Here is a 56533-nt window from a genome sequence, read left to right on the forward strand (position 1 = left end):
GCCGCGAACGTGATTGAGGAATTGCACATCAACCCACGCCCCCTGACGGCCATGGGCAGAATTGCAATTGGAGGAAGTCTTTGTCTGAACTCAAGCGTGACGATGAAAAACGAGCGGACATTGTCATTCAGCTCGAGCCGCAGGATCTGGTCCACGCACTCCGCCTGCATTTTCGGCAACACCTTCGCAGCAGAGGCGGACTGATCCGCCTTGCGATCACATGGCTTCTGGGAATGGTGGCTTACGGAATTCTCGTGGGTGGCCCGGTCGATGCGCACGGCGCATTTCTATCCATCCTCGGTTTCGCGATCCCGGCGCTCATCGCGATCATCGGCATCCCCTTTCTGATCGTTTACACGATGGGCGGACGAGCAGCGAGACGAATCTTCCGCGAGCAAAAAACGCTGCAGAAACCCTATCATTTTTCATGGACCGAGAATGGGGTGCACCTTTGGAGCGATTTTGGCGAAGCACGGCTGCAATGGAGTGATTTCCTGAAGGCACGGCAGGATCGCCATTGCATGCTGTTCTATGAATCGCAGCGTCTCTACAGGATCGTGCCAAAGCGCGCCCTGACGAATGATCAGATCGGCGAATTACAGGCTTTGGCTCTCAAAGTGCCGGATCGTCAAGGATTTTGACAGTCTCGTTCGTCCCTTTTTCACCTGTACGCAGCCCATCATCGTCCCTTTCGCCATTAAAGGCAGGCATCCCGTGCAGATGCAGCGGGATGCCCTCGGCGGCTCGGTAGCGGAGACCCCGACCACGCCTATTTCGTGGCGGCGCTTTCCGCGGCTGTTTCGATAAGCTTGGCAACAGCAGCAGGCTTCGAGACATAGATGGCGTGGCTTCCGGCCACTTCGACCGTGGTGGCGCCGGCGCGTTTGGCCATCATCCGTTGCACTGCCGGCGGGATCATGCGGTCTTCGGTCGTCACCAGGTACCAGCTCTTCTTGTTTTTCCATGCCGGGTTGGTGACCGTGCCGCTGGCCGCGGCAAGGCCCCAGGGAACCTGCGAGGCTGCCATGAATTGCGCAACGTCAGGCTTCACGTCGGCGGCGAAGGCTGCCGCGAACTTCGTCTTGTCGAGGAACAGGAAGCCGTCTTGCGGCGGAAGGATCGGCGGCGGTGCCGCGTCCTTCGGCGAATTGGTCTTCAGCACCGAGATAACGGATTCCCCGGCATCCGGAGCAAAAGCAGTGATGTAGACCAGACCGGCGACTTTCGGATCGCTGCCGGCTTCCGTGATGACGGCGCCGCCATAGGAATGGCCGACCAGGATGACATCGCCCTTGGCGGCATCGATCGCACGCTTGGTGACGGCAGCATCGTCGGCCAGCGAAATGGTGGGATTCTGAACGATCGTGACGTCGTAACCGTCCTTCTTCAGCTTGCTGTAAACGCCCTCCCAGCCCGATCCATCGACAAAGCCGCCATGAACAAGAACGATTGATTTTTTGGCGCTGTCAGCTGCAAAGGCCGGAACGGCCAGAAGGCTCGCCGCCGCGATTGCCAGAACCGAGGATAATTTTATCAATGGATCTCTCCCGTGATTGATACAACGGAGAAAGCCTATAGAGACGGCCCGGGCGGGTATCGAAGATCTGCCGAAAAATTTCCGAAGAAGTTTGAAATCGGATGCCTATACTGCGCCTCAACTGACGACGTGAAACCATAGGTCCATGAATGGCAACGGATCGACCTCTGCCGTTCCTGCACGCCAAAGCCGGCGGAAAACCAATTTGATGCTGAGACGACGTTCTGCCTTCGGCGAATTCCTCCTCAATCCGGAAAATGGGACGCTGACCAGAAACGGCCAAAGAGTGCCGCTTGGTCGAAGAGGCGCTCTGCTGCTGGAAATATTGCTCAGGCGGCAAGGTGAAATCGTCGCCAAGGAAGAGCTGATCGATGCCGCCTGGGCCGGGCGGGCCGTGGAGGAGAGCAATCTTTCAGTCCAGATTGCCCTTCTTCGCAAGACAATCGGGCTCGATGCCGAGGGGCGAGAATGGATCGATACCATTCCGCGCGTCGGCTATTGTTTTCGCGCGCAGCCGAAGGAAACAGCCGAACGCAGCGTTCGGCGCGAAAGATTGTCGATAGCCGTGCTGCCCTTCGCAAACCTCTGCCCGGAGGAAGAGGATGATTTCTTCGCCGATGGTCTTGCCGATGAAATCATCACAACTCTGTCCAAGGTTCCTGGCCTGGTGGTGATCGCGCGCACCTCCAGCTTCATCTATCGCCGCCGCTCCGTCGATATCCGCAGGATCGCCGAGGAACTGGGAGTCCGGTTTGTGCTCGAAGGCAGCGTCCGCAGGAGCGGCGGCCAGGTCCGGATCACCGCCCAGCTCTGCGACGGGATGACAGGCGGGCAGCTATGGAGCGAAAAATACGACCGGGATCTTTCGGATATCTTCTCGCTTCAGGATGACATCGCCCGCAGGATCGGAACCGAACTGCTCGCCGTGTTGAATCCCGTCGAAGCGGCCGAATGGCCCGCATTCTCCCCGGCAGGCACGGCCAGCGCCGACGCCTATCAGGCCTATCTTCGCGGCAGGGCGATGCAGCGGGGCGCCACCCAGAACGCCGATATATTCCGGCGCACCGTGGAATGCTTCCGCCAGGCCATGACACACGATCCGGCATATGCGGCACCCTATGCCGCTCTTGCAATGGCCCTCTCGCACAATCACTACAATCGCTGGACCGAGGACTCGGATCGATCACTAGACGAAGCAGCCAAACTCGTGGCGGAGGCTATTGCGCGCGATCCGAATGATCCGCTCGCCCATGGCGTCGCAGCCCTGATCGCCAAATACCAAACGAACTATGAGATGTGGGAGACCGAAGTCGAGACGGCCCTTTCCCTCAATCCGAACTTTGCGCCGGCGCTGTCCCTGAGAGGGACGCTGCGAATGTATAGCGGCAATCCCGGGGCGGCGATCCGCGACCTCGAGCGGGCGATAAGATTGGATCCGCATTTTTCACAGACCTATCTTCACCATCTTGGCGTCGCCCACATCATTATCGGCAACTACGAAACAGCCGTGTCGCTGCTGAAGGAAAGGATCGCGCTGGTCCCGGAGACCGATATGAGCAGGGCGTGCCTCGCCTCGGCGCTTGGAAGCCTGGGCCGTACCGACGAGGCTCGGGAGACGTGGCGCGGACTTCTCGCGATACACCCCAGATATACCTATGCCGACGGTATAGGCCGTATGCCATTTAGAAACCCCGACGACCTCGCCAAGGTCGCTTCCGGGCTTCGCCAAGCGGGAATTTGCGTCTCCGACCTCCCGCACTAGCGCGCTGCCGATGACACTCCCCAGCCGCTGCGGATCATCTATCTGCGCTTATGGCGCCGGCTGCCCAAGCTGGGCACCGCGCCACTTGGCGATATAAGGCCGTGCGAACATGTAGAGGCCGCTGAATAACAGCAGGAAGAGCGGCAACAGCGGCGAATAGACCACCCAGGCGGGCGGCGTCCCCAAGGCCATGGCGACGAAGTTGGCAATGACCGTTGCCGTGAAGACGATCGACAGCCAGCGATGGGTCTGCCTGATATAATTGCTCCAGTTCATTGATACCTCCCTTTGGGAACGCGCCGAAGGCCGGCGGCATGGGTGATTGCTCTACGTTTACCTTGCCGGACGCGCCGGTGCCTTTCCCTTCGATCGGCCGGACGAGGACACGTTCAAGGCCGCGGCGGCGCGAATGAGCGCCTTCAACGCCTCCTCGTCGATCTCGTCGCCTTCATGAAAATCGATCGCGCGCCGGGTCTTGCCTTCGAGGCTGGAGTTGAACAGGCCTGACGGATCCTCCAACGAAGCGCCCTTTGCAAAGGTCATCTTCACCGCACTCTTGTAGGTTTCGCCGGTGCAGATGATCCCGGCATGCGACCACACCGGAACGCCTCTCCATTTCAATTCCTCGACCACGTCGGGATCGGCTTGCTTGATGACGCGCCGGATGCGCGCCAACATTTCGCCCCGCCAACCAGCCAATTCCGCGATTTTCGCATCGATGATCTGAGAGGGAGTGGCCCCTTCATGGTTTTCGCTCGGGTCGCTTTTCTTCATCGCTGCGCTCGCTTTCCTCATCATTGTCATCACCGGCGGTTCGTTGTCGCGGCAGACTTCAGCTTTGCCCCGCCAGAACCTGTTCCAGATTTGCAAGGAACCGCTGCCACCCGTATTTGGCGCCCTGGTATGCCTGCTCCTGATCCCGCCGGAAGCCCGATTGCTCCATGCGCAGATGAGTGCCCGCACCCCTCGGCGTGAGGATCCAAGTGACGACGCTTTCAAGGCCATGGGCGTTCCAGGTATAGGCCAGCGTCTTGTTCGGCTCGACCTCAAGAACCTGACAGTCGACGGAACCCCATTCGGCGGTCAGCTTGAAGGAATGGTCGACGACGGGCTTGAAGTCGTTCTTCATGAGCCACTCCTGGATCAGGTGCGGCTGCGTGAGTGCGCGCCAGATCTTTTCCGGCGGAAACGCCACCTCCCGCTCGACGACGACGGTGCGAATTTCGGTCGATGTGTCGTTCATTGGTCCATCCTTTTCAGAAGATCTTCGAGATCGTCGAACCGGCTCTCCCAAAAGCCGGCCATTTGGCTCGTCCAATCGATCAGCGGCGCAAGCGCCGAAAGCTGCGCGCTATAATGTGTCTGGCGGCCTTCGTGACGGTCGCGCACCAGCCCGGCCCGCTTCAGCACCGCCAGATGCTTCGAGACAACCGGCTGCGAAACGCCGGCCCGCTCCGTCAGAACCCCGACCGTCTTCTCACCTTCGCGGCATAGCCGTTCGAAAATGGCTCGGCGAGTGGGGTCAGCGAGCGTTTTAAAGAGCGCGTCATGAATGTTTGACACCAGAAACCATACCCCGTTGGCTATGAATTAACGTATAGCCAACGAGCTATGAATAAGTCAAGCGGCAAGTTGCATGGGGACGTTACTCCTCGCTAAAAGGAGCGAGCGATCATCTCTGTCCAACGACCCATAGCCATTCTGGATCCCGAGTGATAAACCGGCTGTGCGTTGGTTCGAGGCGAAAAATCGCCCTTTAACCCCGTCGCAGCAAGCAAACGCGACGAAATTCCCCGCAAAGGGGTGACAAAGCCATGACAATACGATATGTGCGCGGCCGGCATGGGAAGTTTCCCATCAACCACCAAAGAAAAGCAGACGTATTCGCCCCTGCCTTTAAAGCATATATCCGAGGCGAGACCTCTAGAGGTCCGACCGGGGATAGATCGTTCTGGGCGCTCTGGCTGTTGAAGCAACAACGAGGTTGATAACATGAACATCATTCAGCAGTTGGAAGCCGAACAGGCTGCCAAGATCGAAGCCAAGCGCACGCTCCCTGATTTCTCCGCTGGCGACACCCTTCGCGTCAACGTGAAGGTCACGGAAGGCAACCGTACCCGCGTTCAGGCCTATGAAGGCGTCTGCATCGCTCGCTCCGGCGGCGGCCTGCATGAGAACTTCACCGTTCGCAAGATCTCCTACGGCGAAGGCGTCGAGCGCGTATTCCCGATCTACTCGCCGATGATCGAAAGCGTCGAAATCGTTCGCCGCGGTAAGGTCCGTCGCGCCAAGCTGTACTACCTGCGCGACCTGCGCGGCAAGGCTGCCCGTATCGTTGAAAACACCGGTACCCGCGCCCGCAAGCTCAACGACGCCGAGCGCCAGGCGGTTGCCGAGGAAAAGGCTCGCATCGAAGCTGAAAAGATTGCAGCAGCCCAGGCTCTGGCAGCCGAAAAGGCAGCAGCAGAAGCCGCCGAAGCAAAGGCCGCAGCCGAAGCAGCAGCAGCTGCTGAAGCCGCCGCAGCCGCTGAACCGGCAGCAGAATAAGTCTCGATCCATCGGGATCACGACGAAAAAGGCGGCCCTCGGGTCGCCTTTTTTATTGCCTGACGCCTCGAGGATTTCCAAGAGAAATGCGCCGGCTGCTTCTATAAAAAATGTTCTTATGATTTATATGAAGCAATTATTTTGATTAATTTATGAAAAAAATTGCTTTATTATGCCGTAAAAAATTTTCTACCAACCGCTTGTTTTTAGAATTCCCTTCCCATTTTTTATGATTGCCGCCATGGCAACAGCCTTGCCATTGGCTTTCCAAATATGACACTTTCGCGCCACGCTAATCGGGGAAATTTCCATGGCATTCCGTCGTTCGTTCCTTCTGGGCCTCAGCGCCCTCGTGCTTGCCCCTTTCACCTCCTTCGCCGCTGACCTGCCGAACCTTAACGGCAAGACCGTCATCGTCGTTACGGAAAATGCTTACCCACCGCTCCAGTTCATCGACCCAAAGACCAACAAGGCGATCGGCTGGGAATATGACGCGATGAACGAGATCGCCAAGCGCCTGAATTTCAAGGTTGAGTACCAAAACACCAGCTGGGACGCGATGATCCAGGCCGTTTCCGAAGGCCAGTACAACATCGGCATGACCGGCATCACCATCAAGGATGACCGCAAGCAGAAGGTCGATTTCTCCGACCCCTATATGCGCTCCGAGCAGTTCATGCTCGTGCGCGGTGACGAGAAGCGTTTCACCGAGGCGAAGAGCTTCGCCGCCTTCAAGGACGGCCTGATCGGCGCGCAACCGGGCACAACGCCCTTCTACACCGCCGTCTATTCGGTCCTTGACGGCAACGAGCAGAACCCGCGCATCAAGACCTTCGAAACCTTCGGCGCCACCGTGCAGGCTCTGAAGACCGGTGACGTCGACATGGTGCTGACCGACGGCACGGCCGGCAAGGGCTATGTCGATGCCTCCAACGGTGGCCTCAAACTGATTGGCGGCCCCCTCGGCTCCGAGGATTTCGGCTTCATCTTCCAGAAGGGCTCCGATCTCGTCGCTCCGGTCAACGCGGCGATTGCCAGCCTCAAGGCCGACGGGACCTTCGAAGCGCTGAACAAGAAGTGGTTTCTCGACTACAAGATGGGCCAATGAACGCTGCAGATCGACATACCGGAAGCCCGCTCTGATGGCACCTTTGGCAGGCCCGGGCGGGCACCGCGGCAAGGAGGACTTTCCCTGGTGGTTGGTCGTCCTTGCCATCCTCGGCATCGGCGCCTCTTTCGCAATTGCGGCGAACGGCCTCTATACCCAGATTTTCTCTCTTCTGCTGAACGGCATCGGCGTCACAATCTTCGTGACGCTGGTGGCCTTTACGCTTGCCATGCTGCTTGGCCTGGGGCTTGCACTGCTCGGCCTGTCGGATTTCCTCGTGCTGCGGCAAGTGGCACGCCTCTATATCGAGATCGTGCGCGGCATCCCGATATTGGTACTGCTCTCCTATATCGCCTTTGTCGGCACGCCGGCCTTCGTTGCCGTCTATAACTTCATCACCTCCCCATTGGTCTCCGCCGGCTGGACGAACCCGCTCATCACTCGCGACGTGCCCTTCGTCTGGCGCACGATCATCGCGCTCACGATCGCCTATTCGTCCTTCATCGCCGAAATCTTCCGCGCCGGCATCCAGGCGGTCGACCAGGGCCAGATCGAAGCGGCCAAGGCGCTGGGTCTCAGCCGCTTCCAGCGCTTCCGCCTCGTCGTCTTTCCGCAGGCAATCCGCGTCATCCTGCCGCCGCTCTCCAACGATTTCATCGCGATGGTCAAGGACAGCTCGCTGGTATCAGTCCTCGGGGTTGCCGATATCAGCCAGCTCGCCAAGCTCTACTATTCGGCCAATTTCCGTTATTTCGAAACGCTGTCGATCCTCGCTTTCATCTATCTCTTGCTGACAGTCGGCCTGTCTCTGTTGCTGCGGCAGCTCGAAGCCTGGATGCGTCGCCGCTCCGGCAGCGATCGCTCCGCCTTCCCCCGCATGGCTGCGGGCCAGCCACCCGGGGCACAGGTGTGATCGGTGCGGTCAAATGCCGGCCGTACCGATACAGCCTATCGTCGCCATTGCCGAAGGTTTTGAAAATTGATATGAGCATGGCCATGAGTAAGATCATGAGCAAAGACGGACGTTACGTCACGGCTTTCGTGCTGCAGGACCATAAGCGCCTGCCGGCACGCTTCTTTGCGATGATTTCTGGCGCGCTCAACAGCCGACTTCGCTGATCACACCCGAGGCCGGCGGTCCTGATCCGTCAATCCCCATCTACGACACTGCCAATATGGATCTGTAGCCATGAGCGCTCCACGCACACTTTACGATAAAATCTGGGATGACCATCTGGTCGACGCACAGGATGACGGCACCTGTCTTCTCTATATCGACCGCCACCTCGTTCATGAGGTGACGTCGCCGCAGGCATTCGAAGGCCTGCGCATGACCGGCCGCAAGGTCCACGCACCGCAGAAGACGCTTGCCGTCGTCGACCACAATGTTCCGACCTCGGCCGATCGCCATCTCGGCATCAAGAACGAGGAAAGCCGCATCCAGGTTGAACAGCTGGCCAAGAATGCCGCCGAATTCGGCGTTGAATACTACTCCGAGAACGATAAGCGTCAGGGCATCGTTCACATCATCGGCCCTGAGCAGGGCTTCACCCTGCCAGGCATGACCATCGTCTGCGGCGACAGCCACACCTCGACGCACGGCGCCTTCGGCTCGCTGGCGCACGGCATCGGCACCTCCGAGGTCGAGCATGTGCTCGCCACGCAGACGCTGATCCAGAAGAAGGCCAAGAACATGCTGGTGCAGGTCGACGGCCAGCTGCCGCCGGGCGTCACCGCAAAGGACATCATCCTTGCCATCATCGGCGAAATCGGCACCGCCGGCGGTACCGGCTACGTCATCGAATATGCCGGCGAAGCCATTCGCGCGCTTTCGATGGAAGGCCGCATGACCATCTGCAACATGTCGATCGAGGGCGGTGCCCGCGCCGGCCTGATCGCGCCGGACGAGATCACCTTCGAATATATCAAGGGCAAGCCGCGCGCGCCGAAGGGCGAGGAGCTGGAACAGGCGATCGCCTACTGGAAGACGCTGACATCGGACGAAGGCGCACATTACGACCGCATCGTCACGCTCAACGCCGCCCAGCTGCCGCCGATCGTTTCCTGGGGTTCATCGCCGGAAGACGTCATTTCCGTTCAGGGTGTCGTTCCCAACCCGGACGAAATCCAGGATGAGACCAAGCGTACGTCCAAGTGGCGTGCCCTCGATTACATGGGCCTGAAGCCGGGCACGCCGATGACCGAGATCAACGTCGATCGCGTCTTCATCGGCTCCTGCACCAATGGCCGCATTGAAGACCTGCGCGCCGTCGCCAAGGTCGTCGAAGGCAAGACCGTGGCCTCCACCGTCGACGCCATGATCGTTCCGGGCTCCGGCCTAGTGAAGGAACAGGCGGAGGCCGAAGGCCTCGACAAGATCTTCAAGGCTGCCGGTTTCGACTGGCGCGAGCCTGGCTGTTCCATGTGCCTCGCCATGAACGACGACCGCCTGAAGCCGGGCGAGCGCTGCGCCTCGACCTCGAACCGCAACTTCGAAGGCCGCCAGGGCTTCAAGGGCCGCACGCACCTGGTCTCGCCGGCCATGGCCGCCGCTGCCGCTATCGCCGGACACTTCGTCGATATCCGCGAGTGGAACTGATCCGCTTCAAAGCATGAATAGGAAAGGGCGGCCCTTGGGCCGCCCTTTTCGTTTGTCGCGAAGAGTTCGATTCCGAGTTTAGTGTTTCGATGCGGCGGCTTGACGTTCGCTTAACACAGGCGTCGCTGCTGGTTGCACTTGCTGCGCGCGCTGGCTGAGCCAGACGCTGCCGAGCACGACAACGATGCCGAAGATCTGCATCGGGCTCAGCTGCTGGCCGAGAACCACCCAGCCCAGGATCACCGCGGTCGTCGGGCTGAGGAAGCCGAGTGGCGAAACCACCGAAGGCTCGAGCCGCGACAGGCCGCGAAACCAGAGGATATAGGTAAGCGCCGCGCCGATCAGCCCGAGATAGGCAAAGCCGATGATGTTGGCGCCGGTCAGATGCGGCAGCGGCGGCTCGAGCAGAAGGGCGAATGGCAGCAGCAAGACGCCACCGGCCGTCAACTGCCACGCCGTGAAGGTGAGCGGCGAGACATCCGGCCGCCAGCGGCGGCTGAGCACCGTTCCGCCAGCCATGGAGAAGGCACCGGCAATACCGGCGACAATGCCGATGGGATCGAGCGTTGCATTTGGCGTCAGGATCAGCAGCGCCACGCCGCCGATGCCGGCGACAGCGGCGATGATGGCGAGGCTCTTGATCGGCGAACCGAGCAGCAGTCGCGCCAGCACGATGACGATCAACGGTTGGACGGCGCCGACCGTCGCCGCCACGCCACCGGGCAGGCGATAGGCCGAGATGAACAGCAGCCACCAGAAGATCGAGAAATTCAACGCGCCGAGGACGAGCGATTTGATCCACCACATCCCATGCGGCAGCCGACGCACGATGAGCAGCAGCAAGAGCCCGGCCGGCAGGGCGCGCAATGTCGCGACAGTGAGGGGATAGCCGGCGGGCAGAAGCTGCGTCGTCACCAGATAGGTGCTGCCCCAGATCGCCGGCGCGATGGCCGTCAGCAGAAGGTCGACATTACGGTTCATGGCCCAGGCCTCAAATTTATCTTGACCTCAAGATAAACTGAAATATCTTGACGTCAAGATAAATTCGTGGCGATGTCTACCCATGGATCGCATCGACAAAATTCTGGACCAGTGGCGCCGCGAGCGGCCCGATCTCGACACGACGGCCATGGGCCTCTTCGGGCGCATGCGCAATCTCACGCTTCATCTCTCGCGCGAGATGGAGAAGACCTTCGCGCGCTTCGACCTGAATTCGGCAAACTTCGATATGCTGGCGACCCTGCGCCGCTCAGGCGAACCCTACACCCTCTCTCCCAGCGACCTGATGGATACGATGATGGTGTCATCGGGCACCATGACCAACCGCATCGACCAGCTCGAAAAGGCCGGTCTCGTCGCTCGCACCCAGAACCCGAATGACGGCCGCAGCTTTCTGATTTCCCTGACGCCGGAGGGCTTCAAGCTCATCGATGCCGCCGTGACGGCGCATGTCGAAACGCAGGCTCGGCTTGTTTCCGCCCTCTCGCAGGAGGAAAGAGCTGCCCTCGACGGCCTGCTGCGCAATTATTTAGCCAGCTTCGAATCTCGCTAAGAGATCCGAACGCCGCTCGGCGCAGACATCCCGAATGCAGCCTCGCAGCCAGCGATGCGCCGGATCCGCATCGAGCCGCGGGTGCCAGAGCAGCGAGATCGTCACATCCGATGTCGGCACCGGCAGCGCGAAACTACACATGCCGGCCCTGAGGTTGCCGGTATAGCGCTCGGGTACGCTGACGATCAGGTCGGAGGAGCGCGCCAAAGCCAGCGCCGCCGAAAAGCTGCCGACGATGGTTACGATCTGCCGCTCGCGCCCCAGCCGTTCCAGAGTCTCGTCGATCTGTCCTTTCCGCAAGCCGCGCCGCGAAACGAGAATGTGCTGCCCGGCGGCATAGCGCTCCGGCGTCATCGGCCCCTCGCTTAAGGGATGGCCGCGCCTGACGACGCCGATGAAACGGTCGTGGAACAGAGCCTGCGTTCGCAGTTCCGGGCTGGTGTCGTCGCCGACCACACCGGTTTCCAAGTCGATCGTGCCATCGCGCAGCGGCGTGCTGTCCTTGTCCAGTTTCTGCGTGAAATAAAGCCGCACGCCCGGCGCTTGCTCCGCGATCCGGGTGATCAGTTCGGCGCCGAAATTCTCCACGAAACCCTCGCGGACGCGCAGCGTGAACGTCCGCGCGAGCTGTTTCAAATTCAGCGTCTCGGAGGGCCGCAAGGCTGCCTCGGCCTCCTCCACAAGCTGGCCGACACGCTCGCGCAATTCCAGCGCTCGCGGTGTCGGCACAAGCCCGCGACCAGCTCTGACCAGCAATGGATCACCCGTCGTCTCGCGCAGGCGCGCCAGGGCTCGGCTCATGGCGGAAGGGCTCAGCCGCAATCGCCGGGCAGCGCGCGCGACGCTGCCCTCCGCAAGCAGGGCGTTGAGAGTGACCAGCAGGTTGAGATCGGGCGTGGACATGGCGCGACCATAGCATGAATTCACCAATATATAGCGTCAAACGCACGAATGAAGTGCAAATGCTGCGCGTTCCGCCATATCGCCGCAATGGCTACCTTTCTGCCGGGACTTTCTAATACCGCCAGAATTGGAGCTCATGTTGAAGCCAATCATTGAAGAACCGGGCAAAGCCCGGCGTACAGGACCAGCACCTTCCATCCGCTGGGCCCTCGCCAGCCTCTCGCTCTCCATGCTCATGCCCTCGCTCGATACCAGCATCGCCAATGTCGGCCTGCCGACGCTGGCAGAGACTTTCGGCGCCTCCTTCCAGCAAGTGCAGTGGATCGTACTCGCCTATCTGCTCACCATCACCACGCTGATCGTCAGCGTCGGCAAGCTCGGCGACATCGTGGGACGGCGGCGACTGCTGTTGACGGGTATAGCGCTCTTCACCCTCGCCTCGCTGTTCTGCGGCATAGCGCCGACGCTGTGGCTGCTGATCGCAGCACGCGCCCTGCAGGGCCTCGGTGCCGCCATGATGATGGCGCTGACGGTGGCGATGGTCGGTGAGACCGTGCCGAAGGAGCGGACGGGCAGCGCCATGGGTCTGCTCGGCACCATGTCCGCCATCGGTACGACACTCGGCCCGTCGCTCGGCGGCATCCTGATTGCCTGGTACGGCTGGGAAACCATCTTCCTGGTCAATCTGCCGCTGGGGATCATCAACCTCCTGCTCGCCGCTCGTTTCCTGCCGGCAGATCGCCCCGACCGGAAGGTCGTCCGGGGACGCCCCGATGCGGTCGGCACGCTGCTGCTGGCTCTGACGCTTGCCGCCTATGCGCTCGCCATGACAATGGGCCATGGCAGCTTCGGCGCGCTGAATATCGGCCTGCTGCTGGCCGCGGCCTTGGGTGCAGCACTCTTCGCCTTCGCCGAGACGAAAGTGAAGTCGCCGCTGCTGCGGCTGTCGATGTTCAGAAACTCGTCGCTAAGTACGAGCCTTGCCATGAGCACGCTGGTCACGACGGTTATCATGGCAACATTGGTGGTCGGGCCTTTCTATCTCTCCCACGCCCTCGGCTTCGATGCGGCCCATGTCGGTGCCATCATGTCCGCCGGCCCCCTGGTATCGGCGCTGACGGGCATACCCGCCGGCCGCATCGTCGATCGCTTCGGCGCACACCGCATGACCGTAACAGGCCTCATCGGCATGATCATCGGCCTGTCGCTGATCTCAGCGCTGCAAGGAAGCTTCGGGATTGCCGGCTATGTCGGTCCGCTCGTCATCACCACGGCAAGCTATGCGCTGTTTCAGGCATCCAACAACACCACGATCATGAAAGACATAAGCTCCGAGCAGCGCGGTGTGATTTCAGGCATGCTGAGCCTGTCGCGAAACCTCGGGCTGATATCAGGCGCATCCGTCATGGGCGCGATCTTCACGCTGGCATCGGGAACCGCCAACGTGACCGTGGCGGCGCCCGAAGCGGTGGCGAGCGGGATGCAGATCACCTTCGCGGTCGGCGCCCTGGTGATCACCGCAACGCTCGCGATCGCCCTCACGGGCCTGGCCTTTGCAAAGCGCACCGTGCTCTCGCAGGGAGTCTCATGAGAGTGAAGCAAAGGGGATGGCGGAGGATAATTCGCCATCCGATCAAGACGATCCGTGACTGCCGAATTCGGCGGAAACGAAGTCGAGGAAGCTACGCAGCTTCGGCGTGATACGGCGATCGGGCGCGTGGAGAATATGCAGCGGTCGCGTCGGCACGCTGTATTCAGGCAGGATAGGCAAGAGCGTCCCGGCCTCCAGGCTCGATCGAACAAGCTCGAACGGCTGAAGGATGATACCCTGCCCTGCCAGCGCCGCCTGCAGCAGCGCTTCGCCATTATCGACCATCAGCCGGCCCGAGATAGGGACGCTGACATTCCCGCCTGGCCCTTCGAAGTCCCAATGCGTCCTCAACATGGTGTGCGAGAAGATAAGGCAATCGTGACCCTGAAGATCATTCGGCTTTAACGGCACGCCGCGAGAGCGCAGATAGCTCGGCGCCGCGCAGATGACGAGCCGATAGGGGGCGAGGCGGCGGGCGATCAAGCCGCTGTCGGCGAGTTCGCCGATGCGAAAGACCACATCATAGCCCTCGTCGATCAGATCGACCAACCGGTTCGACAGCGACAGGTCGATCGACACCTCGGGATGAGCACCGAGGTATTTCGGCAGTTTCGGCGCCAGGGCATTGATCCCGAATGTGACAGGAGCATTGACCTTCAGCTTTCCCCTGGGCACCGCCCGCGTCTCTGCCGCCAAAGCCTCCGCTGCCTCGACCTCGGCCAGGATATTGCGTGAGCGCTCATAGAACTGGCTGCCGATCTCTGTCAGATGCTGGCGGCGCGTGGTGCGGTTCAAAAGCCGAACGCCCAGATGCTGTTCGAGAAATTGCACATGCTTGCCGACGAGCTGTGGCGACATGTTCAATGCATCGGCAGCAGCGCTGAACGAACCGAGTTCGACCGCCTTGACGAAAATGCTCATGCTGGAAAAGCGATCCATTAGAAACGTTCTATTTTAAGTATAGCTCTATTTAGATCATTTATCCCGATATGGCGATAATACTATCTATTCGTCAGCAACAACAAGGAGCTGACGACCATGAAAATCGCTGTCATCGGTACTGGAAATATGGGTGCGGGCCTGGCACGCCTGCTGGCTGGAACGGGCTCGGGCGTGGTGATCGGCCACCGCGATCCGGCAAAGGCGGCCGCATTTGCCGCCGAACTGGGCGCGAATGTCGAAGCGGGTGGGATTGCCGCCGCCGTCAAGCTCGCCGACATCGTCATACTGGCGCTGCCCTATGGCGCGGTGGCCGACGCCCTCAGGGAAGCCGGCAAACTCAAGGGAAAGATACTGGTCGATATCAGCAACCCGATCACGGCGGACTTCCGCGGTCTCGTTGTCGGCCACTCGACATCGGCGGCCGAAGAAATCCAGGCGCTGGCGCCCGATGCCATCGTGGTGAAGGCGTTCAACACCATCTTCGCGACGCTTCTGCCGGTCGAGGCACGCAAAGGCAAGGTGCTGCAGGTCTTCGTAGCCGGCGACGATGAGAAGGCCAAGGAGGCGATATCCAGCCTCGTTCAATCGATCGGCTTCGAACCCGTCGATGCAGGTCCACTCACCAACGCCCGCTTCATCGAGCCCATCGGCGAGATGAACATCCACTTCGGCTTCTTCCTCGGCAAGGGGCCTTCCGTGGCTCCCGCCTGGGTTCAGATCTGACATCGATCAAGACAAAAGAGGCCCGGAGCTCCTCGCTCCGGGCCTCTCACTATCAATAAAGTCCGACGAACCGGATCAGAAGCTCGCCTTCACCGGATCCGGGCCGATACGGCCGCTCGCGGAATCGAGCTTGTCGAGATCAGCCAGATCGTCGCTGTCCAGCTTGAAGTCGAAAACCTTGAAGTTCTCTTCGATACGGCTCGGCGTGACCGACTTCGGGATGACGATCAGGCCGTTGTCGATATGCCAGCGGATGATGATCTGTGCCGGCGTGCGGCCGTGCTTGGCGGCGACCTTGCCGATCACCGCGTTGGTCAGGAGTTTGCCCTGGCCGAGCGGGCTCCAGGACTGGGTCTTGATGCCGAGCTTGTCATGTGCTTCGCGCAGCGCCTTCTGCTGGAAGGTCGGATGCAGTTCGATCTGGTTGAGGACAGGTGTAACGCCGGTCTCGCCGATGATGCGGTCGAGATGTTCCTTGGCGAAGTTGGAGACGCCGATCGAGTGCGCACGGCCCTCTTCCTTGAGGCGCACGAATGCCTTCCAGGTATCGAGGTAGCGGTCGCGGTGCGGCGATGGCCAGTGAATGAGGTAGAGGTCGAGATAATCGGTGCCGAGCCGCTTCAGACTTTCGTCGAAGGCCTTCAGCGTGGAATCGAAGCCCTGCGCCTCGTTCCAGAGCTTGGTGGTCAGGAAGATGTCCTTGCGGGCGACGCCGGACTGACGCATGCCCTCGCCGACACCGTCTTCATTAGCGTAGATGGCTGCTGTGTCGACATGGCGATAGCCGGCTTTCAAAGCCGTGCTGACGGCCAGAGGCGCGACATTTTCCGGCGTCTGCCAGACACCAAGGCCGACCTGCGGAATGGACTTGCCGTCGTTGAACGTGATTGTCGGTTGTGTGGTCACGATAAATCTCCGGGTGATGGGAAGTGGATGGAGTGAAGGTGCTATTTAAATCCGGAAAGAAAGGGTCCCCGTCCTGGCCGCGCGGGCCGCCGGTCGAAAACCTATATAGTGGAGAATACCGAGAGTTTAACCCCGGCCGGACATTCAGACAACCCGGACGGTCGTTCCCTTGCGCATCAGCGGCAGGATACGCCGCATATCGCCAGGACTGACGGCAATGCATCCGGCCGTCGGCTCATACCCGGGCCTGATCAGGTGGAAGAAGATTGCCGAGCCGCGATGACGCCGGCGCGAACTCACGTTCCAGTCGAGCACGAGGCATATGTCGTAGAGCCCGTCGCCCCGTCGCATCTCCTCATGGCTGGGCTTGAAGGGAGCCTTCACCAGCCTGTTGTAATTGGCATCCTCGGGCTGGTCGCACCACAGCATGTCCTTGCGAATACGCCGCATCGGCAGAGCCGTCTGCGGGAGGCGGACGTGATCGCCACGCGTGAAGCCATAAAGCAGCTTCATGGAGGCAATCGGTGTCGCGCCGTCGCCCTCGCGCTTCAATATGCTGCGCCCGGATCGGCCGATCGCGGCCTGAAGAGTCAACGGTCCGACCTTGACCAGCGCGCGCGTCTTCTTACCCGGCGCAGGACGTACGACTATCGTGGAAGCGGGCCGCCTGGTCCCTGCCCTTGTCTTTTCCATTTTCCTCACATGTTTTTGCTTTGCGCGTGATTTCATTTGAAATCATAGCAGTTACAACCAAACCACCAAGCCTGAGCCGCGTCGCGACTTGCTAAAAATGCAATTTGGCGTAGGACTTAGGTGGGATTAGAACGAGGATCCGAACGGCATGACCGCACGCACCATTCTCCTGGTGGATGATGACAACGACCTGCGTGAAATGTTGGTCGAGCAATTATCGCTTTATGAGGAATTCAACGTCCTGCAGGAAATGACGGCCGGAAAGGGCGTGCAGACCGCCCGCACCGTGCCTGTCGATCTCCTGATCATGGATGTCGGGCTGCCTGACATGGATGGCCGCGAAGCCGTAAAGCTGTTGCGCAAGAACGGCTTCAAGTCGCCGATCATCATGCTGACGGGCCACGACACGGATTCCGACACCATCCTCGGCCTCGAAGCCGGCGCCAACGATTACGTCACCAAGCCCTTCCGCTTCGCCGTCTTGCTCGCGCGCATCCGCGCGCAGCTGCGCCAGCACGAGCAGAGCGAAGACGCGACTTTCACGGTCGGCCGCTATCTCTTCAAGCCGAGCCAGAAGCTGCTCACCACCGAAGACGGGCAGAAGATCCGCCTCACGGAAAAGGAAGCGGCGATCATCCGTTATCTCTACCGCGCCGACCAGAAGGTCGTGACCCGCGACATCCTTCTCGAAGAAGTCTGGGGCTACAATTCCGGCGTGACCACGCACACGCTCGAAACCCACGTCTACCGCCTTCGCCAGAAGATCGAGCGCGATCCATCCAATGCTGAAATCCTGGTGACGGAAAACGGTGGCTACAAGATCATTCCATAGGCCACAGACATGGCGCTGAACGACGATATCCGGCTGCTGTCGCAACTGCCGCTGTTTCACGGCATGGGCGATGAGCCGTTGCGGCTGATTGCCTTCGGCGCCGATCGTCGTCATGTGACCGAGGGCCAGACCCTGTTCAGGGAGAAGTCGCCGGCCGAATGCGCCTATGTCGTCACGCGCGGCAGCTTCGAGCTCAGCACCGTCGATCCAACCGGGCAAAAGCAGGTGGAAGCGGTGGTACAGGCCGGAACGATGCTGTCCGAGTTGGCAATGGTGACGCTGGTGGAGCGGAAATATACCGCGGTTGCCGCGGAAGAATCCGACGTGATCCGTATCACACGTGCCCTTTTTCACCGCCTGATCGAGGAATATCCCGATGCCGGTCTGCTGATCCAGAACCGCATCCGCGAAAACTTCGCAGCACTTGCCCGGCAGGCAGCAGCCCTTCTCGGCCGGTTTTCCTGATCCTCACCGACGACCCGCCTCAGGACAACGCCTTTACGAGCAAGACCGTCGTCAGCCCACTATCCCAATCCTCGTCCGGATAGCGCTCAACCTCGCGATAGCCTCGGGCTGCGTAGAAGGCATGGCTCGGATGATTGAATGTATCGGTTTCCAGCCGCGCCGTGGCAAAGCCGGCCGCGGCAATCTGCTTCTCCGCATGGTCCATCAGGCGTCGTCCGATTCCCCGTCGGGCATGCGCTGAATGCACGTGGAGGGCGTGCACGAAGTCGTCCTCCCAATCGACGAAACCGACGACCTCACCGGCAACCTCGGCCACCCAGAATTGAAGCCCGCGCATATCCACATAGGCGGCAGGCTTTTCTTCCTCGAGAAATGCCTGCGCAGCGGTGTCAGTGATATTGGGCCGCCAGGTGCTGTTGAACGTGTCGTGAAGAACAGCACGCAGGTTGGCCATGTCTTCCCGTCGCGCTGCCCGAAGGATGGGATCTCTATTTCCACTCATGATAGCAGGATAGACCTGTGGGCGGATCGAATCCAGCCTTTGGCGCCCTTGTTTGACGGCAGCTATGCGGATCGATCACGGAGCAGCAGATACTACCCTTGCCGCCCGCTAGAGATCGAAATGCGCCGTGACCGGCACATGGTCGGATGGGCGATCCCAGCCGCGCGCCGCTTTCAGGATCTCGATGCGCTGCAGGTGTGGGCCGAGATCGGAGGACGACCAGATGTGGTCGAGGCGGCGGCCGCGGTCGGCAGCTTCCCAGTCCTTGGCGCGATAGCTCCACCACGTATACAGCTTCTCGCTTTCCGGCACCTTCAGGCGCATCAAATCGAGCCAGGAGCCGCGCTTCATCACCTCGATCAGCCCATCGGTCTCGATCGGTGTGTGGCTGACGATCTTCAGCAGCTGCTTGTGCGACCAGACGTCATGCTCCAACGGCGCGATGTTGAGATCGCCAACCAGGATCGCCGAGGTATTCGGTTCGGCATTCGCGCTCAGATGCTTCATTTCCTCGATGAAATCGAGCTTGTGACCGAACTTCGGATTGATGCTGCGATCCGGCTCGTCGCCGCCGGCCGGAACATAGAAATTATGCAGACGGATGCGGCGCCCGCCACGCTCGAAGATCGCCGAGATGTGCCTGCTGTCGCCGACGTTGCAATAATCCTGGCGGTGATCTTCGGTCAGCGGAAAACGCGAGGCGATCGCCACGCCGTGATAGCCCTTCTGGCCATGGATGATGATGTGCTCGTAGCCAAGCGCGCGCAGCGGCGCGTAGGGAAAAAGCTCGTTCGGAACCTTGGTCTCTTGCAGGCAGAGAATGTCGGGCTGGCCCTGCATCAGGAACTGTTCGACGATCGGCATGCGCAGCCGCACCGAATTGATATTCCAGGTCGCAATCGAAAATCCCATGCCAACGCCTTTCCCATAAAGCAATTCCAGGAAAAGTGCGCAGCGGTTTTCCGGCCGGAATTGTGTCAAAACAGACAGCTGGAGCGGTTCAGCGATTCCGTGAAACACTCTACTCAAGATAAGGCTTTAGACCGGCCGCAGCGGAAAGAAAAGCGCCATTCGGCGCTTCCTCAGCTACCAAAGATCCAGACAGCGATCAGCGGATGTAGTCGATACGGAAAACGCTGTCGTCGAAGGCGATATTGGTCTTCACATTGTTGATGATGACATCGGTCGTCTTGCCCTGCGGATCGATAACGGTCCACTGGCGCAGGTCATAGCTCTTCGAATCGAAGATCATCGTAATCGTGGAATCCCCGAAGACGGTGCGGTTGCCGAGCGTGATCTTGGTCAAGTCGAGCTGCGATTCGACATTGCGCACCATATCGGCGGAAAGGTCGATCTTATTGGCAAGCAGAAGGCTCAGCGGCGTCTTCGACAGCTGATACATATTCTTGGTATTCGTCTGGTCGTTGATGACCTGCACATTGTTGCCATCGCAAATAACGCGCATGCGGGACGGCGGATCGTAGTTGAAGCGCATCTTGCCGGGGCGCAGGATGAAAAACGTGCCGCTCATCTGGTCGCCGCGCGGCCCGATCTGCAGAAAGCCCCCCTTCATCGACTTGATGGACGAGAAGTGATCGGCGATGGCCTGGGCAATATTGGGATTGACGGCGGCGGCCTGCGTCTGGGCCTGAGCAAGAGCCGAAACCGGCAGAGCGCCTGCCGCACCGACCGCGACCATGGCGCCGAGGAAATGTCGGCGGCTCAGGGAAAGTCGGGTCGAGGGCTGCGCATCAATCTTTGTCATCGAATTCTCCTTCATGCTTTGTCCATGGCGCGCAAAATCGGCGTCTTCATGGCGCGGCGGCCCGTGGTTCGCTGGGGTCGCTATCAAATGTCCTTGAACATAGGCGGAATATCCGACGCGGAAAGCCAGATCGCCTCAACGATCCAGAATGTCCGCTTCGGTGGGAACGAGAATTTCGCGCTTGCCGGCGTGGTTGGCAGGGCCGATCAGGCCCTCCTGCTCCATACGCTCGATCAGCGATGCCGCGCGGTTGTAGCCGATGCCGAGGCGGCGCTGGATGTAGGAGGTCGAAGCCTTGCCATCCCGCAGAACGATCGCGACTGCCTGATCGTAGGGATCTTCCGAATCGGAAAGGTTGGCGGTTCCTGCCGGACCATGGCCGTCTTCATCCTCATCGTCATCAGCGGTGATGGCGTCGAGATATTGCGGCGAGCCCTGCGTCTTCAGGTAGGCGACGATATCCTCGACTTCACCGTCGGCGACAAACGGGCCGTGGACGCGCTGGATGCGCCCGCCGCCCGCCATATAGAGCATGTCGCCCATGCCGAGCAGCTGTTCGGCACCCTGCTCGCCAAGAATGGTGCGGCTGTCGATCTTCGACGTCACCTGGAAGGAGATGCGTGTCGGGAAGTTCGCCTTGATCGTGCCGGTGATGACGTCGACGGACGGACGCTGCGTCGCCATGATGACATGAATGCCGGCCGCACGCGCCATCTGCGCCAGGCGCTGCACCGCGCCTTCGATGTCCTTGCCGGCGACCATCATCAGGTCGGCCATTTCGTCGATGATGACGACGATATAGGGCATCGGCTTCAGATCGAATTCTTCGGTCTCGTAGATGGCTTCGCCGGTCTGGCGGTCGAAGCCGGTCTGCACCGTGCGGCTGATCGCCTCGCCCTTGGCGACGGCCTGCTCGACGCGGGAATTGAAGCCGTCGATGTTGCGCACGCCGATCTTCGACATCTTCTTGTAGCGCTCTTCCATCTCGCGGACGGTCCACTTGAGCGCAACGACAGCCTTCTTCGGATCGGTGACGACAGGCGACAGCAAGTGCGGAATGCCGTCATAGACGGAGAGTTCCAGCATCTTCGGATCGATCATGATCAGGCGGCACTGTTCCGGCGTCATGCGATAGAGCAGCGACAGGATCATCGTGTTGATGGCGACGGACTTGCCCGAGCCGGTGGTGCCGGCGACGAGCAGATGCGGCATCTTGGCGAGATCGGCGATGACGGGCTCGCCACCGATCGTCTTGCCAAGCGCCATGGCGAGCTTGGCCTTGGAGGTCTCGAAATCGCGGCTGGCGACGAGCTCGCGCAGGAAGACCGTCTCGCGCGTCGAATTCGGCAATTCGATGCCGATGGCATTGCGACCGGGGACGACGGCGACGCGGGCGGCGATCGCGCTCATCGAGCGGGCGATATCGTCGGCAAGGCCGATGACACGGGAGGACTTGATGCCCGGCGCCGGCTCCAGTTCGTAGAGCGTCACCACCGGGCCGGGACGGACGTGAATGATCTCACCCTTGACGCCGAAGTCTTCGAGTACGCCTTCGAGCATGCGGGCGTTCTGCTCCAGCGCATCGGCCGAAAGCGTCGCATCGCGCGCAACCGCCCTGGGTTCGGCGAGCAGGTGCACGGCTGGAAGCTGGAAGCCATAGGGGCGAATGAAGGAAGTCTGCGCTTCGCGCTCGGCCCGCACGCCGGGCTTCGGGCGCGACGCTGGCGGGATGACGCGTTGCCCCCCTGCCGCCTTCGGCGTTGCTGGACGCAGCGGCCATTCATCCTCGTCCTCGTCGTCGGCCAGAATGCCGGCCGGACGCGGCAAGTCGCGCTCATAGGACGAATCCTCGTCTTCATCATCGTCATCGCCGAGGCTGATCGAGGGGGCGGAAACGACGCGGCGCGCAGCCGAGCTCTCAAGCGATGGCTCGACACGGTCACCTCGAGCCATCGGCGCTTGGCACGCATGGGTTCGTTCAAGGTGCCGAATTCGTCGTCATTGAAATCATAAGGGGCATCGAAAGCATGGTCGCGGCGCTTGCGCGGCCCCATGCCGAACAGGCGGCGAAGGCGGGCCTGGGTATTGTACCAGGCATGCATGACCGCACCGAATGCCAGAAGGTTGCCGAGGAAGCCGCCGCGGTCGTCATCCTCGTCCTCATCGCCGACCCGACGCGCGCGGCTGCGCGTTTCCTCGTAGTCGTCTTCGCCATCCTCTTCTTCGACAAGGCTTTCCCCGATCACGCCGGCGCCAAACAGCATGAGCCAGATCGCCGGGACGGCCAGAACCGACCCGATCACGATGGCGACGACGCCGCTGGGATAGGTGCCGATGAAAAGGGCGGGAAAGCGCAGCAGGATGTCACCAACGACGCCGCCGATGCCGTTCGGGATCGGCCAGGTGGGCGGTGCAGGAAAGCAGGCGATGGAGCCGGCCGCTACGACGCAACCGCCGAGCCACGCACCGAGACGTGACGGCACGCGATTGAGCTTGCGGTTCGCTATCATCGCAAAGGCCCAGGCGGCAATGGGCAGCATCGCGACGACGGAAGCAAGCCCGAGGGCCTGCATCATGATGTCGGCGAAGGCAGCACCGGGAAAGCCGAGCAGGTTCGTCGGGGCGTTGGCCGTGGCGTAGGAATAGCTGGGGTCCATCACATTCCAGGTCGCCAGTGCCGCGACGGCCAGCGCCAGCAGCAACAACAGCGCGAAGCCTGTCAGACCCTTGACCTGACGCCAAACCACACTCGATAGCGATAAACGGTCGGGACGACCGCTCAACGCCGCCGAATTGCTTCTGCCCATGATATCCAGCCCCGTTCCGTATCGAAAGCGCAAGCGAATCGGTCTATGCCCACTCGCCGGCAGGTTAACCCTACCTAATCAGAGGAGGGTTAATGGCATGTTAACCATGCAGCCAGACCGGGCGAATCAAGGGGTTCTGCGGTGGATATCCGGGCCTCAAAACAAAAAAGACCCGAACCGAAGTTCGGGCCAAAAGCGTCTTGTCTGCAATCAGACAGGACGCGACGGGATGTTCAGCGATGCCGGGCTTTTTTACCCCGGCATCGCAAGCCCGGATCAGGAGTTGTGGTAGGCAGCTTCGCCGTGCGAAGCGAGGTCGAGACCTTCGCGTTCGGCTTCCGGCGCAACGCGCAGGCCGATGATGACGTCGACCAGCTTGTAGAGGATTGCGGAGCCGATGCCGCACCACAGGATCGTGGTGATGACTGCAGTTGCCTGGACAACGACCTGGCTTCCCATCGTCACGCCATCGGCATAGCCGACGCCGCCCAGCGACGCGCTGGCAAATACGCCGGTCGCAAGTGCGCCGAAGATACCGCCGATGCAGTGTACGCCGAAGACGTCTGCCGTATCGTCATAGCCGAACTTGTTCTTCACGACGGATACGAAGAAGTAGCACAGCGGCGAAACGATCAGACCAAGAACGATCGCGCCCATCGGGCCGACGATACCGGCAGCCGGCGTGACGGCAACGAGACCGGCAACCATGCCGGAAGCGCCGCCGAGCATGGATGCCTTGCCGCGGGTGAAGGTTTCAACCAGCGACCAGGAGATGATGGCAGCGGCCGTTGCGACGAAGGTATTGACGGTGGCAAGCATCGCGCCGCCCGAAGCTTCGAGGTTCGAGCCGGCGTTGAAGCCGAACCAGCCAACCCAGAGCATGGAAGCGCCGACCATGGTCAGCGTCATCGAATGCGGGGCCATCATGTCCTTGCCGAAGCCGACGCGCTTGCCGACCATGAGGGCGCCGACGAAGCCTGCGATACCGGCATTGATGTGAACGACGGTGCCGCCTGCGAAGTCGAGGGCGCCCATCTTGAAGAGCATGCCGTTGGAATCCCAGACCATATGAGCGATCGGGAAGTAGACGAAGGTCGCCCACAGCGCGCAGAAGAGCACGGCCGCGCCGAACTTGATGCGCTCGGCAAAGGCGCCGATGATCAGCGCCGGTGTGATGGCGGCGAACGTCATCTGGAACAGCATGAAGATCAATTCAGGAATGACGACGCCCTTGGAAAAGGTCGGAGCCGTGGTCGTGGGCGAGACGCCCGAGAGGAACATCTTGGCCGTGCCACCCCAATAAGGGCTGGTGCCGCCGCCGAAGGCGAAGGAATAGCCGTAGAGAACCCAGAGGATCATCACGACGGCGCCGATCATCGTGCACTGCATCAGAACGGAGAGCATGTTCTTCGAGCGGACGAGACCGCCATAGAACAGCGCAAGACCCGGCACGAGCATGAACAGCACGAGGATGGTGGAGATGAACATGAAGGCGGTATCGCCCTTGTCCGGAACGGGCGTGGCAGCGGCAGCGGCTGCAGCAGCCGGGGCTGCGTCCTGCGCAACGCGATCGCCGGCGCGAGCAGGGCCGCAGAAAGCGCACCCACCCGTGTCAAGGTGGAGGAAAGCTTGGAAAATGACATGCAAATAACTCCCTGATCAGCCGTGTCTTACAGAGCTTCGGAATCGGTTTCGCCGGTACGGATGCGCACGGCATGGTCAATCGAATAGACAAAGATCTTGCCGTCGCCGATCTGGCCGGTCTTGGCGGCCGTCGCGATGGCCTCGACGGCCTTGTCGACGATTTCGGTCGCGACTGCGACCTCGATCTTCAGCTTCGGCAGGAAGCTGACGGCGTATTCGGTGCCGCGATAGATTTCAGTATGTCCCTTCTGGCGCCCGTAGCCTTTTACCTCGGTCACAGTCAGGCCCTGGATGCCGACAGCCGTGAGGGCCTCACGGACCTCATCGAGCTTGAACGGCTTGATAATGGCCATCACAATTTTCATCTGGTTTCCCATCCTTTGTTTACCCTCGGCATGGAGCCGACTCTCCTTGCCGCCGACGAGTGTTTCAGCAGCGACCGGGTATACACATTCAAGGGGCGTGCCAGATTCGTGACACATTTATAAACTATTGAAATAAAAGGGATTTATTACAGAAACCCAATAAAGTGGCAACTCTCGGCGCGGTTGTCGCCCAAATAAAGTGCAAATTTATAAGTTTGCACTTTATTTAATCATTTGCCTTTTTACGAATCAGGCCCTCTTGCGCGACAGACGCAATCAAGACACCGGATCGCGTAAACAGGCTGCCGCGGGTAAAACCGCGCGCACCGGAAGCGCTGGGGCTCTCCTGGCTGTAGAGCAACCAGTCGTCGAGCTTGAACGGGCGGTGGAACCACATGGCATGGTCGAGGCTCGCGACCTGGATGCTCTGATCCAGGACAGACGTGCCATGCGCGTTCAGCGCGACATCGAGCAAGGTCATGTCGGAGAGATAGGCGAGCACGGCATTGTGGTAGAGCCGATCGTCCGGAACGGGGCCCGTGAGACGCACCCAGATATTCTGCCGCTGGCTTGGCTGCGAGCGGGAAAAATAGCTCTCGATCGACACCGGACGGATCTCGATCGCCCGCTTGCGCTCCCAATAGCGGCGCACATTCTCGGGTGCATGGGCGAGATAGCGCTCCATGATTTGCTGTTCGCCCATGAGATCTTCCGGCATCGGCACGTCAGGCATCTCGCCCTGGTGGTGGAAGCCCTCCTCGTCGATCTGGAAGGAGGCCGTCAGTGCGAAGATCGCCTTGCCGTGCTGGATCGCCAGCACGCGCCGCGTGTTGAAGCTGGAGCCGTCGCGCAGGCGGTCGACTTGATAGAGGATCGGCACCGAGGGATCGCCCGGCAGCATGAAATAGGCGTGCAGGGAATGCGCGAAGCGATCGCCATCCACAGTCCGCTGCGCCGCCATCAGCGCCTGGCCGATGACCTGGCCGCCGAAGACGCGCTGCCAGCCGACCTGCGGGCTGTTGCCGCGAAACAGGTTCATCTCGATCGTTTCCAGATCGAGCGTTGCGAGCACGACTTCCATCGGGGTGAGCTTATCGGTCTCTCGCGACATTTTGCTTGAACTCCAATGGTAGGAACCACGATCAGGATGCTCTATATAGAACACGAAGTGACAGTAGGACACAGGGAAGCGCGAATGTTGGACATGCTGGTAGTGGGTGGCGGATATGTGGGTCTCGCCGCTGCGGTCGCCGTCAAGCAGGCAGCTCCCCATCTCGATGTCATGATCGTGGAAGCAGCTCCCGAAACCGCCTGGAAGAAGGACATGCGCGCCTCGGCGATCATCGCTTCCGCCTCCAAGATGCTGGATGTCCTGGGTGTATGGGATGAGATCGCGCCCGAGGCCGAGCCGATTACCCGCATGATCGTCACCGATTCGCGCACCAGCGATCCCGTGCGCCCCGTCTTCCTGACCTTTGACGGCGAAGTGTCCGAGGGACAGCCCTTTGCTCATATGATCCCGAACCTTGCCATGGTTGGCGCGTTGCGCGGCGCCTGCGAGCGCCTGGGTATCACCATCAAGCATGGCCTCAGCGCCACCGGTTTCGTCACGGATGATAGCAAGACCACCCTCACGCTCTCGGATGGCACCACGCTGGAGACGCGGCTCCTCGTCGCCTGCGATGGCGTGCGCTCCAAGCTGCGTGACATGGCAGATATCAAGACGGTCAACTGGGAATACGGCCAGTCCGGCATCGTCGTCACCGTCGAGCACGAGCGCCCGCATGGCGGCTGCGCCGAAGAGCATTTTCTACCGTCGGGACCCTTCGCCATCCTGCCGCTGAAGAACAACCGTTCCTCGCTCGTCTGGACGGAACGCACAGCCGAAGCGGATCGGCTGGTCGCCTCGGACGATCTGGTCTTCGACGAGGAGCTGGAGCGCCGGTTCGGCCACAAGCTCGGTGCCCTGCGTACCATCGGCGACCGCCGCGCCTTTCCGCTCGGCCTGACGCTTGCCCGCTCCTTCGTCGCACCGCGCTTCGCGCTTGCCGGCGATGCCGCCCATGGCATCCATCCGATATCCGGCCAGGGCCTCAATCTCGGCTTCAAGGATGTGGCGGCGCTCGCCGAAACCATCGTCGAAGCCGATCGCCTTGGCCTCGATATCGGCTCGATCAATATCCTCGAGCGCTACCAGACCTGGCGACGCTTCGACACCTTCCGCATGGGGGTGACGACCGATGTGCTGAACCGGCTGTTTTCCAACGACAACACGCCCCTGCGCATCGCCCGCGATTTCGGACTGGGGATCGTCGAACGCCTGCCGAACCTCAAATCCTTCTTCATCGGACAGGCGGCAGGCACGACCGCCAAGAACAATCCGCGCCTGCTCGCCGGAGAGGCGATCTGACGGACAGAGACTGAGCCAGCAATCAAAATGCCCGCTATTGGAGGAAGCAGACCTCGCTTCAGCCGGATAAAGACGCGGTAAAGACCGCCAATTGAGCGGCGAAAGCGCGCTGGTACGCGGGCCGCGATTCGCCGCGGGCAACATAGGCGGAAAGGTTCGGATATTCGTCCACGATGCCCGATGACTTCAATCGGAGCAGGACCGTAATCATCAGAAGATCACCGGCGCTGAATTCGCCGTCGAGCCAGTCGGCATAGCCGAGCCGATTGGAAAGGCCGGCCAGCCGCCGCCGGATGTTCTCGTCGAGGGCGCGGAGACGCTTTTCGTACCACGGCTCCTCACGCTCGAGGATCGTGGCTAGGCTGCGCTCGAAAATCGGTGGCTCGACCGTGTTGAGTGCGGCAAACATCCATGTGATGGCGCGCGCCCGTCCATTCGCCTCGTCCGGCAGCAGGCGCCCATGGCGCTCGGCGATGTGGAGCACGATCGCCCCGGACTCGAACAAGGCCAGGTCGGCTTCTTCATAGGTCGGGATCTGTCCGAACGGATGAAGCGCGAGATGTCGAGGTTCTTTCATCTCCTTGAACGAGACAAGACGAACGTCATAGGGTTGGCCGACCTCTTCGAGCGCCCAGCGAAGGCGCATGTCGCGAGCCAGCCCCTTGCCACGATCGGGCGAGCGTTCAAACGCGGTAATGGTAATCGTCATGGCATCCTCCATAGCGTGTCTGCCTAAATGACGATTGGCCAGCCGAGATCCCGACACCCCATAGTCGAAATAGCCCCTGCGATCGGATCGAGCACTCCCTGAACCAAGTGTTGTCGCTGCGGCTGCGCCGGCATTGCTGCGATTTGACTCACATCCCATCATGTAATAATAAAAGTTACATGAGTAGAGATAGTCGCCTTTCAGATGTGCTGCACATCCTGCTGCACATGGCATATGAGCGCGCGCCGGTGACGTCGGAAGCCATGGCGCGCTCGCTGCATACCAATTCCGTCGTCGTGCGCCGGATCATGGCCGGACTGCGCGATCGGGGCTATGTGCGCTCCGAGAAGGGCCATGGCGGCGGCTGGGTGCTGTCCCGCGATCTTTCGGAGATCACCCTCCTCGATATCTATCTGGCGCTTGGAAGCCCGGCACTCGTCTCTTTCGGCAGACGCTCGGAGGCACCGGATTGCCTCGTGGAGCAGGCCGTCAATTCAAACCTCGACAAAACGCTGCAGGAAGCTCAACTGCTGATGATGACCCGCTTCGGTGAGATTACCCTCGCCAAACTCCATGCCGATGTTCAGGCGGGAATAGCGGATCGCCAGCACCTGCCGAAACTGGAGGCTGCGCATGGCTCAAAATCATGAATCCAACTTCGCCGGAGATGCCGTCAGATCCTACCTCGAAGGCCCGCCCCGGCAGGTGCCCGGGTTCTCAAGCCTCCATCGCATGACGGCGATGCTGCTCGCCGAGCGGACGCCCGAAAACGGCCGGGTGCTCGTCCTGGGGGCCGGCGGAGGATTGGAGCTGAAGGCATTCGCGGACATGCAACGCGGCTGGTCTTTCGACGGCGTGGACCCTTCCGCCGACATGTTGCAGCTCGCCCGACAGGTGGCCGGAGACCACGCTGAACGAATCCGCCTTCACAACGGCAACATCGATGCCGCACCCGAAGGCCCGTTTGACGCCGCGACCTGCCTGCTGACCTTCCATCATGTGCCGATGCCGCAGCGCCTGGAAACACTGAAGGAGGTTCGCCGCCGCCTGAAGGCCGGCGCGCCGTTCGTTCTGGCGCATGTCAGCTTTCCCCAGACCGAGCCGGACCGTTCGATGTGGATTGATCGCCACGTCGCCTATGGCGCACCGGATGGAGCGGACATCGGAAGGCTGGAAAATGCGCGCAATGCCATGCGCGAGCGGTTACATATTTTGTCGCCCGAGGAGGAGGAAGCCATGCTGCGCGAGGCGGGCTTTTCCGACGTCACCCTGTTCTACGCCGCATTCAGCTTCAAGGGATGGGTGGCCTACGCCTAGCGAGCGGCCCTGCCGACGTCCACCGAAGCGGGTTTCAATCCTCGATGCGGCGTGCTTCCGAAATCAGCATGATCGGAATGCCGTCGCGGATCGGATAGGCGAGACGTGCCTTTTCCGAGATAAGCTCGTTCTTCTCGCGGTCATAGCTCAGCCGCCCTTTGGTCAAGGGGCAGACGAGCAGGTCGAGAAGTTTCGGATCGACTTTGCTGACCGTGACATCCATCGGCAAATTCCTATTGCATGATGGGATCGGTGTCACCCGAGCCGGCAAGCACGATCTTGACGATGGCGATGAAGGTCTCGGCGCGGGTCTTGAGATCAGGCGCCTCGAGAAGGGCCTGCTTTTCCGCTGGATCGAAGGGCGCCATGATCGACAGCGAATTGACCAGCATCATATTGTCGGCCCGCTCGACGCTGTCCCAATCCGCCTCCAGATTGTCGGCGTCCAGATAGGCCCGGAAAGCCGCGAGCAACGCTGCACGATCGACCGTATCCTCTTCATCGCGCGATTTGAGATCGGAAATGAACGGCGTGATGCGGAATGTGCGATAGGGTTGGTGACCCGTGACCTCTTCCATCAGCCGGAAGCGGCAAATGCCGGTCAAGGAGACGATATAGCGCCCATCGCCGGTTTCCGAGATGGAGGTGATACGCCCGAGACAGCCGACATGCGACAGATTGGTGGACTCGGCCGGCTCGCCCATCGCCGGCTGAACCATGCCGATCAAGCGGTTGCCGGCAATGGCCATGTCGAACATGGCGAGATAGCGCGGTTCGAAAATATTCAACGGAAGCTGCGCGCCGGGCAGCAGCAACGCCCCGGACAAGGGAAAAACGGCTACGGTCTCGGGCAGATCGCTCGGCTTTAAATATCTGGCATTACCGACTTGCATGTTTTCCATCCCGCTGATCACTGCGCCGCGCGCCGCAATGGGCGCGCAGGAACGACATACTCGCGGCCGTTGCCCATCTCACGCCGCGCACCCGACAATGTGGGCCCGTCTGCCGAAAACACAAGACTATTTTGCGCCGGAGCGCCGATGGACCCATTCCGCTTTCGACCGCCCGTTGGCGGTCGATCGTGCGAAGGCTTCGTTCTCCCTCAGGAAAACAGGATCGATGAAAGCCTGCGGCGCGCCGCGATCGTCGCCGGATCCTTCGGACCCCAGACATCGAAGAATTCGAGCAGCTGACGGCGAGCGCCATCATCATCGAAAGTACGATCCTTGCGCATGATGACAAGCAGATGCTCTGCCGCCTCATCGCGCTTGCCTTCGACATTGCGGATCTTGGCGAGCTTGACACGCTGCTCGTGATTGTCGGGGTTGGTGGCCAGTTCCTGTTCGATCGCAACGGGGTCGCCGAGTTTGCGGGCTTCGTCGATCTGATCGAGTTTCTTGACGATCGCCTGGATACCGGCATCGTTTGCAAGCGTCTCGGGCAGGTCCGTCAAGGCTTCACGCGCCCGCTGGCTCTGGCCGGCGGCAATCATGCATTCCGCCATGCCGGCAAGCGCCTTCGGGTTTTCCGGGTCGGCCTGGAGCACTGCGCCGAACAGTTCGGCCGCACCATTGATATCGCCGGCTGCGAGCAGGCCACCGGCCTCCTCCAGGACAGCGGCGATCTCGGCAGCCTGATCATCGGCACCGCCTGCGGGACCGCCGAGGCGATCGATGAACTGCCGGACCTGGCTTTCGGGAACCGCACCCATGAAACCATCGGCTGGACGGCCGTCGACGAAGGCGATGACTGCGGGGATCGACTGAATGCCGAGCTGGCCGGCAACGGACGGATGGTCGTCGATATTCATCTTGACCAGCTTCACGCGGCCCTGGGCTTCGGTGACGACCTTTTCGAGCACCGGAGTCAACTGCTTGCACGGACCGCACCAGGGCGCCCAGAAATCGACCAGCACCGGCTGGTTGCGCGATTCCTCGATGACGTCCTTGGCAAAGGTCGCGGTCGTCGTGTCCTTGATCGGCGAAGCGCCGGATGCTGCGGGCGCAGCTCCGAACGAAGCCGAGGCCGACATCTGTCCACCGAAGGAAGCGTTATAGGGATTGTTCGGACCGCTCATGAGTGTCTCCCGCCTGCCGGCATCCTTGATCTTGTGAAGAGCATGATTCCCAAACGGATTGATCACATCCGGATGGCAGTACGCTCCGTGAAATAGTCAAAGCGACTGGACAATCCAAAGACAAGCCGCTCGCCTTAATCTTAGCGCTAAAATCGTACCTTAACCTGTCACTTTCAAGACCAGCGGCGCATGACCCGTCGCCTCCATGAAGCGCAGCAGATCGGCGCTGGCAATCGATGTCGTCGCATCGTTCGACAGAGGATGGCAATTGACGATGTCATGCGCCATCAGGTCGGCATCGAGGACGAAGGTGACATTGTTGCCGGTATCGTTGATCGCCCCGAATGCCGTCACCGAACCGGGGATGACGCCGAGATATTCCATCAGCTTTTCCGGCTTGCCGAAGGAAACCTTGCTGGCCGCACCGATCAGCGTGTGCACCGTCTTCAAGTCGACGCTCGCATTTTCCTCGACGGTCAGCAGGAAGAAATTGTCCTTCTTGTCCTTCACGAAGAGGTTCTTCGTGTGGCCGCCGGGAATCTCGTCGCGCAGGGACACCGATTCAGCAACGGTAAAGACCGGGGCATGATCCTTGGTGCTGTGGGCAACGCCGAGTCCATCCAGGAACAGGAAAAGATCGTCGCGTGTCTTCGGGCTGGTCTCGGTCATGGCGCCTCGCGATGGAAATTGTTCGCTCCTGATACGTCGCCCACAATTTCATTGCAATCTTTCAGAGGCCGAAGCCCGCTGTTTCCGGGCTTTCCGGGAGTTGCAGCAAAGGGCTTGAGATTTTTCTTGGCGAACTCGTCATTTCCCTGTTGCATTTGAAAAACGGTTGGGCCATATAGCGCCCGTCGCCGCAAGACGACGCACACGGTCCAACACACTACCCCGGACTGTTGTGGCAATGAGCGGGTGTAGCTCAGGGGTAGAGCACAACCTTGCCAAGGTTGGGGTCGAGGGTTCGAATCCCTTCGCCCGCTCCAGTTTTCCTAAGAAACGCAATGGGTTATGTTCGCCACCAGGCGAACTCCGTTTAACGTTTTGCCGTGAGATACCACCGAGATACCACCGGCGGTTCGACGCGAACCGACAAAGGTATAGACAATCCCCGAAGCGCTAGAGCACAATTGGCGCTACAAAAGCGATCAGTCGAATGGGATGATTTGGAATCGCATGATTTCAACAGGGATGAGAACTGAAAGCCGCGTCCTGAAAAGAGCAGCGTAGCAATGGCCTAACGCCGCGGCGCTTTCATCTCGGATCGAATGAATAAATCTTTTGATCTTCAGCCTCAAAAAGCAGCACTGGGTGCAGACGGCGCTATCTTCGCGCGTCCTTCAGCAGCCATATGCTTCGCCATCGCAACGAGACGAAAGACTACGCGCTTCGGATTGGATTCAAGCCAAATCGCCGAAACGGGATTGATGCTGTTTGGCCCTGCGATCGGGCGCCACACCGTGCAATCAATGCTCATGATCTTTGCGAGACTTTCACTAGCTACCGTGATGCCCTTGCCAAGTTGAACTTCCACGAAAATAGTGGATTGGCCGACATTACAGCGCCGCACGGCCAGCCCATCCGTAGATGTCGCGATATGCGCCAAAAAGGGTGGGTCGAACTGCGTTACGTTTCTTCCTGCGGGAATCAGAACCTGTTCGCCGACAAGGTCTGCCCAAGAAACGGCTTGCTTCTCGCACAGCGAGTGCCCGGCGGGAAGCAGAACGGCGAGACCCTCTTCCCAGACCGTTTCGCTCATGCAGGATTTCGCGCGACAATTGCCACTCATGAAGGCGACATCGAGCGCCCGACGACGTATGGCATGAGCATATTTTCTATGTGCGACGTCTTCGATTGCAATTGCCGCGCCAGGATGTGCTTTTTCAAAGCGCCTGATAAGCTGGACAAGGAAGTCCTGCCCCACTGACAGATTCACCCCTACTCTTAGCGTCGTCAGATTCTCGTTTCCGCGTGCCGTGCGGGCGAGCGCCTCCTCCAATCTCTCATAGTGGACGCGAACTTCAATGAGCCAAGCCCGGCCGGCTTTTGTCAAATGAACACCGTTATTGCCTCGCTCAAACAGCTGCAGATCAAGGTATTGTTCAAGCGAAAGGATGTTACGGCTGACGCTGGACTCCTGCACGCCAAAAGCCTGCGCGACCCGCCGCATGCTGCCGTACTCAACTGCCGCAAAGACGTACTTGAGGTGAAGAAGGGCGTTGATATCCATCACCGATCATCATTCAAAGACGCTCACGATCTCGTCCTTGATCTTCTCGACTGCCGCACAAAGAGATCTGATCTGGTCATCGGTGTGAGACGCCGTCACACAAATACGCAATCCAGCCTGGCCCTTCGATACCGTTGGGAAAAAGATAGCCGAGGTGTAGAAGCCTTGCTGGAAAAGACTTCTTGCGGCTCCAATCGCTATAAGTTCGTCGCCGAATTGGACAGTCCGGATGGGTAGCGGCGCACCCCGCTGTGACGTCGGCATCAATGCGTCAAGCAAGGCAATCTTTTCTTGAAGTGCTCGTTGCAGGCGCGGCAGTTCACTGGTTCGATGAAGCCTTGCGGACGCCAAACCCGCGCCGATGGCCGCAGTATTGAGCGACGCAGAAAACGCGTGTGCCACCGCAAACCTACGAAACAGAACCTCTTGATGGGCTGTGCCCAGCATGAGCATGCCGCCGGATGCACCAAAGCCTTTGCCAAGAGAGGCTGCAATTATCGTTCGATCGCCTAGCTCCCCAATTTGGGACTTGGCAAAGCCTTCTCCATGCTCTCCGAAGAGCGACACGCCGTGAGCATCGTCAATATAGAGAAACAGGCCGTATTTTTCTTGCAGTCGGCGCAGCTCGGCGAGCGGAGCACTGCCGCCCATGGAGTAGACGCCATCGCAGATAAAGGCGACCGCCTCATTTTGTCGGCACAACTGCTCAAGAGCTTCAAGATCGTTGTGGGCAATTGTCTCAACCCGTGTCTCTTCGGCGATCGTGCCCTTATGGTATGCAAGAGTTGCATGCGCCAGCCGATCAAACACCATGACAGGCTTCGGACCACCCGTGAGATGCCCTGATGCGACCAACGGCAAGGCGCTCATATTGGCGGCGAGCACGGTGGTGTAAGTGATCACTCGCGCGGCGAAGAGATCAGAAAGGGATTCCTCCAGGTCACCTAGATCCGCAAAGTTCAGACGAGTGCGGGCGCATGACCAGTGCAGCGCACCGGAAGCCCGCACGGCTTCGACGGCGCCTCCGACAATGTCGGGATGATTATCCAGGCCCAGGTAGGAGCATCGGACGAAGTCGACAACCATCCGATCCTCGTAGCTCAACTTCACGGCTCGGCCTTGCGACGGATGGGCGTAAATCGCCATAACGCCTTGGTAATGAGCAGCTTCGAAATGCCGATCGGCAACATCAACGAGACTGCCGGTATTACGGTGGGTTGTTTTCCCGTTTTGCTCAGAACGCGCGGAAATCTTCTTTTCCATTTTTCAAACTCCGGTCTGTCAGTGTGCAGACCAGAAGTTGAAATCAGCGCCCACCAACATCAACAAACGGGGTCAGAAATCTCCATAAATATAAAATATTCCTAATGTTAAATGATGGAACATATATGAAGCTGTGCGAATATAGAAGTTAGCCGAATTCAGCCGCGTAACCGCTGGATCGGATCGTGCGGATAATATTGCGACCGGTCATCTGTTCCAGCATTCGGCGCAAGCGCCCAATATGGACATCGATTGTCCTTGGCTGGACATAATAGTTGGGAGGCCAAGCTGCCTCGATTAGTTCCGACCGTGTGAAGACGCGGCCGGGCACCTGAAGCAAACGGCATAGCAGCTTGAACTCGATGGGACCGAGCTGAATTTCTTCCGAACCGTGCCTGATCAGCCTCTTGCTCACCTCGATACTGAGTTCCCAAACGGTGAATGTACTGCTGTCCCGGCGGATCCCCCCTGTTCTCGGAGATAGCCCCGACATAAGGGATTGCAAATAGGTCAGTATCCTTGCCGGTGAGACGGGGCGAACAAAGCTTTCGGTTACACCCGCCTTGAGCAGATCCAGATAGTGCCGCTCATCACCGCCGGGGATGAGAGCGAGCAATGGGATATGCGCCGTCGCCTTATCAGCTTTGATCAGACTACAAATGCGCAATGCATGCTCGGCGTTGTTTTCGGTGTCGAGGACAATCGCTAAAACGGACGTGCGGCCTGCAAGTTCTCCCACCTCTTCCTCGTCCAAGAGTGCGGAACTCAGCCCTTCCACCGCGAGAATGTGGCTAAACACAAGATAAAGGTCGGGATTTCGCGACCAGAAAAAAACCTCGGGATTCATATGACAGCCCTTCTCCTGTTAGCTGCCAGATCGACGATCCGGAATTCTGTTGCATCAAAAATGACGGCAAAATCGCCGATTTTCTTAGATTTTCGTTGGTTTTCGCGCAAGAACGCTCTATATTCACATTTCCTACATAAAAGTCTAGTATGATTCTCCATTTTTTGATGCAACATTTTTATTGCTTTTCTTGCAACCTTCACGCACCCTGTGGATTCGAAGCGCAAGCTCCTTTATGCCTATCCAATGTCTGTGAAAGAGCCGCCGTTGTTCATGAAGTCTAGCATCGACCATCTGCCGCCGCTCAAACAGCGCGAGCTCGCTCGGGTCCTTGAGGTGTTGCATGAAGAGTTTGAAGATGCGCTGAAGGGCGGCTCAGCGGATTTCAAGAAGCGCGGGCGCATCCTGAAAATTATCCTCTTCGGATCCTATGCGCGCGGTAGCTGGGTTGATGAGCCGCATACCAAAAAGGGTTACCGCTCGGATTTCGACCTGCTGATTGTCGTCAACAATCGCAAGCTTACCGATTTCTCCACCTATTGGCAGAAGGCGGCGGATCGCTTCATGCATCTCGGTGAAATCAAGACGCCAGTGAATTTCATCGTGCATTCGCTCCGCGAGGTGAACACCTTACTCAAGCAGGGCCGGTATTTCTTCGTCGACCTCCGCCGCGATGGCATTGTGCTGTACGAGCTCGATGACAAACCGCTGGCCAATCCCATTCTCCTGCGACCCGCGGACGCATACAAATTTGCGATAGAATACTTCGAAGACCGACTCCCTCACGCGCGAGTATTTGCCAAAACAGCTGACTTCTGTATTCGTGAAGGCGATTTCAAAGAGGCAGCTTTCCTGCTGCATCAATCGATCGAACAAGCTTACACAGCATCGCTACTCGTCCTGACCAACTACAGTCCAGCCTCCCACAATCTCAAGCACCTGCGTGGTCTCGCAGAAAGTCAGGCGCAGCAGTTGGCGGACGCTTGGCCACGCGACCAACAGCGCTTTGTCGCCTGGTTCAACATCCTCAACGAAGCATACGTCAAGGCGCGCTATTCAAAGCATTATGAGATAGGCCGCGAAGCCCTCACATGGCTCTTGAGTCGCACGTCGGATTTGATCGATCGAGTGGAAGCAGTCTGTCAGGATCAGCTTGAAGCGCTAAGGATAGAAGTAGAAGAAGCTGATCGCCGCTCAAGGGGACGAGCATAATAGCAGTGGAAAAACGCCGACGGATACTCGCGCAATGCCTCTTTCGGCACGACATGTTTGTCGCAAGCAAAATGCCTAGGACGATATGATTGGTCGACTACGTCGACCCTCGCAGCTCCTCAATGAGCTTCCAACGTCCGGCTTCAAAATCAACTCCCTGCGCCGGACGCAGGAGGTGTTTGCTTGTCCCGAAATTCATCGACACGTGCAGCAGCAGGCCGCTTTGACGGCAAATCGAATGCCGCCCGCAATAATCATCAAATAGTCCATGACACGATCGCGCTTTACGGAGACAGCGCGCCAACGGCAGTGGCATGGTGTGCGTTTGAGGCTTGGTGCGAAGGTGACGAAGAAGAATATCAATTCTGGTTAGGCATTTTTCAGCGCCTGCGTAACTAGAAAAGCGCCGATTTCATTGATGGATTCGATAGATCGGCGTCGCCATGCATTAGGCGAGCGCAGGACGTCTATTTTTCTTCGCCAATATTCGCTCAGGACGCTTGCGGCCGACTGATAACACCGGCGTAGAGTTTAACTCACCCTGGACGGGTTCCAAGCGTATGAACACCCAAACGAGCAACATCGCACCCTTGACGCAGAATTAAACGATCCTTATATCTCACGTCACACACGTGAGAAGGATGAGAATCGTGAGAATCTCCTTGATGCAAGTTTCCGATAACCCCGTCCTTGCAGGCGCCGTCAATGGGAAGATCGCTTTCGCCGAGATGATCAAGAGTATCCCGGACGAAGTGGTCGGTCCGCAACCGCTCTTCCTCGACTTCGGCGGTATCGCGGTCGCCACCGCAAGTTATCTTCGCGAGTCTGTCTTTACCCTTAAGGCCTATCTACGGGCGAAGAGCTCGTCCTATTATCCGGCCGTCGCCAATGCGAACTCCGATGTCTGGGATGAGTTGTCAGTAATCGCGCATGCCAAGAACGACGTCATCGTAACCTGTGAGCTTACGGACGAGGGCATCACGTCGAACGTCGAACTGGTAGGCAATCTTGATCCCAAACAACGGCTAACGTTTGAACTTGTCTTGAAGTTCGACGAAGTCGACGCCAACTCCTTGATGGAACAGTTCGGCGAATCCGAAAAAACAAAAAGTACAACGGCATGGAATAATCGCTTGGCTAGCTTGGCCTCGCGCGGAATCATTCGGGAATACACCAAGGGTAGATCGAAATATTACCGTCCATTGTTAACGGAGCGCGCTTATGGGAATTGAGTTTCTTACGCGAACTCGAACGACGATACGAAAGCACATAGACCGAAAGCGCGTCGAACTCGCGACGCCGGACCTCTTTACGCAACAGCCCACCGATCAGCCTCGCTGCGCCATGATCTCACTGAAGAAGGGTGCGGTCGTAAAAGAAGGTGATAGGCTGATTATCGAATTGAACAACGCCTCGATCACCATAAGCCGCGACAACGACGTTGTTGGCGTCTACGACAATCCAAACCTTGACGTTCTGACCAATCTTTCCAGCAGCGGCGGTACCGCCGGCGCAGTTGTTCGGCGCGTTATGAAGCTCTCAGGCAAAGCGGAGGTGTCGCTTTGCTAGATCCGCGTAGCAATGAAGTGCTCGTGCGCGCGCTCACGGATGATCCGTTTGCCCATTCGCTTGCCCTCGGATGCGGAAGCTGCACCAAATTTGAGTGGTGTGGGGGCCTATCCGTGCGGGACTCAATTCTGGACTGCCTGGATTTCTGTTGTGGAAAGCCAAACGAATGCACCAATGTTTGCGTGAAAAATCCGGTCCAGTACGTCGATCAGCTCCGTGAAATCCTTGGTTTCGATCTCGCGAATATCCCACACCTGACCGGAAACTATCGGACCATCGAGCACGATGTAGTGCCACTGATCTACCATCGGACCGGCCGCGATCGCCCGGTATCCGGATCTGCCTTTGCCCTAAGGTTCCGCGATGTGGTGGACTTTGCCCGTGGCGAGGTTCGGTTCGCAACACGGGATCTTCTTTGCGAGGCGTTCAAGATCGATCCGTCGGCTGATCTCGTGCTCAGCGGAGTCGATCATGACGAACGCATCGAACCCTGGTGGGCTTTGCAAGATCGGCGGTCACAGATCCTTCGCCAGCTTCGTGATTTGGACATTCAACTTGTCACCGCTCCAAACTTCAGCCTGGTCCTTGACAAGCCGCGGACCGATGACCTGCATGCGATGAAACGCATTGCGATAGTCTGGAGCGAATTCGAGGGAAATGGGATCGCTTGCGCACTCCACGTCAACTCCAGGACATTTAAAGACTTCGAGCGTTGGGCGGACTTCGTGCGTGCGCGGAGCGAGATTGGTATCATCGCATACGAGTTCATCACGGGTTCCGGCAAAAAGGCGCGCCGCCAGTTCCATATCGACGGCTTGCGTAAGATCGCTCAGACCGCCGATCGGCCGCTCGATATTGTTGTCCGAGGAGACCCGGACGTCATAACGCACCTTCGGCGAGATTTCCGGAAGGTGATCTATATCGATACGATGGCTTACATGAAGACGATCAAGCGCCAGCGCGCTGTTCGCTCTGGTAATTTTAAGCTCGACTGGGTTGCGACCAAGACAAACATCCGCTCCGAGGTCGACGATATGCTTCAACACAACCTAAGTGAACAGAACCTCTTCCTTCGTGGACGCTTTTATGACCAAGATATGGCGTTACTCTAAAGGTGATTCATCGAAACGCTCACATTTGATCTTGTCGAGGATATTTCTCTGGCGTTGCAGACCGGCGCCGTCGATGCGACGGACATTCCGCCGTGCGCTGCTCAATCTTTAGGAGCATTTCTTGAATTCGCCCATATCTTCCCGCAGCTTCTCGTGAAACCGTCTGAGGCGGCATGGCTGGATCCGCGGCATTTCCGACGATTCGTTACCCATCGGGAAACGCCCTGGTTTGTCGAGGACCCGCACCCCTACGGGTTTGTGCCAGTTTCGACGATGATCTCCAGCCCGCTCGTTTGGACCGACGTGATTAACCGGTTGAAGCGCCTAAGCATCGCTGCGGGTTTTTCAAACGACCATAGCGGCAAGTTCGTCGCCGCCATTGGTGAACTTTGGGGGAATATCGTCGATCACAGTCAACGCAGCGACACAGGTTATATCGCGTTCAGCCTCGAATCGAGCAGATTTGAATTTGTTGTAGCCGATCATGGCATCGGCGTCCTTGCCAGTTTGAAATCAAATCCTGCCTATGCCCATCTGACCGACCATGGACGTGCGATTGAACTCGTTCTCTCGGAAGGGGTCTCCCGGTATTATACCGAGAACGGACATGGCTTTGGATTTCGCCCCCTTTTTGTAGGTTTGGCCAATATTGCCCGAAGTTTACGGTTTCGTTCAGGTGACCATGCCCGTGAGGTTATTCGTGCAGACGCAGGAACTCCGGAATCACGTACTTATGAACTTGCGAGCCTTCCAGGCTTTTTTTGTTCAGTCCTATGCGCGGCTTGAATTACACACTGTGACGTGTCTCCCGCCCGGACATCGGTGAGTTCGTCGCCAAATCAGGCCCATTCATGCATCCTCCCTAGTAGGTCAGGCATTTCGACCGGAAGACGCATGTCTGTGCGGTAGGCATTGAGGGCTTCGGCCGCAATGTGGATATCGCTCGCGCCTGGCTTCACGATCAGGGTGCCGCTCTCCATCTGGACGTATTCAAGCTTTCTGTCCGGACTTTAGTGAAACTGCTGTCCGGGAATTAGCGGAATCAATGTCCACCTTTTGCGAAGCGCGCACGCAGAACGATTTGGCCTTCCTCCGTCAAAGCCACAAAGGCGTCCACGGGCATGAGATGTTCGCCTATACACGGGGAACATTCCGAGCCATGATGCAATCTATATTTGCATCATAATCAATATAACTTGCAATTTTACCGATTATACCGCAGATTACCCCTATTCTGGGGAGGATGGCATGCCAACATATGAATTGGTTATTACCGACGTTACTCGATATGATTCCCGCTTTTGCGTGGCGGGCTGGGATTTGCAGAGCGGAGGAATGATCCGGCCCGAGCCGCCGACAATGAATGCCACTGCCGAAGCGTCTCGCTTTTGGACCGATCAACACGCGGGTCCTGGTAAGTTTTTCGCGATAGGCAATATTGTGCGCTTCAACGCCGACGCAGCGCCTGCGCATTCTCCATTCCCGCATGCAACAGAAGATCGACTTTATGTCGGTGGCAATAATGCCGCAGTTCTGGGGCAGATGACACCGCAGCAAATTGCGCAGACGGTCGCGCCAGGTGTCTCTGTGTCGATTATCCAGGCGTTTGGCGGGCATCTTCAGAGGGCTCAGTCGGGCAAGGCGCACGTCGCCGCAGGCCAGCAAACAAGCTCCTTAGACGCAATCGAAATCGCACCGGCCGCGATTACCTTTTATGAGGCTAGCCCCAAGCCCGGAAAGCGACAACTTCGTGCCGTGATTGCTCAGGGTGGCATGAATTACGATCTCTCTGTGCCTGCGGATGCAGCGAAAGCCCAATTCCTAGCGAGCGGGATCGCGGGGCTGAGTGCGGACGTGCAGGCGAGTCAGCGGATCCATGTTCGCCTGGGCCTCTGTCGTCCTTTCGCGGCGATGCCGGATTCCTGCTATGCGCAGATCAACGGGGTCTATTGCCTGTAGCGACGGTCCCGGAGGATACGTCGCCACCCGGCTTCACGCTGGTCACTGAGGGTTTTCACGAAGGGCGCTGGCTCTGCTAGCCGACCTTAGATAAGATGAGCGGAGCCATTGAGATGGAGATCGTATCGAACGGGCGGTCGTTTGGAAGCAGGAGGCTATTTCGGTGCAAGCGGCTGTTGAGGTACTGACGATCGGGCATTCGACGCTTTCTTATGAGCGCTTTCTGGAACTGCTGCGGGGTGCTTCGGTCACGGCGGTGGCTGATGTGCGAACATCCCCTTATTCGCGGCATTTCTCGCATTTCAACCGAAGCACTCTGCGCGACGAATTGCGAGAAGACGATATTGCGTATGTCTTCCTAGGCGAGGAATTAGGGGGACGACCGAAAGACGCACGGTTTTATTGCGACGGCGTCGCAGACTATGAGAAGATGGCCAGAACCGACGAGTTTGCGCGGGGACTGGAGCGTATCATTGAAGGCGCACAGAAATATCGCATCGCCATGATGTGTTCGGAACATGACCCGCTTGATTGCCATCGCTGCCTTCTGGTCGGACGCGCCCTTCGCGAACGCGGTATGCGCGTTCGTCATATCCTGGGCAATGGCGCGATCATCGATCAAGGCGAGGTTGAGGCACGTTTGCTGGATATGGCAGGCAAGAATGATGACGATCTGTTCGATCCCGTGGAGAAGAGGCTTGCGGCAGCGTATCGTGACCGGGCGATGAGGGTCGCTTTTGCCGAGCGGCCGCCGAGCGACTCACAAAAATTTGCCGTGGGGGAGTAGAGCATTTGGAGAAAATTGATATCGCGACAATCGGATTCACCAAGACGACAGCATCCCGCTTCTTTGAGCGTGTCAAACATGCGGGGATCAAAAAGGTGATCGACGTTCGCCTCCACAACACTTCCCAGCTTGCCGGTTTCGCCAAGGCGGATGACCTCGCCTATTTCCTCAAGGAAATTTGCGGCGCGGACTATGTCCACCAGCCATTGCTTGCACCAACCGACGATATCCTCAAGGCTTATAAGCGCGATAAGGGTGATTGGACCATCTATGAGACGTCCTTTATGCGCCTCATGGCTCAAAGAAAGATCGAGGAACGCCTAAAGGCCGAGATGTTTCGAGGCGGGTGTCTGCTTTGCTCTGAAGATAAGCCCCATCATTGCCATCGGCGGCTCGTTTGCGAATATCTCAATGGGAAATGGGATGGAGCTCTAAGAGTCCAGCATTTGTAATTCTTTTCGAAAGGTAAGGCACCGAAGCGGAAGCTGGGGGCACCTCTCGGCGCAACGTATGGCCCGCCTTGTTCGCAAGCAGAATTTTCAATTCCCGTACGCTCTGCTTCAACCTATTCGGTCTCAATCGACCTGGGACCGTCGGCGGACGGGCTGTTCTTTGCCTAAGCTCACGAATTGCCGCAGTTTACAAAGTGAAAAGTAGACTGATAGTAATACCATGTGCGGGGGCGGACATGACTATCGAACATCTTCAAACTTATCTTGTTTATCCGAATAAGGGCGTTGCAGAACCTCGGGTGATCAACGGCACGGACGTGCCTTTAGAGGGAGAGGTCTTCACACTTCTCAATGACGTCTACATAAAGTCGGAACGTGAGTGCTCAATCGATATCGCCTTTAACCAGCCGGCGGACGGCGTCGGCCTGAACCCGTGCCGAACTCTTTTGCTTGATTACGCTCGGGCACCGTCAGTCGCCACCGGACTTCCTCTGGCAACGCGTTTGGCAATTCATTCTACACGGCGCTCGGCACTTGGTCTTCTCTTCCTCGCCACGAGCATGGTGGGCGCGCAGCGCAAAATCGTGATCGCGCGCTTTGCCGCGAATAGCGGCATTCTAGCGGATGAGAACCGAGAGGCTCTCAGCGTTGAGTTCGTCGAACGTGTCTTCCTAAGGAGCGTTGGATCCTACAAGGCTGTGCTATATCAAGATGCCGTCACGGAGCATGGCTTCTGGATGGCTAAGGCTGTGGATCGACAGATTAACAGCAGCGAGACGGAGGTCTCGCGGTACTGGATAGCAGACTTCTTAGATTCTGATTTCAAAACCACGTCAGCGACCGGCACGCGGGTCCTAGCTGTGGCCATGCGAAAAGCAGCAAAAGCGACCGACAATCTCGAAATAAAGAAAGAAATTACCGCTGCGGCGACGCTTGGGGCTGGTCTCAACGATCAAGTGATGACTGCGAACGACTTTATTGCCCGTCTCGGCCTTTCCCGGCTTTCACGGGAAGCGATCACGGAGCAGATGCGCCATCAAGGACTTTTGAACGAACAATTCCGGTTCAACGCTGAAGAGTTCAAGCGCCAACTGCCTTACAAGTCCGTCGAGCTTCACTCAGGCGCCATTCTGAGCGCCGCCGCCTCTGAGTTCGATCAGGTGTTTGCTCATACTGAGCCAACTGCCGATGGGGAGGTGACCTACACAGCGACGGGAAGAGTCATTGACGAGAAGCTTGAGAAGGCGCAGCGGTGATGATCGAAGATGAATATCGAACTCGCTACGAAAAAGTGCTGGTGCCGCTTGCTGCTTCACTTTCCGAGCTATTGACGGAGCATCTAGATGGCCACAAGCGGATCGACCGGATCAGCTCGCGGGCTAAAAGCGTAGAGCGGTTTGTCGCAAAAGCTGCAAAATTGACGGAGCAAAACACCCAGAAATATGAGCATCCGCTTGACCAAATCCAAGACCAAATCGGCGCCCGTGTTACCGTGTTCTATAAATCAGACGTCGAGAGCGTCCGGAAAGTACTGATGCGTTACCTGCGACCGGTTGAGTCGAAGGATCTCGTTCCAGCGTCAGAATGGGAATTCGGATATTTTGGATGGCACTCAGTGTGCCTCTTTCCCGCGGAACTGATTTTGCCGGATTGGCCTGCTGAATTCGTCCCAAACTTCTTCGAGCTGCAAGTTAAAACACTGTTCCAGCACGCTTGGTCGGAGGCAAACCACGATCTCGGTTACAAGGCTGAAGGGGACGGTTTAACGCCTGATCAAAATCGCATGCTAGCTTTCGCCTCCGCGCAAGCATGGGGCGCCGACCGTGCATTCGATGAGTTGTTTTGTGAATTGCACGGTCCCCCGAAGTCGGCCTGATTTCATATACGTTCGTGTTATCAGATCTCCACCACCGGAAACGAAGCCTCTGCTATTTTTCTAAACAATCGTAAATGCCCAGCGCATATCCGCGCGTACGAACTGTACGAATGAGATCCGGTCCCAACTTCCGAAGCGCCCTACGAATATGCCCCATATGAATATCTACCGTCCGAGGCTCGACCTCCGAATCCTCCGGCCAGGCCGCAGCAATTAGCTGTTCCCGACTTCGAACAGCCTCAGGATTTTGCAAAAGATACCGCAAGAGACGGAACTGCAAGGCAGTCAGTGGAACATCGCGACCATTCCTGCGCACCTTGAAAGTCGCTGAGTTCATCTCGAGATCGGCAAAGCGAAGTACATCGGCGCTTGCTACCGCTCCGCCGTTCGCGATCAACGCTTCAAGCCTTAGCCGGCGAAGAAAATTGATGAGCTGCGCAGGATCAAAGGGACGAGCCAAAACAAGATCGGCGCCAGTTTCATCGAAGGGCATATCCGGCGAGTCATAGGATTGATTGCAAAGAAGCGCGATCGCAATTTCGCCCCGCATGGCCTTCAGGGTAGCGACATCTCCCAAACGCGCTTCGCACGCGGAGTGATCGATAATGATGGCGCGCACGGATTCTTCGTGCAGTTCATTTGCTGCATCTTCCATACTCGCCGAGAGCGAAACGGAAAAACTTTCGATTGCCAGGACGTGTTGCAGAAGCAGAAACATTTGCGCATTGCGCGAATGGACCAGAATCCGAAAATCCATATCTCCTCCTCCGGCTCGCCTTAGAGCGGCGCGAATTCCCCACCATTGACGTCCAGGATCGCGCCGTTGATGAACCCCGCTTGCTCCGAGACGAGAAAGCAGATGGCGGCGGCAACATCCTCCGGCGTCCCGATGCGTCCGACTGGAATGCGCGCAAGCGCTGCTTTGTTGATCTCGCTGTCTGGCAGTCCCGCCATGTCAGTAGCAATCCGGCCAGGTGCCACAAGATTGACTGTCGTGCCGTGACCGGCAGAGGCCGCCACCAACGATCGGGCCAAGCCGGAAAGCGCTGACTTCGAGGCGGCATAAGCTGCACCTGATATCCTTGGGATTGTCCGGCCAGCAATCGAACTGACGAACACGATGCGCCCGAAATCGCGGTCGATCATATGCGGTAGGACGGCCTGGCAACACCGCATTGCGCCCGTCAGGTTGACCGCGAGAACCGAGTGCCACTCGTTCGAGGTGATCTGTGCAAAGGGCGTGGCACCGTTTTCGCCCTTTGGGGATATACCTGCGTTGCTGATAAGAATATCCGGCATGGCCCACTCGCGTTCCAGCGCGTGGAAGAACCTTTGTATCTGTATCGGCTTGGCCAAGTCGACCGTCCGGGCAAAGACACTCTCGGCGCCGAATCGCGCCGAAAGCATCTGTTGTGCGGCCATAACATGGTCCCGGCGCTGGCCAAGGAAGGCCACCTTGTAGCCACGATCGAGCAGGCTCGAAGCCGTTGCCAAGCCAATTCCCGAGCTGCCACCGGTGACGACAGCAAGCCTTTGCCGGGGAGCCGGGGTCATGCGGCCCGGTCCATCTCGGCGAAGAGCGACAGGGGCGGATGGGCCTCCGGATCGGTCATCACTTCGATGAGCAGTGGTTCATTTCCTTCGATGCCGCGTTTCAGGGCCGGAGCGAGCGCTGCCGGATCGTCGATCCGGATCGACGGGCATCCGCAGGCTTGCGCGATCGCGGCATGATCGACCTCGGCGAAATGGCATGCGGACGTGTATTGGCCAAACTTCACGGTCTCGGCGTCGCGTTGGAAACCGAGAATGCCATTGTTGAGCACGATGATGGTCACCGGCAGGCGCATGCGTATCATCGTCTCAAGCTCGGCCCAGCTATGAGCAAAACCGCCGTCGCCGACGACTGCTACCACCGGACGTTTCGGCTCGGTCGCCTTGGCGCCAAGCGCAAGCGGGAAGCCCCATCCAAGTCCGGCGAGGCCTCGCGGCGTGATGAAACGCATGCCCGCCCGCGGCGCCCTCAACTGTCCCAGTATCCACATGGAGGAATAGCTGGCGTCCGCCACTATTGCGATGTCGCGCGAGAGCCAGGGCTGTAGTTCAGCCATGACCCTTTCCGGGCGAATTGGCGAGTTGGCCGACGTATACTGAGCATGGCGCGCTTCGTTGAACTGGCGCCAGAATGAAGTGATCCGCTCTTCGAGAGACGCACGCAGGGTTCGTCTGAGCGCAAGGTCGCAGCATTGAAGCGTCCGGCGCAGCGCCGCCAATGTCTCCCTGGCATCGCCAATTAGCCGAAGAGCCTCATAGTTTCGGCCCACCTCGGTTGGATCGATATCGATATGGATCACGTTTGCTTTGGCCGGAATCTGCCGCCAATTGTCGGTGCCGTTCTGATTAGTGCGCGTACCGACAAGGATGACCAGATCGGCCTGCGACATCAGTTCATGACTGTAGAGGCCCAGGGATCGCGGGCCGACCAGCGAACCCAGCACACCGGTAGACAGCGGGTGGAACTCGCTGACCGCCCCCTTTCCCATGTTGGTCGTGAAGACAGGCAGGCAGGCCTCATCTTGCAAACGTGCCAGTTCTTCCGCAGCCCCGCCGCAATGGACACCGCCGCCGGCCAGTACGACAGGTGAGCGGGCACTGGCGATCCGTTCGGCGGCGTCTTGCAGATCCCGATCCGACGCCGCGTTCGATCAAGCGGCCATCTTCCGAGATTTCGGGTACGGGGAGCCTTGGCAACGGGCGCGGGCGAGCGCAGAAGGTCCGCCGGCAGAAGCAACGCCACCGGGCCGGGGCGGCCGGAGGTGGCGGCAGTGAACGCCGCATCGACATAGTCGTCGACCCGTTCGGCAACCGTGACGCGCCGGACCCATTTGGTGCAGGATTGAAACAGGGCAATCTGATCGAAATCCTGGAAAGCGTTCCGGTCGGTTTGGTCGCGTTCAACATCCTGGACCAACGCCACAACCGGAATGCTTGCCTTCAGGCATTCGGCAAACGGCGGCACGAGCAATGTCGCGGCAGGACCGTTCTGGGCGGCAACAACCCCGACTTTTCCGGAGGTGCGGGCATAGCCGTCCGCCATGGCTCCACCCATGTTTTCCTGCCGATAGGCAATCTGGCGAATGCCGCGCGCCTCGGCGGCAAGGATGAGCGCCGATGGCAGGCTTTGGGCAAAAATCATCTCGACACCATGGCGTCCGAGCGCCTCTGCAATCCGGTCCGCGACGGTGCTCATCATTGAGGTTTCCTTCATTGCCGTTCCTCCCAACCCGTTCTGCTGTTCTTTTCCAGAAAATCGTCAAATACCGCGACTATGCTTTCGACATCGGCATTAGACATCGGTGTCGACAGGCATGCCGCGGCGCCGAACGGCAGCAAAATCCCGCATGCCAGGAAATGTCGTGAGAGCGCCCGCATGACGTCATTCTCTTTGGGCGTCATGGTTGCCAAATGGAAACTCGTCGGCGCTATCGCCCTCGGATGGATGCGAAACAGGGACGCCGCTCCGGAAACCGAAAACGGCGCCCGCCATTTGAGAGCCGTACGAGACAATCCGTCGCGCAAGCGATCCCCTAGATGCTCAATGCTGGCGAACGCCTCAAGCGTCATGGTTTCCATTGCAGCCTTTCCGGCAACCATGGACACGGGATTTGCCGAAAATGTGCCGCCCTGCGAAACAAGCGGCACCTCATCCTCCGTGCCGAAAACGGCCATGACGTCCGTGCGGCCACCAATGGCGCCTACCGGGAAGCCGCCGCCGATGATCTTGCCGGCGGTGATCAGATCCGGTTCAAGGCCATAGCGGGCCGAAGCACCGGCAAAACCCTGCCTGAGATTGAGAACTTCATCGGCAATGACAAGGATGCCGTATTTGCGGGCGACCGCGGATACCGCAGCGATGAAGTCCGGCGCTGGGGGTAGCAGCCCTGCCCTGCTCGGCATCGGATCGATGAGAATGGCGGCAACGTCGTTTGCTCTCGGCGCAATTGCCGGCTCTATACCGGCCGCGTCGTTGAAATCGAGAACGAGGACTTTGTCGGCAATTGATTGCGGCGCACCGGGATAACCAAGCTTCGGTTGACGACCGCCGGAATCATTATCCGTTATGACGCCGCCCTGACCGGCCTCGGCCCAGTCATAGGCGCCGTGATAGGCACCTGCGAAGCGGACGATTGCCGACCGCCGCGTAAAGGCACGCGCAGCCTTGATGGCAAACATGACGGCTTCGGTACCACTGTTGACGAAACGCACCTGCTCCATCGCCGGTATGCGCGATACCAGGAGCTCGCCGAGCGCGATCTCATGTTCCGTGGGATTGGCGAAGCATGTGCCCGTTTTCAGGACTTTTTCGACGGCCTCAGTTACGGGCGCGAAACCGTGTCCATGGATCAATGTGGTAAAATTGTTATTGAGGTCGAGCAGACGGTTGCCGTCCGCGTCCCAGACATAGGCTCCCTCGCCCCTGGCGACGTAAATCGGGATCGGATCCCTCTCGATCGTGGAGCGTGTGACGCCGGCCGGGAAAACGCCTTTTCCCCGGCGAAAGAGATGGGTTGATCGGGCTCTGATAGCCGACCAGCCTCGTCCCTGAGCTTTATTCGTAAACATGATAGGAAGCTTTCCGTTGCAAGGTCAGACGCGTGTCTTTGCACCGCCTTTATATTTTTGTTGCAACAAAATTACTCGCCGTCAAGTCAATGCATCAAATTTTGAGTCTAAAGGCGGCGATTTGTACGCGCCGCGCGCCGCAGGCTACGAAACCCATCGCGAATATCGCTCTCGAAAGCAGCCCTTAATGCGGCTCCATCACGCTCAGCGAGCGCCTCCATCGCCATTTCGTGATTGTGCACCCCATACTTCTCCTCGGCAAACTCCGGATAGAGGTTGTAGAGCGACGGACCGACGCGCAGCCAAAGCCCCTCAATCATCGCAGTAAGGTGAGGAAGGCCAGCGAGGCGATACACCGAGAAGTGAAATTCCTTATTGTACCACAGCGCCGTCGTGTAGTCCTTTTCCACCAAGGCGGAATTGATACTCTCCTGCAATTTCCCAAGAGTCTCAATGGTTTGCTCCGACCCCTCTTGCGCCGCTCGCTCCGCCGCAAGTCCTTCTAAAGCGAGGCGAACCAGGGTTATCTCCTTTAAATCGGCCTCACTGAGAATGGGAACTATCACCGTCTTGGGACCAGCATAAATCAATGCGCCATCGCCGATCAGGCGGTTGATGGCATCGCGCGCAGGCGTCGAACTGATACCCAGTTCCTCCGCGACCGCGCGAACCGTCATCTTGTAGCCAGGCTCATAGACACCACGGATCAAGCGCTCCTTCATTTCCCGATAGGCAGCATCGCCCAATCCGGCCGCCTGCCGATCCAAACCCGCACCTTCGCCCAATGCCAATATCATTTCCCGTTCCCGCATGTTGACAGTGCCAATTTTTGATGCAACAAAAAGATTATGTGAAGTTTTCGCAAAGCGATTGTCACATCAAAATAGCTTTAGCAGCGCGCTTTGTGACTGTCACCGGGCTGCTGGTTCAATGAATTCTGTATTCGAGCGATCTGCGGGCTGCCTGAAACAGGCCAGCACCGCCTGCGAACGGCTAATGCCGAGCAAAAAAATGGGGAATTCTCACTCAACTGAAGGAGGACAATGATTTGATTGGCCGAAGATTGATCCTTTCGGGGCTCCGAAAGCGCTACGAAGACGTTTGGGCTGTCCGAGACACAAACCTGGAAATCGAGCCAGGCGAATTCGTCTCGATTGTCGGTCCGTCCGGATCCGGCAAGACATCTTTACTGACCATGATTGCCGGCTTCGAGACGCCTACGGCGGGTGCGATCCGCATCGGCGATAAGGATGTCACCTCTCTGCCGCCCAACCGCCGTGACATCGGCATGGTCTTTCAGAAATACGCGCTGTTTCCGCATCTGACGGTCGGGCAGAATATCGGGTTTCCGCTGAAGATGCGTCGAGCCCTGGCAGCGGCTCCGCTGAAGGTTCGAGTGGAAGAGATGCTTCAGCTCGTCCAGCTCTCCGACTATCGCGACCGCTATCCGAACCAGCTTTCGGGAGGTCAGCAGCAACGTGTCGCGGTCGCCCGCGCACTGGTATCCGATCCGCCGGTCATTCTCATGGATGAACCGCTCGGCGCACTCGACAAGAAGCTGCGCGAGGCGATGCAATTCGAGCTCAAGCGTATCCAGCAACGACTTGGCGCAACGATCGTCTATGTCACACACGATCAGGATGAGGCTCTGGCGATGTCCGATCGTGTCGCGGTGATGAGGCAAGGCGAACTGCAGCAGATCGGCACGCCTGCTGAACTCTACGGCAAACCTGCGAACGCCTTCGTTGCTGACTTCATCGGCGTGATGAACTTTGTGCCTGGCATTTATCACGGATCCGAAGGCAGTGACCGTATCGTTCAGCTCGCCGAAGGCATCCGCTTACGCGTGCCAACAGCCTATGATGATAGAGCCTTAGCCCTTGCCAGAACGGCAGCGGTCCATATCGCCATCAGGCCCGAACACATTCGCCTCGCGCCAATTGGCCAAAGCAGCGACAGCGCCGCTACCGGCGTGGTCGAAGCGTCAGTCTTCTTTGGCTCGACCCATGTCCTACTTGTCCGCCTGACAAGATTGCGTGATGTCGTCCTGCGAGTCGAGATGCCAGCTAGCAAGGCCACATCGTTTATCAATGGAACCAGCGTCGAGGTCACCTTCGATGATGCGAACCTGCAGATTTTTCCGGTCAAGGAGGAGCTTGCGGCATGAGCTTTCCAGTTTCATTTTCAGCGGCTCAGCGTCAAGCGCTATCGGTCGGCTGGCTGCGGCCGCACTCCGCCCGGCACTATGCGATAGTGCCGTCATTGCTCTTGGTCGCACCACTTTTGGCGATCTTGGCGATAGGCTTCCTCTATCCTCTGACCAAGCTAATTACACTCAGCTTTAGCGGAGGCCCTTCGGCTACCTACGGGCGCTTTTTCACCGATCCTCTCTATGCGTCTGTTCTTGGCGACACCGTCGGGATAGCGGTTGCCGTCACCTTGAGCTGCGTTGTCGCGGCCTATCCCGTCGCACTTGTCATGGCCCGCCTCAAAGGGAGGCTGGCGCTGGTGATTGCGGCATGCGTTTTTATCCCATTGTGGACCTCGGTGCTAATCCGCTCCTATGGTTGGATCGTGCTGCTCCAGCGCAGAGGGATCGTAAATTCCTTGCTGATGTCAATGAACTTGACGGAAGAGCCGCTCAAACTCCTCTACACGCAAGGCGCTGTCGTGCTCGCAATGACGCATGTGTTGCTGCCCTTTGCCATCCTGCCGATCTTTTCCACTTTGCGGCTACTCCCCGACGACTACGTCAGGGCGGCCCGCAATCTCGGAGCGGGACCGATCCGAGCCTTTCTCTACGTGACCTTGCCGCTAAGCCTTCCGGGCGTCTTTGCCGGAGCGACCATGTGTTTCGTGCTTGCCCTTGGATTTTACATCACACCGGCGCTGGTGGGAGGCCCGGGATCGATGCTGATGGCAAACCTGATTGGCCAGCAAACGACCGTCCTGCTTGATTGGCCGTTCGCCGCAGCCCTATCGACGGTTCTTCTCGTCATGACGATCGTTTTCATCGTCGTGTTTCGCAAGACGCTTTCGCGCAGCAAAGGATTCAGCGGTGTATATTGACCAATCTTCCGCCTTACCGTCGCACGTTTCTACGACCGGAAGGCTGAGAATCGCATCCCTGCATCCTCTCGGTAGACCAGCTGCGGTGCTAGGCGCTGGCGTTCTCGTGGGAAGCATTCTGTTCTTCCTCATCCTGCCGACGCTGCTCATCATCCCGATGTCTCTCAGTCAGACCGATTACATTCAGTTCCCGCCGCAAGGGCTAACTTTGCGCTGGTATCTGGCCTATTTCAGCGACCCGGATTGGATGGCCGCGACCTGGTTCAGCATCAGGATTGCGATCGCGACCACCATCAGCGCTACAATCATCGGCACAATGGCATCACTCGCGATCGTCCGGGGCGCCCTGCCCTTCAAGAATGCGCTGCAGATCTTTGCGGTTGCACCGATGATCGTTCCGCACATCGTTTTTGGCGTCGCTCTCTATCTTGTGTTCTCTCCGCTGCAACTCACCGGCAGCTTCATCGGCTTTCTGATCGCACATACCGTGCTCGCCATTCCCTATGTCGTCATCACCGTCACGGCATCGCTCCAGCGAATCGACCCTATGCTGGAACTCGCGGGTTTGAGCTGTGGCGCCAACCGCCTGCAGACATTCTTTCGAATTATTCTGCCGAATATTGCGCCCGGCATCGCCTCCGCGGCCGTCTTCGCGTTCATCGCATCATTCGACGAAGCGACGGTCGCCTTTTTCATCTCGGACACTGGCGGAAAATCGATCGGGCGGAAAATGTTCGAGGACATTGACTTCAATCTCACACCGGTGATTGCCGCAGCATCCGCAGTTCTCGTCGCCGTCTCCCTGCTTTTGATGGGAACGGCACATTTGTTGACCGCCCACAAAACCGGGCGATGACGTCAAGCCTACCTAAATTCAAACAAAGAGGCGGAGCATTACATGTCATCCAAAAGCCATCCAACCCGCAAACTCCAACCCCAGCAACTGGCCTGTGTTGCCGCCAGTCTCCTTTGGCTTCTTGTGCCTCCACAATCGGCAATGGCCACAGAACAGGTCATCATCGCTTCAACCGGCGGCGCATATGACCGCGCGCTCAAAGAGGCATGGTTCGACCCATTCACCAAGGCGACCGGTATCGAAGTTGTGACGGTTGTTGCCACCAACGCTGAAATGCGTGCCAAGGCCAGCGCGATGGTGAAAACAGGTAATGTCACCTGGGATCTTTATCTCGATGGCGAGATCCAGGCAGCTTCCGAGGCGCATCGCAAGGTCACCGAGGACCTCACCGAATTCTGCCGCCAATTCATCGACCGCAAGGATCTTGGGCCGCATGCCTGTACGGCGGGCGGCGCTCTTCTTCAGTCGACGGCCACACTCCTTGCCTATCGGCTTGGTAAGGCCGGTGATGCCGTCCCGGAAACTTGGGCGGACATGTGGGATACGAAGAAATTTCCGGGTGGCCGCGCATTTCCCAATTTTGACGATCCCTGGCGGGTGATGGCGGCGGCACTCCTGGCCGACGGTGTGAGCCGGGATAAGCTCTTCCCCCTCGATGTCGATCGCGCGCTAAAAAAGCTCGATGAGATTCGTCCGGCAGTCTCCATCTGGTGGAAGACTGGTGACCAGAGTGTGCAGGGTTTTCGTAACGGGGATTATTCGCTCGGGCAGATCTGGTTGACACGGGCAAAGGCAATGCAAAACGAAGGCTTGCCTATTGGCTGGTCCTACAAAGCGTCTTTTCTTGTCGGCGATCGCGTCGCTCTGATCAAAGGCGCTCCACATCGTGACAATGCGCTGAAGTTGATGGCTTTCTGGCTCAATTCACCGCAGGCGCAGGCGAAGGCTTGCGCGATACTATCCTGCACACCGCCAAGCAGCGAGGCGGTCGCACTGATCCCCGAGGACGTCCGAAAGTCTATGCCAAGCGCTGAAGATGTTCGCGATAGCATCGTCGTACCAGACGCAGACTGGATCAATGCCAATACCGCCATATTGCTTCAACGCTGGAATAACTGGGTTCGATGAAGGAACAATTTTTCGTTGTCATACGATAATCGCCATAAGGAAAATAAATTCTTTGACGAGATGATCGGCAAGCGGATAATGCCGGCGAATTCAAGCGGGGATGGCAAATCACAATGAGTGGCAGCGAGAAGCCTATTCCATTCGGTATTGGCTATTATTCCGCCAGCGATGCCGCACGCCTCTTGAATATTCCCGTGCGGAACGTCCGCAGATGGCTTGGCGGGTACGACTACACACACCAGGGCGAAACGCTGCACGTCGATCCCCTGTGGCAAAGCCAGTTGCCGCAGGCTGACGGGCATATCGAACTTGGTTTTCGTGACCTCATCGAACTGCGGTTTGTCGGCGCCTTCATCGACGCCGGCCTCGGCCTGAAAACAATCAGGCATTGCCTCGTCTATGCAAGAGAATGCGTCAACGATGACAGGCCTTTTTCAACGCGACGCTTTCAGACGGATGGAAAGACGATCTTTCTGGAAAGCGTCAATACGTCCGGCGACGAAAATCTTCTGGATTTGAAGAAGAAGCAATACACGATCAAGACCATCATCGAGCGGACGTTCAAAGATCTGGACATCGATAATGACGCCGTAAGTCGCTGGCGTCCGTTTAAGGGGAAGGCGACTATCATCGTTGACCCTGAGCTTGTGTTTGGCCAGCCGACAACCGCTGTCTACAATGTACCCACAATTGCGCTGGCACAGGCGGTCAAGGCGGAAGGATCCGAGCGGGCGGTCGCAAAACTCTATGAGATCCCCATAGCAGTCGTTAGAGACGCCGTAGCCTTTGAGGAATCACTGGCAGCGTGAAGGTCCTCTTCGATCACAACCTTTCTCCCCGATTGGCAAGGAGCCTTCAGGCTCTGATGGGAGACGACCACGAGATCGTAGCGCTGAGAGATAAGTTTCCACCGAATATAAAAGATGTCGATCTCATTGCCGAATTGTCAAAGCAGGGCGGATGGATTTTCATATCGGGCGATCGTCGGATCACCAGAAACCGCGCTGAGAAGGCGGCTTTTCAAAGCTCGAAACTCGTGGGCATGTTTCTGTCGCAGGGGCTGTACAAATCCAGCGTGTTGAAACAGGCAGAGCGACTTATTGCATTGTGGCCGGCCATTGGCACAGTTGCGGGAAACGTGTCAGGCGGTGCAATGTTCGAACTTCCAATGAAATCCTCAAAGCTGTCCCCACTCAAATAACTTGGCCCATCACCGCTGCCTGGAAATGTTGGTGAAGCGGGGACCTTTATCTTGTCTCTGGAAGGCATCGCCCTCGCGTCTGATAGCGATCCTCGAGTGCGGTAAATAATAAATCAAGCCGGGACACTAGAAATCCAGCCGCTGTAACTTTGAGGCGAAATCTCTTTATCGACATTCGCTCGCTATTTGGTAATGATCCGCGGAGTAGAGGGTCCGTATCGTGTCTTTTAGTCGGGTATTCTTGGTAGGAATTGTCTTTCTCTTATGGGCTATCAATGTCCGAGCGGAAGACAACGTCGCACCGTTTTCCATATCGCCTGTTTGGCCGCTAGCAATACGCTTGGATGGGCCAATCGATTCTCGGTCTGCTCTGTCTTTTAGAAGGATGTTGGCGGCCAACCCGAATGTGAAAATCCTGGTGCTGAATAGCCCGGGCGGTGATGTTCAGAACGGCTTGCTTATTGCTGATGACGTCTACACGAAAGGCATGAGCACTGTCATACCTTCGGATTCCGTCTGTGCGTCGGCCTGTGCCTACGTTTTCTTTGCCGGCAGAAATCGAATTGTTCAGGGCCGGCTCGGCGTACATCAGATCA

59 protein-coding genes, 1 tRNA gene and 3 pseudogenes (1 of these 63 cut by a window edge) are annotated in these 56533 nt (G+C 58.5%); 33 read left to right on the top strand and 30 right to left on the bottom strand.

Annotated elements, in window-relative coordinates; genetic code table 11:
* The first annotated feature begins 80 nt into the window (after positions 1 to 80).
* Positions 81 to 641 (top strand): YcxB family protein, encoded by a 561-nt coding sequence (locus tag BSK43_RS05005; protein WP_077471986.1) that lies wholly within the window; start codon positions 81 to 83, stop codon positions 639 to 641.
* 128 nt (positions 642 to 769) lie between these two features.
* Here BSK43_RS05005 and BSK43_RS05010 read toward each other — a convergent pair whose 3' ends face one another.
* A complete protein-coding gene (locus BSK43_RS05010) occupies positions 770 to 1492 on the bottom strand; it encodes an alpha/beta hydrolase (protein WP_246662498.1) in 723 nt (240 codons plus the stop codon).
* A 253-nt stretch (positions 1493 to 1745) separates the two neighbouring features.
* On the opposite strand from BSK43_RS05010, the gene BSK43_RS05015 reads away from it, so the two are divergent.
* Positions 1746 to 3299 carry a winged helix-turn-helix domain-containing tetratricopeptide repeat protein gene (locus BSK43_RS05015; RefSeq protein ID WP_169055365.1) on the top strand — a complete coding sequence of 518 codons (1554 nt, stop codon included), beginning with the start codon at positions 1746 to 1748 and terminating at the stop codon, positions 3297 to 3299.
* A gap of 48 nt (positions 3300 to 3347) precedes the next feature.
* On the opposite strand, the gene BSK43_RS05020 is transcribed toward BSK43_RS05015, so the two are convergent.
* From BSK43_RS05020 to BSK43_RS05035, 4 genes are read right to left on the bottom strand one after another with little or no spacing between them, the layout of a single operon-like run.
* Positions 3348 to 3575, bottom strand: a complete 228-nt coding sequence (locus BSK43_RS05020) for a hypothetical protein (RefSeq protein WP_077471988.1) — start codon at positions 3573 to 3575, stop codon at positions 3348 to 3350.
* Positions 3576 to 3632: 57 nt separating this feature from the next.
* On the bottom strand, positions 3633 to 4094 hold the full coding sequence (locus BSK43_RS05025; RefSeq protein WP_077472041.1) for a DUF1801 domain-containing protein: 462 nt from the start codon (positions 4092 to 4094) through the stop codon (positions 3633 to 3635).
* 37 nt (positions 4095 to 4131) lie between these two features.
* A complete protein-coding gene (locus BSK43_RS05030; RefSeq protein ID WP_077471989.1) occupies positions 4132 to 4542 on the bottom strand; it encodes an SRPBCC domain-containing protein in 411 nt (136 codons plus the stop codon).
* A complete protein-coding gene (locus BSK43_RS05035) occupies positions 4539 to 4862 on the bottom strand; it encodes a metalloregulator ArsR/SmtB family transcription factor (protein ID WP_034481966.1) in 324 nt (107 codons plus the stop codon). The genes BSK43_RS05030 and BSK43_RS05035 overlap by 4 nt, the downstream gene beginning before the upstream one ends.
* Positions 4863 to 5291: 429 nt before the next feature.
* Between BSK43_RS05035 and rplS the strand changes: the two genes are divergently transcribed.
* The 4 genes from rplS (at position 5292) to leuC (ending at position 9553) form a co-directional block, all read left to right on the top strand.
* A complete protein-coding gene (gene rplS / locus BSK43_RS05040) occupies positions 5292 to 5846 on the top strand; it encodes a 50S ribosomal protein L19 (protein ID WP_068394446.1) in 555 nt (184 codons plus the stop codon).
* Positions 5847 to 6156: 310 nt separating this feature from the next.
* Positions 6157 to 6954, top strand: a complete 798-nt coding sequence (locus tag BSK43_RS05045; RefSeq protein WP_068394448.1) for a basic amino acid ABC transporter substrate-binding protein — start codon at positions 6157 to 6159, stop codon at positions 6952 to 6954.
* A 34-nt stretch (positions 6955 to 6988) separates the two neighbouring features.
* Entirely contained in the window at positions 6989 to 7867 is an 879-nt protein-coding gene (locus BSK43_RS05050) for an amino acid ABC transporter permease (RefSeq protein WP_077471990.1), read from the top strand.
* A 276-nt stretch (positions 7868 to 8143) separates the two neighbouring features.
* Positions 8144 to 9553, top strand: a complete 1410-nt coding sequence (gene leuC, locus BSK43_RS05055) for a 3-isopropylmalate dehydratase large subunit (RefSeq protein WP_077471991.1) — start codon at positions 8144 to 8146, stop codon at positions 9551 to 9553.
* Positions 9554 to 9631: 78 nt separating this feature from the next.
* On the opposite strand, the gene BSK43_RS05060 is transcribed toward leuC, so the two are convergent.
* Positions 9632 to 10534: an EamA family transporter gene (locus BSK43_RS05060; protein ID WP_077471992.1), complete on the bottom strand. Its 903-nt coding sequence runs from the start codon at positions 10532 to 10534 to the stop codon at positions 9632 to 9634.
* 82 nt (positions 10535 to 10616) lie between these two features.
* Between BSK43_RS05060 and BSK43_RS05065 the strand changes: the two genes are divergently transcribed.
* Positions 10617 to 11105 carry a MarR family transcriptional regulator gene (locus BSK43_RS05065; RefSeq protein ID WP_077471993.1) on the top strand — a complete coding sequence of 163 codons (489 nt, stop codon included), beginning with the start codon at positions 10617 to 10619 and terminating at the stop codon, positions 11103 to 11105.
* Here the strand turns inward: BSK43_RS05065 and BSK43_RS05070 are convergent.
* On the bottom strand, positions 11082 to 12008 hold the full coding sequence (locus BSK43_RS05070; RefSeq protein WP_077471994.1) for a LysR family transcriptional regulator: 927 nt from the start codon (positions 12006 to 12008) through the stop codon (positions 11082 to 11084). The two genes, BSK43_RS05065 and BSK43_RS05070, sit on opposite strands and share 24 nt — an antisense overlap.
* Before the next feature lie 136 nt (positions 12009 to 12144).
* On the opposite strand from BSK43_RS05070, the gene BSK43_RS05075 reads away from it, so the two are divergent.
* Complete coding sequence (locus BSK43_RS05075; RefSeq protein WP_077471995.1) at positions 12145 to 13599, top strand: MFS transporter; 1455 nt, start codon at positions 12145 to 12147, stop codon at positions 13597 to 13599.
* Positions 13600 to 13641: 42 nt separating this feature from the next.
* Here the strand turns inward: BSK43_RS05075 and BSK43_RS05080 are convergent, their stop codons facing one another.
* On the bottom strand, positions 13642 to 14538 hold the full coding sequence (locus BSK43_RS05080; protein WP_077471996.1) for a LysR family transcriptional regulator: 897 nt from the start codon (positions 14536 to 14538) through the stop codon (positions 13642 to 13644).
* Positions 14539 to 14628: 90 nt separating this feature from the next.
* Here BSK43_RS05080 and BSK43_RS05085 point away from each other — a divergent pair, with 90 nt between their 5' ends.
* Complete coding sequence (locus BSK43_RS05085) at positions 14629 to 15264, top strand: NADPH-dependent F420 reductase (RefSeq protein ID WP_281406615.1); 636 nt, start codon at positions 14629 to 14631, stop codon at positions 15262 to 15264.
* A 75-nt stretch (positions 15265 to 15339) separates the two neighbouring features.
* On the opposite strand, the gene BSK43_RS05090 is transcribed toward BSK43_RS05085, so the two are convergent.
* Positions 15340 to 16170 carry an aldo/keto reductase gene (locus tag BSK43_RS05090; RefSeq protein ID WP_077471998.1) on the bottom strand — a complete coding sequence of 277 codons (831 nt, stop codon included), beginning with the start codon at positions 16168 to 16170 and terminating at the stop codon, positions 15340 to 15342.
* 144 nt (positions 16171 to 16314) lie between these two features.
* Entirely contained in the window at positions 16315 to 16863 is a 549-nt protein-coding gene (locus BSK43_RS05095) for a L,D-transpeptidase (RefSeq protein WP_077471999.1), read from the bottom strand.
* A gap of 148 nt (positions 16864 to 17011) precedes the next feature.
* Between BSK43_RS05095 and BSK43_RS05100 the strand changes: the two genes are divergently transcribed.
* Both BSK43_RS05100 and BSK43_RS05105 read left to right on the top strand, forming a co-directional pair.
* Positions 17012 to 17695, top strand: a complete 684-nt coding sequence (locus BSK43_RS05100) for a response regulator transcription factor (RefSeq protein ID WP_068394469.1) — start codon at positions 17012 to 17014, stop codon at positions 17693 to 17695.
* 9 nt (positions 17696 to 17704) lie between these two features.
* On the top strand, positions 17705 to 18160 hold the full coding sequence (locus BSK43_RS05105; RefSeq protein ID WP_077472000.1) for a cyclic nucleotide-binding domain-containing protein: 456 nt from the start codon (positions 17705 to 17707) through the stop codon (positions 18158 to 18160).
* A 19-nt stretch (positions 18161 to 18179) separates the two neighbouring features.
* Here BSK43_RS05105 and BSK43_RS05110 read toward each other — a convergent pair whose 3' ends face one another.
* From BSK43_RS05110 to tesB, 7 genes and pseudogenes are all read right to left on the bottom strand, one after another.
* On the bottom strand, positions 18180 to 18614 hold the full coding sequence (locus BSK43_RS05110; RefSeq protein WP_169055366.1) for a GNAT family N-acetyltransferase: 435 nt from the start codon (positions 18612 to 18614) through the stop codon (positions 18180 to 18182).
* Between the two features lie 156 nt (positions 18615 to 18770).
* Positions 18771 to 19574 carry an exodeoxyribonuclease III gene (locus BSK43_RS05115; protein WP_077472002.1) on the bottom strand — a complete coding sequence of 268 codons (804 nt, stop codon included), beginning with the start codon at positions 19572 to 19574 and terminating at the stop codon, positions 18771 to 18773.
* Between the two features lie 196 nt (positions 19575 to 19770).
* Complete coding sequence (locus BSK43_RS05120; protein WP_077472003.1) at positions 19771 to 20427, bottom strand: outer membrane lipoprotein carrier protein LolA; 657 nt, start codon at positions 20425 to 20427, stop codon at positions 19771 to 19773.
* Between the two features lie 135 nt (positions 20428 to 20562).
* Positions 20563 to 23234: pseudogene (locus tag BSK43_RS05125) on the bottom strand (DNA translocase FtsK).
* Between the two features lie 276 nt (positions 23235 to 23510).
* Positions 23511 to 24877, bottom strand: a pseudogene (locus BSK43_RS05130) (ammonium transporter).
* 27 nt (positions 24878 to 24904) lie between these two features.
* Positions 24905 to 25255: a P-II family nitrogen regulator gene (locus BSK43_RS05135; RefSeq protein ID WP_068394480.1), complete on the bottom strand. Its 351-nt coding sequence runs from the start codon at positions 25253 to 25255 to the stop codon at positions 24905 to 24907.
* 214 nt (positions 25256 to 25469) lie between these two features.
* Positions 25470 to 26354 (bottom strand): acyl-CoA thioesterase II, encoded by an 885-nt coding sequence (gene tesB / locus BSK43_RS05140; protein ID WP_077472006.1) that lies wholly within the window; start codon positions 26352 to 26354, stop codon positions 25470 to 25472.
* An 84-nt stretch (positions 26355 to 26438) separates the two neighbouring features.
* Here tesB and BSK43_RS05145 point away from each other — a divergent pair, with 84 nt between their 5' ends.
* Positions 26439 to 27653 carry a ubiquinone biosynthesis hydroxylase gene (locus tag BSK43_RS05145; RefSeq protein ID WP_077472007.1) on the top strand — a complete coding sequence of 405 codons (1215 nt, stop codon included), beginning with the start codon at positions 26439 to 26441 and terminating at the stop codon, positions 27651 to 27653.
* 58 nt (positions 27654 to 27711) lie between these two features.
* Here BSK43_RS05145 and BSK43_RS05150 read toward each other — a convergent pair whose 3' ends face one another.
* Complete coding sequence (locus BSK43_RS05150; protein ID WP_077472042.1) at positions 27712 to 28362, bottom strand: glutathione S-transferase family protein; 651 nt, start codon at positions 28360 to 28362, stop codon at positions 27712 to 27714.
* Positions 28363 to 28541: 179 nt separating this feature from the next.
* Here BSK43_RS05150 and BSK43_RS05155 point away from each other — a divergent pair, with 179 nt between their 5' ends.
* A complete protein-coding gene (locus tag BSK43_RS05155; protein ID WP_077472008.1) occupies positions 28542 to 29012 on the top strand; it encodes an Rrf2 family transcriptional regulator in 471 nt (156 codons plus the stop codon).
* Positions 28996 to 29679 (top strand): class I SAM-dependent methyltransferase, encoded by a 684-nt coding sequence (locus BSK43_RS05160; protein ID WP_348641741.1) that lies wholly within the window; start codon positions 28996 to 28998, stop codon positions 29677 to 29679. The genes BSK43_RS05155 and BSK43_RS05160 overlap by 17 nt, the downstream gene beginning before the upstream one ends.
* A 34-nt stretch (positions 29680 to 29713) precedes the next feature.
* Here the strand turns inward: BSK43_RS05160 and BSK43_RS05165 are convergent, their stop codons facing one another.
* From BSK43_RS05165 to BSK43_RS05180, 4 genes are all read right to left on the bottom strand, one after another.
* Complete coding sequence (locus BSK43_RS05165; RefSeq protein ID WP_037154712.1) at positions 29714 to 29902, bottom strand: Trm112 family protein; 189 nt, start codon at positions 29900 to 29902, stop codon at positions 29714 to 29716.
* Between the two features lie 10 nt (positions 29903 to 29912).
* Positions 29913 to 30581, bottom strand: a complete 669-nt coding sequence (locus tag BSK43_RS05170) for an LON peptidase substrate-binding domain-containing protein (protein WP_198929069.1) — start codon at positions 30579 to 30581, stop codon at positions 29913 to 29915.
* 200 nt (positions 30582 to 30781) lie between these two features.
* Positions 30782 to 31756, bottom strand: coding sequence for a thioredoxin (gene trxA, locus BSK43_RS05175; RefSeq protein WP_077472043.1), 975 nt, complete (start codon positions 31754 to 31756; stop codon positions 30782 to 30784).
* 159 nt (positions 31757 to 31915) lie between these two features.
* Complete coding sequence (locus BSK43_RS05180; protein WP_077472010.1) at positions 31916 to 32425, bottom strand: prolyl-tRNA synthetase associated domain-containing protein; 510 nt, start codon at positions 32423 to 32425, stop codon at positions 31916 to 31918.
* Between the two features lie 242 nt (positions 32426 to 32667).
* Here BSK43_RS05180 and BSK43_RS05185 point away from each other — a divergent pair.
* Positions 32668 to 32742: transfer RNA gene (locus BSK43_RS05185), tRNA-Gly, on the top strand.
* A 308-nt stretch (positions 32743 to 33050) separates the two neighbouring features.
* On the opposite strand, the gene BSK43_RS05190 is transcribed toward BSK43_RS05185, so the two are convergent.
* The 3 genes from BSK43_RS05190 to BSK43_RS05200 all read right to left on the bottom strand — a co-directional run bounded on the left by BSK43_RS05190 (position 33051) and on the right by BSK43_RS05200 (position 36096).
* The gene (locus tag BSK43_RS05190; protein ID WP_077472011.1) at positions 33051 to 33986 is read right to left on the bottom strand and encodes a LysR family transcriptional regulator; all 936 of its coding nucleotides are present in this window, start codon (positions 33984 to 33986) and stop codon (positions 33051 to 33053) included.
* Positions 33987 to 33995: 9 nt separating this feature from the next.
* Positions 33996 to 35249 carry an aminotransferase class I/II-fold pyridoxal phosphate-dependent enzyme gene (locus tag BSK43_RS05195; RefSeq protein WP_077472012.1) on the bottom strand — a complete coding sequence of 418 codons (1254 nt, stop codon included), beginning with the start codon at positions 35247 to 35249 and terminating at the stop codon, positions 33996 to 33998.
* Between the two features lie 148 nt (positions 35250 to 35397).
* Entirely contained in the window at positions 35398 to 36096 is a 699-nt protein-coding gene (locus BSK43_RS05200) for a response regulator transcription factor (protein ID WP_077472013.1), read from the bottom strand.
* Between the two features lie 273 nt (positions 36097 to 36369).
* On the opposite strand from BSK43_RS05200, the gene BSK43_RS05205 reads away from it, so the two are divergent.
* From BSK43_RS05205 to BSK43_RS05255, 11 genes are all read left to right on the top strand, one after another.
* Entirely contained in the window at positions 36370 to 37308 is a 939-nt protein-coding gene (locus tag BSK43_RS05205; protein ID WP_077472044.1) for a nucleotidyltransferase and HEPN domain-containing protein, read from the top strand.
* 183 nt (positions 37309 to 37491) lie between these two features.
* The gene (locus BSK43_RS05210) at positions 37492 to 37707 is read left to right on the top strand and encodes a hypothetical protein (protein ID WP_136686740.1); all 216 of its coding nucleotides are present in this window, start codon (positions 37492 to 37494) and stop codon (positions 37705 to 37707) included.
* 251 nt (positions 37708 to 37958) lie between these two features.
* Positions 37959 to 38540 carry a hypothetical protein gene (locus BSK43_RS05215; protein ID WP_136686742.1) on the top strand — a complete coding sequence of 194 codons (582 nt, stop codon included), beginning with the start codon at positions 37959 to 37961 and terminating at the stop codon, positions 38538 to 38540.
* Between the two features lie 112 nt (positions 38541 to 38652).
* A complete protein-coding gene (locus BSK43_RS05220; RefSeq protein ID WP_077472015.1) occupies positions 38653 to 38877 on the top strand; it encodes a hypothetical protein in 225 nt (74 codons plus the stop codon).
* On the top strand, positions 38871 to 39989 hold the full coding sequence (locus BSK43_RS05225) for a DUF4417 domain-containing protein (protein WP_077472016.1): 1119 nt from the start codon (positions 38871 to 38873) through the stop codon (positions 39987 to 39989). Before BSK43_RS05220 ends, BSK43_RS05225 begins: the two co-directional genes overlap by 7 nt.
* Positions 39990 to 40043: 54 nt before the next feature.
* A complete protein-coding gene (locus BSK43_RS05230) occupies positions 40044 to 40775 on the top strand; it encodes an ATP-binding protein (RefSeq protein ID WP_136686744.1) in 732 nt (243 codons plus the stop codon).
* A gap of 462 nt (positions 40776 to 41237) precedes the next feature.
* Positions 41238 to 41948, top strand: a complete 711-nt coding sequence (locus tag BSK43_RS05235; RefSeq protein WP_077472017.1) for a hypothetical protein — start codon at positions 41238 to 41240, stop codon at positions 41946 to 41948.
* A gap of 163 nt (positions 41949 to 42111) precedes the next feature.
* On the top strand, positions 42112 to 42735 hold the full coding sequence (locus BSK43_RS05240) for a DUF488 domain-containing protein (protein ID WP_205910590.1): 624 nt from the start codon (positions 42112 to 42114) through the stop codon (positions 42733 to 42735).
* 5 nt (positions 42736 to 42740) lie between these two features.
* Positions 42741 to 43187: a DUF488 domain-containing protein gene (locus BSK43_RS05245; protein ID WP_348641742.1), complete on the top strand. Its 447-nt coding sequence runs from the start codon at positions 42741 to 42743 to the stop codon at positions 43185 to 43187.
* Positions 43188 to 43423: 236 nt separating this feature from the next.
* Positions 43424 to 44443, top strand: a complete 1020-nt coding sequence (locus BSK43_RS05250; RefSeq protein ID WP_077472019.1) for a hypothetical protein — start codon at positions 43424 to 43426, stop codon at positions 44441 to 44443.
* The gene (locus BSK43_RS05255; RefSeq protein ID WP_077472020.1) at positions 44443 to 45063 is read left to right on the top strand and encodes a RelA/SpoT domain-containing protein; all 621 of its coding nucleotides are present in this window, start codon (positions 44443 to 44445) and stop codon (positions 45061 to 45063) included. The genes BSK43_RS05250 and BSK43_RS05255 overlap by 1 nt, the downstream gene beginning before the upstream one ends.
* 52 nt (positions 45064 to 45115) lie before the next feature.
* On the opposite strand, the gene BSK43_RS05260 is transcribed toward BSK43_RS05255, so the two are convergent.
* The 5 genes and pseudogenes from BSK43_RS05260 to BSK43_RS05280 form a co-directional block, all read right to left on the bottom strand.
* Entirely contained in the window at positions 45116 to 45820 is a 705-nt protein-coding gene (locus BSK43_RS05260; protein WP_077472021.1) for a response regulator transcription factor, read from the bottom strand.
* Between the two features lie 20 nt (positions 45821 to 45840).
* Positions 45841 to 46617 carry a 3-oxoacyl-ACP reductase FabG gene (gene fabG / locus BSK43_RS05265; protein ID WP_077472022.1) on the bottom strand — a complete coding sequence of 259 codons (777 nt, stop codon included), beginning with the start codon at positions 46615 to 46617 and terminating at the stop codon, positions 45841 to 45843.
* A pseudogene (locus BSK43_RS05270) lies at positions 46614 to 48328 on the bottom strand (acetolactate synthase catalytic subunit). Before BSK43_RS05270 ends, fabG begins: the two are co-directional and overlap by 4 nt.
* On the bottom strand, positions 48325 to 49683 hold the full coding sequence (locus tag BSK43_RS05275; protein ID WP_077472023.1) for an aspartate aminotransferase family protein: 1359 nt from the start codon (positions 49681 to 49683) through the stop codon (positions 48325 to 48327). The pseudogene BSK43_RS05270 and the gene BSK43_RS05275 overlap by 4 nt, the downstream one beginning before the upstream one ends.
* A gap of 107 nt (positions 49684 to 49790) precedes the next feature.
* Entirely contained in the window at positions 49791 to 50474 is a 684-nt protein-coding gene (locus BSK43_RS05280) for a GntR family transcriptional regulator (RefSeq protein ID WP_246662496.1), read from the bottom strand.
* A gap of 257 nt (positions 50475 to 50731) precedes the next feature.
* On the opposite strand from BSK43_RS05280, the gene BSK43_RS05285 reads away from it, so the two are divergent.
* From BSK43_RS05285 to BSK43_RS05315, 7 genes are all read left to right on the top strand, one after another.
* Positions 50732 to 51850: an ABC transporter ATP-binding protein gene (locus BSK43_RS05285; protein WP_077472025.1), complete on the top strand. Its 1119-nt coding sequence runs from the start codon at positions 50732 to 50734 to the stop codon at positions 51848 to 51850.
* The gene (locus tag BSK43_RS05290; protein ID WP_077472026.1) at positions 51847 to 52752 is read left to right on the top strand and encodes an ABC transporter permease; all 906 of its coding nucleotides are present in this window, start codon (positions 51847 to 51849) and stop codon (positions 52750 to 52752) included. The genes BSK43_RS05285 and BSK43_RS05290 overlap by 4 nt, the downstream gene beginning before the upstream one ends.
* A gap of 49 nt (positions 52753 to 52801) precedes the next feature.
* Positions 52802 to 53608, top strand: a complete 807-nt coding sequence (locus BSK43_RS05295) for an ABC transporter permease (RefSeq protein ID WP_246662499.1) — start codon at positions 52802 to 52804, stop codon at positions 53606 to 53608.
* 141 nt (positions 53609 to 53749) lie between these two features.
* Positions 53750 to 54736: an ABC transporter substrate-binding protein gene (locus tag BSK43_RS05300; RefSeq protein WP_136686748.1), complete on the top strand. Its 987-nt coding sequence runs from the start codon at positions 53750 to 53752 to the stop codon at positions 54734 to 54736.
* Between the two features lie 113 nt (positions 54737 to 54849).
* Entirely contained in the window at positions 54850 to 55545 is a 696-nt protein-coding gene (locus BSK43_RS05305; protein WP_077472028.1) for a hypothetical protein, read from the top strand.
* Positions 55542 to 55937, top strand: a complete 396-nt coding sequence (locus BSK43_RS05310) for a DUF5615 family PIN-like protein (protein ID WP_077472029.1) — start codon at positions 55542 to 55544, stop codon at positions 55935 to 55937. The genes BSK43_RS05305 and BSK43_RS05310 overlap by 4 nt, the downstream gene beginning before the upstream one ends.
* Before the next feature lie 385 nt (positions 55938 to 56322).
* Positions 56323 to 56533, top strand: the 5' portion of a protein-coding gene (locus tag BSK43_RS05315) for a hypothetical protein (RefSeq protein ID WP_136686750.1). Its footprint extends 641 nt past the window's final position; only the first 211 of its 852 coding nucleotides appear in the window; it begins with the start codon at positions 56323 to 56325; its stop codon lies beyond the right edge, outside the window.

It is taken from the genome of Rhizobium sp. P44RR-XXIV, from assembly GCF_001999485.2.
GTDB lineage: Bacteria > Pseudomonadota > Alphaproteobacteria > Rhizobiales > Rhizobiaceae > Rhizobium.

Coding starts and splice junctions, on each gene's coding strand:
- BSK43_RS05110 (WP_169055366.1), bottom strand. CDS start 18,614: ATGGCCAACCTGCGTGCTGTTCTTCACGACACGTTCAACAGCACCTGG.
- BSK43_RS05200 (WP_077472013.1), bottom strand. CDS start 36,096: ATGAATCCCGAGGTTTTTTTCTGGTCGCGAAATCCCGACCTTTATCTT.
- BSK43_RS05205 (WP_077472044.1), top strand. CDS start 36,370: ATGAAGTCTAGCATCGACCATCTGCCGCCGCTCAAACAGCGCGAGCTC.
- BSK43_RS05095 (WP_077471999.1), bottom strand. CDS start 16,863: ATGGAAAAGACAAGGGCAGGGACCAGGCGGCCCGCTTCCACGATAGTC.
- BSK43_RS05260 (WP_077472021.1), bottom strand. CDS start 45,820: ATGGATTTTCGGATTCTGGTCCATTCGCGCAATGCGCAAATGTTTCTG.
- fabG (WP_077472022.1), bottom strand. CDS start 46,617: ATGACCCCGGCTCCCCGGCAAAGGCTTGCTGTCGTCACCGGTGGCAGC.
- BSK43_RS05155 (WP_077472008.1), top strand. CDS start 28,542: ATGAGTAGAGATAGTCGCCTTTCAGATGTGCTGCACATCCTGCTGCAC.
- BSK43_RS05250 (WP_077472019.1), top strand. CDS start 43,424: ATGACTATCGAACATCTTCAAACTTATCTTGTTTATCCGAATAAGGGC.
- BSK43_RS05190 (WP_077472011.1), bottom strand. CDS start 33,986: ATGGATATCAACGCCCTTCTTCACCTCAAGTACGTCTTTGCGGCAGTT.
- BSK43_RS05050 (WP_077471990.1), top strand. CDS start 6,989: ATGGCACCTTTGGCAGGCCCGGGCGGGCACCGCGGCAAGGAGGACTTT.
- BSK43_RS05300 (WP_136686748.1), top strand. CDS start 53,750: ATGGCCACAGAACAGGTCATCATCGCTTCAACCGGCGGCGCATATGAC.
- BSK43_RS05020 (WP_077471988.1), bottom strand. CDS start 3,575: ATGAACTGGAGCAATTATATCAGGCAGACCCATCGCTGGCTGTCGATC.
- tesB (WP_077472006.1), bottom strand. CDS start 26,354: ATGTCGCGAGAGACCGATAAGCTCACCCCGATGGAAGTCGTGCTCGCA.
- BSK43_RS05015 (WP_169055365.1), top strand. CDS start 1,746: ATGCTGAGACGACGTTCTGCCTTCGGCGAATTCCTCCTCAATCCGGAA.
- BSK43_RS05150 (WP_077472042.1), bottom strand. CDS start 28,362: ATGACGATTACCATTACCGCGTTTGAACGCTCGCCCGATCGTGGCAAG.
- BSK43_RS05180 (WP_077472010.1), bottom strand. CDS start 32,425: ATGACCGAGACCAGCCCGAAGACACGCGACGATCTTTTCCTGTTCCTG.
- BSK43_RS05070 (WP_077471994.1), bottom strand. CDS start 12,008: ATGTCCACGCCCGATCTCAACCTGCTGGTCACTCTCAACGCCCTGCTT.
- BSK43_RS05100 (WP_068394469.1), top strand. CDS start 17,012: ATGACCGCACGCACCATTCTCCTGGTGGATGATGACAACGACCTGCGT.
- BSK43_RS05235 (WP_077472017.1), top strand. CDS start 41,238: ATGCCAACATATGAATTGGTTATTACCGACGTTACTCGATATGATTCC.
- BSK43_RS05045 (WP_068394448.1), top strand. CDS start 6,157: ATGGCATTCCGTCGTTCGTTCCTTCTGGGCCTCAGCGCCCTCGTGCTT.
- trxA (WP_077472043.1), bottom strand. CDS start 31,756: ATGAGCGGTCCGAACAATCCCTATAACGCTTCCTTCGGTGGACAGATG.
- BSK43_RS05145 (WP_077472007.1), top strand. CDS start 26,439: ATGTTGGACATGCTGGTAGTGGGTGGCGGATATGTGGGTCTCGCCGCT.
- BSK43_RS05105 (WP_077472000.1), top strand. CDS start 17,705: ATGGCGCTGAACGACGATATCCGGCTGCTGTCGCAACTGCCGCTGTTT.
- leuC (WP_077471991.1), top strand. CDS start 8,144: ATGAGCGCTCCACGCACACTTTACGATAAAATCTGGGATGACCATCTG.
- BSK43_RS05075 (WP_077471995.1), top strand. CDS start 12,145: ATGTTGAAGCCAATCATTGAAGAACCGGGCAAAGCCCGGCGTACAGGA.
- BSK43_RS05195 (WP_077472012.1), bottom strand. CDS start 35,249: ATGGAAAAGAAGATTTCCGCGCGTTCTGAGCAAAACGGGAAAACAACC.
- BSK43_RS05290 (WP_077472026.1), top strand. CDS start 51,847: ATGAGCTTTCCAGTTTCATTTTCAGCGGCTCAGCGTCAAGCGCTATCG.
- BSK43_RS05025 (WP_077472041.1), bottom strand. CDS start 4,094: ATGAGGAAAGCGAGCGCAGCGATGAAGAAAAGCGACCCGAGCGAAAAC.
- BSK43_RS05065 (WP_077471993.1), top strand. CDS start 10,617: ATGGATCGCATCGACAAAATTCTGGACCAGTGGCGCCGCGAGCGGCCC.
- BSK43_RS05305 (WP_077472028.1), top strand. CDS start 54,850: ATGAGTGGCAGCGAGAAGCCTATTCCATTCGGTATTGGCTATTATTCC.
- BSK43_RS05030 (WP_077471989.1), bottom strand. CDS start 4,542: ATGAACGACACATCGACCGAAATTCGCACCGTCGTCGTCGAGCGGGAG.
- BSK43_RS05165 (WP_037154712.1), bottom strand. CDS start 29,902: ATGGATGTCACGGTCAGCAAAGTCGATCCGAAACTTCTCGACCTGCTC.
- BSK43_RS05060 (WP_077471992.1), bottom strand. CDS start 10,534: ATGAACCGTAATGTCGACCTTCTGCTGACGGCCATCGCGCCGGCGATC.
- BSK43_RS05115 (WP_077472002.1), bottom strand. CDS start 19,574: ATGGGATTTTCGATTGCGACCTGGAATATCAATTCGGTGCGGCTGCGC.
- BSK43_RS05135 (WP_068394480.1), bottom strand. CDS start 25,255: ATGGGAAACCAGATGAAAATTGTGATGGCCATTATCAAGCCGTTCAAG.
- BSK43_RS05220 (WP_077472015.1), top strand. CDS start 38,653: ATGATCTCACTGAAGAAGGGTGCGGTCGTAAAAGAAGGTGATAGGCTG.
- BSK43_RS05160 (WP_348641741.1), top strand. CDS start 28,996: ATGGCTCAAAATCATGAATCCAACTTCGCCGGAGATGCCGTCAGATCC.
- rplS (WP_068394446.1), top strand. CDS start 5,292: ATGAACATCATTCAGCAGTTGGAAGCCGAACAGGCTGCCAAGATCGAA.
- BSK43_RS05255 (WP_077472020.1), top strand. CDS start 44,443: ATGATCGAAGATGAATATCGAACTCGCTACGAAAAAGTGCTGGTGCCG.
- BSK43_RS05080 (WP_077471996.1), bottom strand. CDS start 14,538: ATGGATCGCTTTTCCAGCATGAGCATTTTCGTCAAGGCGGTCGAACTC.
- BSK43_RS05120 (WP_077472003.1), bottom strand. CDS start 20,427: ATGACAAAGATTGATGCGCAGCCCTCGACCCGACTTTCCCTGAGCCGC.
- BSK43_RS05275 (WP_077472023.1), bottom strand. CDS start 49,683: ATGTTTACGAATAAAGCTCAGGGACGAGGCTGGTCGGCTATCAGAGCC.
- BSK43_RS05170 (WP_198929069.1), bottom strand. CDS start 30,581: ATGGAAAACATGCAAGTCGGTAATGCCAGATATTTAAAGCCGAGCGAT.